This window comes from Ramlibacter sp. bp-362, from assembly GCF_054956735.1.
This window is the reverse complement of record NZ_JBUDXE010000006.1, coordinates 54,609-110,497: the sequence shown is the minus strand read 5'-3', so window position 1 is coordinate 110,497 and position 55,889 is coordinate 54,609. Positions and strand designations below refer to the sequence as shown.

General features: G+C 70.3%; 52 protein-coding genes and 1 tRNA gene (2 of these 53 cut by a window edge). 22 read left to right on the top strand and 31 right to left on the bottom strand.

The annotated features are described in order from the left end of the window. The 6 genes from ACY0MJ_RS10160 to ACY0MJ_RS10135 all read right to left on the bottom strand — a co-directional run. Nucleotides 1-352: the 5' portion of a YoaK family protein gene (locus ACY0MJ_RS10160; RefSeq protein ID WP_462638298.1), read on the bottom strand. Its footprint begins 386 nt before the window's first position; only the first 352 of its 738 coding nucleotides appear in the window; it begins with the start codon at nt 350-352; its stop codon lies off the left edge, out of view. A gap of 4 nt (nt 353-356) precedes the next feature. Continuing rightward, nucleotides 357-1,076, bottom strand: a complete 720-nt coding sequence (locus ACY0MJ_RS10155) for a nitroreductase (RefSeq protein ID WP_462638297.1) — start codon at nt 1,074-1,076, stop codon at nt 357-359. After that, entirely contained in the window at nt 1,063-1,635 is a 573-nt protein-coding gene (locus ACY0MJ_RS10150) for a 4-hydroxylaminobenzoate lyase (protein ID WP_462638296.1), read from the bottom strand. The genes ACY0MJ_RS10155 and ACY0MJ_RS10150 overlap by 14 nt, the downstream gene beginning before the upstream one ends. 2 nt (nt 1,636-1,637) lie before the next feature. Next, nucleotides 1,638-2,624: a tripartite tricarboxylate transporter substrate-binding protein gene (locus ACY0MJ_RS10145; RefSeq protein ID WP_462638295.1), complete on the bottom strand. Its 987-nt coding sequence runs from the start codon at nt 2,622-2,624 to the stop codon at nt 1,638-1,640. Between the two features lie 100 nt (nt 2,625-2,724). After that, nucleotides 2,725-4,953, bottom strand: coding sequence for an FUSC family protein (locus ACY0MJ_RS10140; RefSeq protein ID WP_462638294.1), 2,229 nt, complete (start codon nt 4,951-4,953; stop codon nt 2,725-2,727). Between the two features lie 10 nt (nt 4,954-4,963). Beyond that, nucleotides 4,964-5,512, bottom strand: coding sequence for a 4-hydroxylaminobenzoate lyase (locus ACY0MJ_RS10135; protein WP_462638293.1), 549 nt, complete (start codon nt 5,510-5,512; stop codon nt 4,964-4,966). A gap of 121 nt (nt 5,513-5,633) precedes the next feature. Between ACY0MJ_RS10135 and ACY0MJ_RS10130 the strand changes: the two genes are divergently transcribed. Then, nucleotides 5,634-6,620, top strand: a complete 987-nt coding sequence (locus ACY0MJ_RS10130) for a LysR family transcriptional regulator (RefSeq protein WP_462638292.1) — start codon at nt 5,634-5,636, stop codon at nt 6,618-6,620. 155 nt (nt 6,621-6,775) lie between these two features. Here ACY0MJ_RS10130 and ACY0MJ_RS10125 read toward each other — a convergent pair. Continuing rightward, nucleotides 6,776-6,866: transfer RNA gene (locus tag ACY0MJ_RS10125), tRNA-Ser, on the bottom strand. A gap of 120 nt (nt 6,867-6,986) precedes the next feature. Further along, a complete protein-coding gene (gene serS / locus ACY0MJ_RS10120) occupies nt 6,987-8,297 on the bottom strand; it encodes a serine--tRNA ligase (RefSeq protein ID WP_462638291.1) in 1,311 nt (436 codons plus the stop codon). Nucleotides 8,298-8,355: 58 nt separating this feature from the next. Here serS and ACY0MJ_RS10115 point away from each other — a divergent pair, with 58 nt between their 5' ends. Continuing rightward, nucleotides 8,356-8,772: a VOC family protein gene (locus ACY0MJ_RS10115; RefSeq protein WP_462638290.1), complete on the top strand. Its 417-nt coding sequence runs from the start codon at nt 8,356-8,358 to the stop codon at nt 8,770-8,772. Between the two features lie 4 nt (nt 8,773-8,776). Here the strand turns inward: ACY0MJ_RS10115 and ACY0MJ_RS10110 are convergent, their stop codons facing one another. From ACY0MJ_RS10110 to ACY0MJ_RS10100, 3 genes are read right to left on the bottom strand one after another with little or no spacing between them, the layout of a single operon-like run. After that, complete coding sequence (locus tag ACY0MJ_RS10110) at nt 8,777-9,715, bottom strand: threonine/serine dehydratase (protein ID WP_462638289.1); 939 nt, start codon at nt 9,713-9,715, stop codon at nt 8,777-8,779. Nucleotides 9,716-9,717: 2 nt separating this feature from the next. Further along, the gene (gene ispH / locus ACY0MJ_RS10105; protein ID WP_462638504.1) at nt 9,718-10,653 is read right to left on the bottom strand and encodes a 4-hydroxy-3-methylbut-2-enyl diphosphate reductase; all 936 of its coding nucleotides are present in this window, start codon (nt 10,651-10,653) and stop codon (nt 9,718-9,720) included. Then, nucleotides 10,650-11,126 (bottom strand): FKBP-type peptidyl-prolyl cis-trans isomerase, encoded by a 477-nt coding sequence (locus ACY0MJ_RS10100; protein ID WP_462638288.1) that lies wholly within the window; start codon nt 11,124-11,126, stop codon nt 10,650-10,652. Before ACY0MJ_RS10100 ends, ispH begins: the two co-directional genes overlap by 4 nt. Nucleotides 11,127-11,180: 54 nt before the next feature. Here ACY0MJ_RS10100 and radC point away from each other — a divergent pair, with 54 nt between their 5' ends. Next, nucleotides 11,181-11,858 (top strand): RadC family protein, encoded by a 678-nt coding sequence (gene radC / locus ACY0MJ_RS10095; RefSeq protein ID WP_462638286.1) that lies wholly within the window; start codon nt 11,181-11,183, stop codon nt 11,856-11,858. After that, the gene (locus tag ACY0MJ_RS10090) at nt 11,855-12,490 is read left to right on the top strand and encodes a Smr/MutS family protein (RefSeq protein ID WP_462638285.1); all 636 of its coding nucleotides are present in this window, start codon (nt 11,855-11,857) and stop codon (nt 12,488-12,490) included. The genes radC and ACY0MJ_RS10090 overlap by 4 nt, the downstream gene beginning before the upstream one ends. On the opposite strand, the gene ACY0MJ_RS10085 is transcribed toward ACY0MJ_RS10090, so the two are convergent. The 16 genes from ACY0MJ_RS10085 to apbC all read right to left on the bottom strand — a co-directional run bounded on the left by ACY0MJ_RS10085 (nt 12,477) and on the right by apbC (nt 28,920). Then, the gene (locus tag ACY0MJ_RS10085; protein WP_462638284.1) at nt 12,477-13,484 is read right to left on the bottom strand and encodes a M48 family metalloprotease; all 1,008 of its coding nucleotides are present in this window, start codon (nt 13,482-13,484) and stop codon (nt 12,477-12,479) included. The genes ACY0MJ_RS10090 and ACY0MJ_RS10085 overlap by 14 nt on opposite strands. A gap of 14 nt (nt 13,485-13,498) precedes the next feature. Further along, on the bottom strand, nt 13,499-14,092 hold the full coding sequence (locus ACY0MJ_RS10080; protein WP_462638283.1) for a LemA family protein: 594 nt from the start codon (nt 14,090-14,092) through the stop codon (nt 13,499-13,501). Nucleotides 14,093-14,145: 53 nt separating this feature from the next. Then, nucleotides 14,146-14,550: a group II truncated hemoglobin gene (locus ACY0MJ_RS10075; RefSeq protein WP_462638282.1), complete on the bottom strand. Its 405-nt coding sequence runs from the start codon at nt 14,548-14,550 to the stop codon at nt 14,146-14,148. 21 nt (nt 14,551-14,571) lie between these two features. After that, a complete protein-coding gene (locus ACY0MJ_RS10070) occupies nt 14,572-17,094 on the bottom strand; it encodes an ABC transporter permease (RefSeq protein WP_462638281.1) in 2,523 nt (840 codons plus the stop codon). Further along, nucleotides 17,091-17,957, bottom strand: coding sequence for a formate dehydrogenase accessory sulfurtransferase FdhD (locus ACY0MJ_RS10065; protein WP_462638280.1), 867 nt, complete (start codon nt 17,955-17,957; stop codon nt 17,091-17,093). Before ACY0MJ_RS10065 ends, ACY0MJ_RS10070 begins: the two co-directional genes overlap by 4 nt. Nucleotides 17,958-18,022: 65 nt before the next feature. After that, entirely contained in the window at nt 18,023-18,550 is a 528-nt protein-coding gene (locus tag ACY0MJ_RS10060) for a hypothetical protein (protein ID WP_462638279.1), read from the bottom strand. Nucleotides 18,551-18,562: 12 nt separating this feature from the next. Beyond that, the gene (locus ACY0MJ_RS10055; RefSeq protein ID WP_462638278.1) at nt 18,563-19,798 is read right to left on the bottom strand and encodes a formate dehydrogenase subunit gamma; all 1,236 of its coding nucleotides are present in this window, start codon (nt 19,796-19,798) and stop codon (nt 18,563-18,565) included. Next, on the bottom strand, nt 19,782-20,012 hold the full coding sequence (locus ACY0MJ_RS10050) for a hypothetical protein (RefSeq protein WP_462638277.1): 231 nt from the start codon (nt 20,010-20,012) through the stop codon (nt 19,782-19,784). Before ACY0MJ_RS10050 ends, ACY0MJ_RS10055 begins: the two co-directional genes overlap by 17 nt. Next, nucleotides 20,009-20,626, bottom strand: coding sequence for a formate dehydrogenase FDH3 subunit beta (fdh3B, locus tag ACY0MJ_RS10045; RefSeq protein ID WP_462638276.1), 618 nt, complete (start codon nt 20,624-20,626; stop codon nt 20,009-20,011). Before fdh3B ends, ACY0MJ_RS10050 begins: the two co-directional genes overlap by 4 nt. Nucleotides 20,627-20,636: 10 nt before the next feature. Further along, nucleotides 20,637-23,600, bottom strand: coding sequence for a formate dehydrogenase subunit alpha (locus ACY0MJ_RS10040; protein WP_462638275.1), 2,964 nt, complete (start codon nt 23,598-23,600; stop codon nt 20,637-20,639). A 14-nt stretch (nt 23,601-23,614) separates the two neighbouring features. Further along, complete coding sequence (locus ACY0MJ_RS10035; RefSeq protein ID WP_462638274.1) at nt 23,615-23,824, bottom strand: twin-arginine translocation signal domain-containing protein; 210 nt, start codon at nt 23,822-23,824, stop codon at nt 23,615-23,617. A gap of 204 nt (nt 23,825-24,028) precedes the next feature. Beyond that, the gene (locus ACY0MJ_RS10030) at nt 24,029-24,646 is read right to left on the bottom strand and encodes a TorD/DmsD family molecular chaperone (RefSeq protein WP_462638273.1); all 618 of its coding nucleotides are present in this window, start codon (nt 24,644-24,646) and stop codon (nt 24,029-24,031) included. Beyond that, nucleotides 24,643-26,730, bottom strand: coding sequence for a 4Fe-4S binding protein (locus tag ACY0MJ_RS10025; RefSeq protein WP_462638272.1), 2,088 nt, complete (start codon nt 26,728-26,730; stop codon nt 24,643-24,645). Before ACY0MJ_RS10025 ends, ACY0MJ_RS10030 begins: the two co-directional genes overlap by 4 nt. Continuing rightward, nucleotides 26,657-27,277, bottom strand: coding sequence for a DUF3306 domain-containing protein (locus ACY0MJ_RS10020; protein WP_462638271.1), 621 nt, complete (start codon nt 27,275-27,277; stop codon nt 26,657-26,659). The genes ACY0MJ_RS10025 and ACY0MJ_RS10020 overlap by 74 nt, the downstream gene beginning before the upstream one ends. Further along, complete coding sequence (locus tag ACY0MJ_RS10015; protein ID WP_462638270.1) at nt 27,270-27,821, bottom strand: DUF3305 domain-containing protein; 552 nt, start codon at nt 27,819-27,821, stop codon at nt 27,270-27,272. Before ACY0MJ_RS10015 ends, ACY0MJ_RS10020 begins: the two co-directional genes overlap by 8 nt. Before the next feature lie 10 nt (nt 27,822-27,831). After that, nucleotides 27,832-28,920, bottom strand: a complete 1,089-nt coding sequence (gene apbC / locus ACY0MJ_RS10010) for an iron-sulfur cluster carrier protein ApbC (protein WP_462638269.1) — start codon at nt 28,918-28,920, stop codon at nt 27,832-27,834. Between the two features lie 74 nt (nt 28,921-28,994). Here apbC and metG point away from each other — a divergent pair, with 74 nt between their 5' ends. From metG to ACY0MJ_RS09975, 7 genes are all read left to right on the top strand, one after another. Further along, on the top strand, nt 28,995-31,079 hold the full coding sequence (gene metG, locus ACY0MJ_RS10005; RefSeq protein ID WP_462638268.1) for a methionine--tRNA ligase: 2,085 nt from the start codon (nt 28,995-28,997) through the stop codon (nt 31,077-31,079). A gap of 247 nt (nt 31,080-31,326) precedes the next feature. Beyond that, nucleotides 31,327-32,451 (top strand): non-hydrolyzing UDP-N-acetylglucosamine 2-epimerase, encoded by a 1,125-nt coding sequence (wecB, locus tag ACY0MJ_RS10000; RefSeq protein WP_462638267.1) that lies wholly within the window; start codon nt 31,327-31,329, stop codon nt 32,449-32,451. An 11-nt stretch (nt 32,452-32,462) separates the two neighbouring features. Beyond that, complete coding sequence (wecC, locus tag ACY0MJ_RS09995; protein ID WP_462638266.1) at nt 32,463-33,722, top strand: UDP-N-acetyl-D-mannosamine dehydrogenase; 1,260 nt, start codon at nt 32,463-32,465, stop codon at nt 33,720-33,722. A 22-nt stretch (nt 33,723-33,744) separates the two neighbouring features. After that, nucleotides 33,745-37,341, top strand: coding sequence for a glycosyltransferase (locus ACY0MJ_RS09990; RefSeq protein ID WP_462638265.1), 3,597 nt, complete (start codon nt 33,745-33,747; stop codon nt 37,339-37,341). A 32-nt stretch (nt 37,342-37,373) separates the two neighbouring features. Then, nucleotides 37,374-38,387, top strand: a complete 1,014-nt coding sequence (locus ACY0MJ_RS09985; RefSeq protein WP_462638264.1) for a right-handed parallel beta-helix repeat-containing protein — start codon at nt 37,374-37,376, stop codon at nt 38,385-38,387. A 51-nt stretch (nt 38,388-38,438) separates the two neighbouring features. Continuing rightward, nucleotides 38,439-41,522 carry a heparinase II/III family protein gene (locus tag ACY0MJ_RS09980; RefSeq protein WP_462638263.1) on the top strand — a complete coding sequence of 1,028 codons (3,084 nt, stop codon included), beginning with the start codon at nt 38,439-38,441 and terminating at the stop codon, nt 41,520-41,522. Next, nucleotides 41,519-42,382 (top strand): polysaccharide pyruvyl transferase family protein, encoded by an 864-nt coding sequence (locus ACY0MJ_RS09975; RefSeq protein ID WP_462638262.1) that lies wholly within the window; start codon nt 41,519-41,521, stop codon nt 42,380-42,382. The genes ACY0MJ_RS09980 and ACY0MJ_RS09975 overlap by 4 nt, the downstream gene beginning before the upstream one ends. 12 nt (nt 42,383-42,394) lie before the next feature. Here ACY0MJ_RS09975 and ACY0MJ_RS09970 read toward each other — a convergent pair whose 3' ends face one another. From ACY0MJ_RS09970 to ACY0MJ_RS09955, 4 genes are read right to left on the bottom strand one after another with little or no spacing between them, the layout of a single operon-like run. Next, the gene (locus ACY0MJ_RS09970) at nt 42,395-43,297 is read right to left on the bottom strand and encodes a hypothetical protein (RefSeq protein ID WP_462638261.1); all 903 of its coding nucleotides are present in this window, start codon (nt 43,295-43,297) and stop codon (nt 42,395-42,397) included. Next, nucleotides 43,252-43,488 (bottom strand): hypothetical protein, encoded by a 237-nt coding sequence (locus tag ACY0MJ_RS09965; protein WP_462638260.1) that lies wholly within the window; start codon nt 43,486-43,488, stop codon nt 43,252-43,254. The genes ACY0MJ_RS09970 and ACY0MJ_RS09965 overlap by 46 nt, the downstream gene beginning before the upstream one ends. A 26-nt stretch (nt 43,489-43,514) precedes the next feature. Next, on the bottom strand, nt 43,515-44,306 hold the full coding sequence (locus tag ACY0MJ_RS09960) for a class I SAM-dependent methyltransferase (protein WP_462638259.1): 792 nt from the start codon (nt 44,304-44,306) through the stop codon (nt 43,515-43,517). A gap of 24 nt (nt 44,307-44,330) precedes the next feature. Continuing rightward, nucleotides 44,331-45,245: a LysR substrate-binding domain-containing protein gene (locus ACY0MJ_RS09955; protein ID WP_462638258.1), complete on the bottom strand. Its 915-nt coding sequence runs from the start codon at nt 45,243-45,245 to the stop codon at nt 44,331-44,333. A gap of 99 nt (nt 45,246-45,344) precedes the next feature. On the opposite strand from ACY0MJ_RS09955, the gene ACY0MJ_RS09950 reads away from it, so the two are divergent. The 11 genes from ACY0MJ_RS09950 to ACY0MJ_RS09900 form a co-directional block, all read left to right on the top strand. After that, entirely contained in the window at nt 45,345-46,325 is a 981-nt protein-coding gene (locus ACY0MJ_RS09950; protein ID WP_462638257.1) for a tripartite tricarboxylate transporter substrate binding protein BugE, read from the top strand. Next, nucleotides 46,322-47,176: an N-formylglutamate amidohydrolase gene (locus tag ACY0MJ_RS09945; RefSeq protein WP_462638502.1), complete on the top strand. Its 855-nt coding sequence runs from the start codon at nt 46,322-46,324 to the stop codon at nt 47,174-47,176. The genes ACY0MJ_RS09950 and ACY0MJ_RS09945 overlap by 4 nt, the downstream gene beginning before the upstream one ends. A 47-nt stretch (nt 47,177-47,223) precedes the next feature. Next, a complete protein-coding gene (locus ACY0MJ_RS09940; RefSeq protein WP_462638256.1) occupies nt 47,224-47,439 on the top strand; it encodes a hypothetical protein in 216 nt (71 codons plus the stop codon). A gap of 156 nt (nt 47,440-47,595) precedes the next feature. Next, nucleotides 47,596-49,221, top strand: coding sequence for a SulP family inorganic anion transporter (locus tag ACY0MJ_RS09935; RefSeq protein ID WP_462638255.1), 1,626 nt, complete (start codon nt 47,596-47,598; stop codon nt 49,219-49,221). A 19-nt stretch (nt 49,222-49,240) separates the two neighbouring features. Then, on the top strand, nt 49,241-49,471 hold the full coding sequence (locus tag ACY0MJ_RS09930) for a DUF3460 family protein (protein WP_462638254.1): 231 nt from the start codon (nt 49,241-49,243) through the stop codon (nt 49,469-49,471). Between the two features lie 16 nt (nt 49,472-49,487). After that, nucleotides 49,488-50,339, top strand: a complete 852-nt coding sequence (locus ACY0MJ_RS09925; RefSeq protein WP_462638253.1) for a segregation and condensation protein A — start codon at nt 49,488-49,490, stop codon at nt 50,337-50,339. A gap of 25 nt (nt 50,340-50,364) precedes the next feature. Continuing rightward, the gene (gene nadB / locus ACY0MJ_RS09920) at nt 50,365-51,945 is read left to right on the top strand and encodes an L-aspartate oxidase (RefSeq protein WP_462638252.1); all 1,581 of its coding nucleotides are present in this window, start codon (nt 50,365-50,367) and stop codon (nt 51,943-51,945) included. 174 nt (nt 51,946-52,119) lie between these two features. Then, nucleotides 52,120-53,244 carry a hypothetical protein gene (locus ACY0MJ_RS09915; RefSeq protein WP_462638251.1) on the top strand — a complete coding sequence of 375 codons (1,125 nt, stop codon included), beginning with the start codon at nt 52,120-52,122 and terminating at the stop codon, nt 53,242-53,244. An 11-nt stretch (nt 53,245-53,255) separates the two neighbouring features. Next, on the top strand, nt 53,256-53,681 hold the full coding sequence (locus tag ACY0MJ_RS09910; protein WP_462638250.1) for a type 2 periplasmic-binding domain-containing protein: 426 nt from the start codon (nt 53,256-53,258) through the stop codon (nt 53,679-53,681). A 5-nt stretch (nt 53,682-53,686) separates the two neighbouring features. Next, a complete protein-coding gene (locus ACY0MJ_RS09905; RefSeq protein ID WP_462638249.1) occupies nt 53,687-55,270 on the top strand; it encodes a methyl-accepting chemotaxis protein in 1,584 nt (527 codons plus the stop codon). 70 nt (nt 55,271-55,340) lie between these two features. Then, on the top strand, nt 55,341-55,889 hold the 5' portion of the coding sequence (locus ACY0MJ_RS09900; protein WP_462638248.1) for a hypothetical protein. It continues 432 nt past the right edge of the window; only the first 549 of its 981 coding nucleotides appear in the window; the start codon lies at nt 55,341-55,343; its stop codon lies beyond the right edge, outside the window.

Below are 55,889 nucleotides of genomic sequence, written 5' to 3'. Positions count from 1 at the left end.
CCAGCAGGGCGAACGCCAGGAAGCACGCGAGCCCTGCAACTTCCAGTGCCAGAACGACCGAGGCAGGCCGGCCGCAAGGCGGTGCCGGCAAGCCGTGCAACCAGCCCGCGCATGCCACGCCGGCGACGAACACCGGCAGGACCAGCAGTTTCCCGAGGACGCCACCGCCGCCGCCGACGAGCTCCGTTCCCAGCAGGACGAAGTTGCCCGTCACGTGCGCGGTGAAGAGGCCGTGCAGTCCGATGAAGCCGAGCGTATCCACCCAGCCCGCGACGGCTGCCAGCGCCGCTGCGAGCAGCAGCGGACGGAGACCGACCCACGCCACGGCCGGACGCGTCGTCGCGCCGTTCACGGGTTCACTCCGACAGCGCGGGTTCCGCGAAGCCCGTGAAAGAGGCGAAGTCCTCCACGCCTTGCCTCGGCATGTCCGTGCGGTTCACGATCGCGTGGGGATCGCCGAAGCCCATGGACATGCCGCACGCCGTCACCTCGTGCGGTGGCATGCCCAGGTGCTCGGCGACGACGGCATGGAAGCGGGCGAACGACACCTGCGGGCAGGTGTCGATGCCCCGCGCCTTCGCGGCGAGCATGACGCTCTGCACGTACAGGCCGAGGTCGAGCCAGCTGTGGCGGCTCAGGCACGCGTCGATGGCGAAGATCAGGCCGACCGGCGCGCCGAAGAAGCTGAAGTTGCGCTGCGTCTGCAGCGAGCGGCCGGCCATGTCGTTGCGCGGGATGCCCAGGGCGCCGTAGTAGCGCTCGGCGAAGTCCGCCTGGCGCGCGCACAGCGCGGAGGGCAGCGGATCGGGGAAGTGCGTCGATGGCGGGAAGGTGCCGTCACGGAACGCCGCGACGAGCGCCTCGCCCAGGTGCTTCTTCGGCGCGCCGGTCACGACGTACACGCGCCAGGGCTGGGTGTTGGAGTTGCTCGGTGCGGTGGCCGCCGCCTGCAGGATCTCGCGCACGGTGCCGGCCGGCAGCGGGTCCGGCCGGAAGGCGCGCACGGAGCGCCGCGAGCGCATCACGGCGTCCACGCATCGGCCGATGTCGGCCTGGGACCATTCAGCGCGTTCCATGTCCGGCTCCTTGCGCCTGCGGAGGCGCGTGGTAGGCGATCCTGCCCGCGGGCAGGAAGAACAGCGCGATGACGGCGCCGCCGCGCGCCTCGGGATAGTGGTGGCTGCCGGGCGCGGGCGCGGTCCAGCCCGCCTCGCACCAGCCATTGGGCCCGTTCAGCGCGGCGCCCGGATTCAGGGGAACCACCATGTTGAATTCGCCATAGGGGTGCGCGTGGTACTGGCCGCGGAACGCGTTGCCCGGGTTGCCTTGCGCGTTGCCCGTGCTGTCCATGTACACGGCCGTGATGCTGAAATGCCAGGTGCGCTCCGAGGGCTCGGCGATGCGGCTGCGGCGATAGGCGGGCCCGTCCACCTCGACGTTGGCCGCCCAGCCATCCCGCACGCCCTGCTTCACCAGGCGGGCGAGCGCCTGGTAGAGCTCGCTGTCGGGCCCGTACTTCGCGTTGAGCCAGCGCTCGGTTTCGGTGCCGGGCGTCATGTCCTTCACTTCCGCGAGGAAGGGCAGGCTGCGCTCGATCAGTGCCTCGCGACCTTCGTGCAGGACTTCGGTGATCATGCTCATTCCTCCGAGCGGAAGCCCGAGGCGCGGACGACCGGTCCCCATGCTTCGCGGTCCCGCCGGATCTCGGCGGCGTAGTCGGCGGGGGACAGGGTGTGGGGCTCCAGCCCGACCTGCTCGAAGGCCGCGACCAGGGCCGGGTCCTTGCTGGCCGCGACGATGGCTTCGTAGAGCGCCTGCGTCGTCGACTGCGGCGTGCCGGGCGGTGCGAAGATGCCGTAGGTCTCACCGCCGCGGATCTTCGCGAAGCCCTGCTCCGCGAACGTGGGCACGCCCGGCAGGAAGCGCGAACGCCGGTCGGCGGCGACGCCGAGGATCCTGGCCTTGCCCTGCTGCAGGTAGCGCAGGAAGTCCGCCACGAAGCCGAAGTAGGCCGGGATCTGCCCACCCAGCAGGTCCTGCATGGCCGGCGCCGAGCCGCGGTAGCCGATGTGCTGCAGCTTCAGCCCGCCCGCTTCGGACAGCTGGAAACCCAGGAAGTGCGCGACCGACCCGGCCGCGGGCGATGCATAGCTGGCGCTGCCCGGCGTCTTGCGCACCCAGGCGACGTAGCCCTGCAGGTCCTTCACCGAGGCCGGCACCGCGCTGCTGACCGCGAGCGCGCAGGTCGCGGAGACCACCGGCGAAACCGGGACGAAGTCGGCCAGAGGGTCGTACATGAGCTTCGCATACACGTGCGGGTAGATGGTCAGCGCCGAAGCGTGCGTGCACAGCAGCGTGCTGGCATCAGGACGTTCGCGCTTGAGCATGCTGTTGGCGATGCGCCCCGCGGCGCCCGCGCGGTTGTCCACGATGTAGGTTCGACCCTGCTTGCGCCAGGCCTGCGCCAGCTGGCGTGCCGTGGTGTCGAGCGTGCCACCGGCGGGATACCCGACCAGGAGCTTGCCGGTCGTGCCGCCGGTCTGGGACAGGGCCGGGAGGAGCCAGCCGGCCACGGGGCCGGCGAGTGCGACGCGCGCAAACGCGCGGCGGGTGAGAGCGTCCATGCGATACCTCCATTCGATCAGTGGCAAGGGGCAGGCGGATGATGGTGGAGCACTGTCTTGAACGGAACTGACGTCTTTGCAAGTCTCGGATGCATGCCATTCAATTTGCGGCGGCTCGCGGCGAGGCGGAACCGGGGCCTGCAAGGAGCGCGGCATCGGCGCGCAGCGCGCGGGCGATCTGCACGGCCAGCTGCAGCCGCCGCAGGAGCGATGCGCCGGCATCCGTGGTCACCTTGGACGGATCGAGCGGCGGACAGGGAGCGCCGGGTTCCCCGTGCAACAGCGGCGCGGCGCCGGGCGCCAGTTCCGCGGCGATCGCGCGCGCGGCCTGGTCCAGCGGCTCCTGCAGTTGCCGCAGGTCCAGGACCGCGCGCCGGCGCACCAGCATGGTCTTCGTGGCGGTGAGCTGCGCGAGCAGCTCCCAGCTCCGCGCGACGACGCGTTCCAGCTGCGCCAGCGGTGGCTGCACGGAGCGCGGCTCCAGCAGTGCACGTCCCCCGGCCTGGACGAGCGCCGCCAGGCTGTCGTGCGCATCGCGGCGCGCGAGCCGCCACGCGAGCTCCGACTGCGCGTCCGCCGCAGGCAGGCGTCCGAGCGCCAGCGCGAGGCGCGCATGCCGTGCCTGCGCCGCGAGCGCGCCCTCGACGAGGGCAGCGAGCTGCGTCCGCTCCCAGGAAGGCAGCACGTAGCTGAACCCCCAGGCGATGCAGACGCCGATGAGGGTGTCCATCACGCGCTCGGCCACTTCGAACGCGGGCGGGCTGGCGCCGTCCAGGAGGTGGACCTGCAGGAGGGCGAGCACCGTGGCCGCCGCCGCCGTGACGAAGTAGCGCTGCAGCACGAAGGCGTGCGCGACGCCGTACGCCAGCGCGATGACGACCAGCAGCGGCGCGGGAGGCAACCGCGCATACAGCAGCATCCCGGCGAGCACGCAACCGAGCAGCGTGCCGGCGACGCGGCTGTTGCGCCGTTGCAGGGTCTGCGCCAGGTTCGCGCGCAGGACGAAGGCGATCGTCATGAGGATCCACGCGTCGTGCGCGCTCCAGGGCAGGAGGCTGCCGACCAGGTGGCCGGCGGCGATGGCCAGCGCCGCGCGGGCGGCGTGGCGCAGCGGCGGCGCGTCCATGCGCCAGAGCGCGCGCAGCGGCCGCCAGCTCCATCGGGCCGGGCTGACGAACAGGGGCCAGGCATGCCGCACCGCCTCCGTGCCGGGCACGCGCTCGCCCCGCGCGAGACCCACGAGTTGCGCGACTTCGTCATGCAGGTGGCCGACACGGCGCGCCAGCGCGCGGGAAAGCAGCCGCGGCGCGGACGAGGGCACGTCACTGGGCGCGGCCGCCGCCGCTGCGAGGGCGGGCCGTTCGTGCACGAAGGCGGGCGGCAGCCGGCCGAGCCGCAGCGCGTCGGCAAGATCTTCCAGGTCGCCGGCGAGCGCCTGGATCTCCGTGCCCAGCACCGCCAGCAAGGGCTGCTGCCCCGGTGCTTCGTGCAGCGCCTCCAGGTCGAGCGCGCAGGCGACCAGGTGATCGCGCAAGTCGATCAGGTGCACGAGCATGGCCGCGCGCTGCAGTTCCCTCGCACCCGCCGGATCCTCCAGCAGGAGATTGCGCGCGCCTTGCAGCGGTTCGGCCAGTTCGGCGTGCAGCTTCATCAGCCGCGCGGCGAGTGCAAGGCGCTGCTGCGTGTGCGGCGGCATGGTGAACTGCAGTCCCTGCGCGCGCAGGATGCCGGCCAGCGCCCAGGCGAGGTCGGCAAGCGCCAGGACCCGGTAGCGCGGATTCAGCAAGGCATTGGCCGCCGTCCACCAGGCGATGCACAGCGATGCGCCGACGAAGAAGGCCAGCGCATCCCGCAGGGCCGCTGCGGGGCCCTGCGGCTTCGGGGCGGCCAGCGCGAAGAGCAGCGCGAACACCAGCGAAGCGGAGACCGGCAGGCCGCGCTTGCCCCAGGCGGCGGCGAGGAAGGCCAGGAAGGTGGCCGCGGCCAGCAGCGCCAGGAGCGCCGCGGGCGATCCGCGCAGCAGCAGCGTCGCGAGAAAGAGGGGCGTGCCGAGCAGCAGCGCCGGCAGGAACTGCGTGAACTTGCCGCGCCGCGGCCCAGGCTGCGCGGGAGCCGTGGCAGCGATCACCCCTGCCATGGCAGCAGAAGCCGCTGCCTCGCCCGCGAAACGGTGCACCAGCCAGGAGATGAGCAGCAGGCCCGCAGCCGCCACCACGGCCTGCGTGACCTGTGCTCCCACGAGCAGGCGCCCGGCGGCGCGCAGCAGGCGCGCCGCCGGCGCCTGCTGCGACAGCACCGCGTCCGCTTCGCCGGGCGCCAGCGCGTTCATCCGCTTCTCCTCAGTCCCGCGGGACGACGTTGTAGGAGATCCGCCCCGAGGGCAGGAAGAACAGCGCGATGAGCGCGCCACCACGCGCTTCCGGGTAGTGATCGCTGCCGGGCGCGGGCGCCGTCCAGCCGGCTTCGCACCAGCCGTTCGGCCCGTTCAGCGCGGCGCCGGGCGTGAGCGGGACGACCATGTTGAATTCGCCGTAGGGATGGCCGTGGTACTGCCCGCGATAGCGTTGGTCGGGGTGTCCCTGCCGGTTGCCGGTGCTGTCCATGTAGACGGCGGTGATGCTGAAATGGCGCGTGCGCTCGGACGGTTCGGCGATGCGGCTGCGCCGGTAGACCGGTCCGTCGATCTCGACGTTGGCCGCCCATCCGTCCTGCACCCCTTTCGTGACCAGCGCGGCGAGCGTCCGGTACAGCTCGCTGGCCGGACCGTACCTGGCGTTCAGCCAGCGTTCCACCTCGGTGCCGGGCGTCATGTCCTTCACCTCTTCGAGGAAGGGGACGCTGCGGGCGATCAGCGCTTCGCGATCGGCGTTGGGGGTGTCGTTCGTCATCGTGCGGGCTCCTTGTTCGTGACTGCGGGCCCGGATGATGGAAGCGCAGCGGAATGAATGGAACTGATGTCTCTGCAAGCGCACAATGCAGTCCATTCAACTCACCATGGGGGAGCAAGCCATGAGCATCGGTCGCATGGACCTCAACCTGCTGAAGGTGTTCGACGCGGTCTACGAGGACCGCAACCTCGTGCTCGCCGGCCGCAGGCTGCACCTCACGCAGTCGGCGGTGAGCCACGCCTTGACGCGGCTGCGCGAACTCGTGGGCGACGACCTCTTCGTGCGCACCGGCAAGGGCATGGTGCCCACGGGGCGCGCCGCGGCGATGGCGCCGGGCCTGCGTGACGCCTTGCGCCGCATCGAGGCGACGCTGGGCGTGGAGCCGTTCGCGCCGGAGAAGTCGCGGCGGCGCTTCGTGATCGCGGCGAACGACCACATGACGGAGGTGATCGTGGCGAGCCTGTCGCGCGCGTTGCAGGAGGTGGCCCCGGGCGTGGATCTCGTCATCCGCCCCTCCACGCGGCTGGACCTCGCGGAGCAGATCGACGTCGGCCGGATCGACCTGGCGATCGGCATCTTCTCGCAGGTGCCGCCGCGCCTGAACACGCGCACGTTGATGTCGCAGGGCGAGGGCATCCTGATGCGCAAGGGTCATCCGACGTCACGCCGCAAGCTCACGCTGCAGGACTTCGCGAGATATCCGCTGGTGACGATCTCGGTGGGCGGGCAGGAGGAAGGCGCGGTGGACGGCTTCATCCTCGAGCGCGGGCTGGCGCGGCAGTCGGAGATGTTCGACCGGCATGCGCTGGAGGAAGCGCTGGCCGAGGTGGGGCTGGTGCCGCGGCTGCGCGTCACGGTGCCCCATTCCCTGGCGATCCCGGGGCTGCTGCGCGAGACCGACATGCTGTCGATCGTGCCGACCTCGCTCGCCAAGGCGCTCAAGGGCGCCGACCTGCTGCTGCGACAACCGCCCTATCGCGCGGGCACTTCGGTCACGCGGGCCGTCTGGCACCGGCGCAACGAGCACGACCTGGGGCACGTGTGGTTGCGCGAGATGGTGGCGAAGATCGCGAAGGAGGCCGGGGAGCCGCAGGGGCCCACGCCTTGAGGCCGGCGCTCAGCGGGACAGCGCATGTCGGGGCAGAATGCGCAGTTCTTGATTTCCGAGATACGCAGGTGGACCAGGCGTCGGCAAGCGAAAAAAAGAAGGCTTCGAGGTCCTGAAGGCTTTCTGGTTCCGGGAGGGAGTCCCGGACGACGTTCTGGCGGAGCAGGAGGGATTCGAACCCTCGATACGGTGAAACCGTATACCGGATTTCGAGTCCGGCGCATTCGACCACTCTGCCACCGCTCCTGAATTCGGTTCGCGTGGTGCGAAGCCCGCCATTGTAGCGGAGGTCGAGGGGGGCATGGATCCCGGCTCAAGGCCGGGATGACATGGCCGGCCGGGATGACAAGGGCGGAGGTCGGCGACTCAGGCCGCCAGCCGCTCCACCCCACCCATGTACGCCCGCAACACCTCCGGCACCGTCACGCTCCCATCCGCGTTCTGGTAGTTCTCCAGCACGGCCACCAGCGTGCGCCCCACCGCGAGCCCCGACCCGTTGAGCGTATGCACCAGCTCGTTCTTCCCCTGCGCGTTCTTGAAGCGTGCCTGCAGCCGCCGCGCCTGGAAGGCCTCGCAGTTGCTCACCGAGCTGATCTCGCGGTACGTGTCCTGCGCCGGCAGCCAGACTTCCAGGTCGAAGGTCTTGGCGGCGCCGAAGCCCATGTCGCCCGTGCACAGCAGCATGACGCGGTACGGCAGCTCCAGCTTCTGCAGGATGGCCTCGGCGTTGCGGGTCATTTCCTCCAGGGCCTCGTAGCTCTTCTCCGGGTGCACGACCTGCACCATCTCGACCTTGTCGAACTGGTGCTGGCGGATCATGCCGCGGGTGTCGCGGCCGGCGCTGCCCGCTTCCGAGCGGAAGCACGGGGTGTGCGCCGTCAGCTTCAGCGGCAGCTGCGCCTCGGGCAGGATCTCGTCGCGCACGAAGTTGGTCAGGGTCACTTCGCTGGTCGGGATCAGGTACAGCGCCTGCTGGTCTTCGTCCGCCAGCCCTTCCTGGCCGCCCTTGCTCACGGCGAACAGGTCGCCCTCGAACTTGGGCAGCTGGCCGGTGCCGCGCAGCGTGGCCTCGTTGACGATGTAAGGCGTGTAGCACTCGGTGTAGCCATGCTCCTGCGTCTGCACGTCCAGCATGAACTGCGCGAGCGCGCGGTGCAGCCGCGCCACCTGCCGCTTCATGACGGTGAAGCGCGCGCCGCTCAGTTTCACGCCGGTGGCGAAGTCCAGGCCCAGCGGCTCGCCGATGTCCACGTGGTCCTTCACCTGGAAGTCGAACTTCCGCGGCGTGCCCCAGCGCCGCACCTCCACGTTGGCGTGCTCGTCGCTGCCCACCGGAACGCTCTCGTGCGGGAGGTTGGGGACGGCCAGCAGCAGCGCCTGCATCTCGGGCTGGATCTGCTCCAGCCGGGCGGCCGATCGGTCGAGCTCCGCCTTGGCCTGCGCCACCTCGGCCATCACGGCGTCGGCGCTCTCGCCCTTGGCTTTCAGCTGGCCGATCTGCTTCGAGAGCTGGTTGCGCTTCGCCTGCAACTCTTCGGTGCGGGTCTGGATCGTCTTGCGCTCGGCTTCCAGCCGCTGGAACGCCTCCACGTCCAGGAAGGTCTGGGGCGACTTGCGGGCCTCCAGCCGTGCGATCACGGAAGGCAGGTCTTTGCGGAGCAGGTTGACGTCGAGCATGAGCCTGATTTTATTCGGCGCCCTGCTTACCATAGGCGCCCACCCCAAGGAGGACCCCATGCCCATGCAGATCGACTGCTATCTCTCCTTCAACGGCAATTGCGAGGAGGCGCTCAACTTCTATGCCAGGTGCCTCGGCGGCGAGGTCACCGCCCTCATGCGCTTCGAGGGTTCGCCCATGGACGACGGAAAGCTGCCCCCGGAGTGGAAGAACAAGGTGATGCACGGCTCCGTCACGGCCGAAGGCGCCCAGATCATGGGCAGCGACACGCCACCGGGCTGGGGCACGCCCGGCTACAACGGCATTACCGTGTCGCTCTACATCAAGCAGGACGTGGAGAAGGCGCGCAAGGCCTTCGATGCGCTGGCCGCCGGCGGCCAAGTGAAGATGCCTTTCGCCCCACCCTTCTGGGGCGGGCACTTCGGCATGCTGACCGACAAGTTCGGCGTGCCGTGGATGGTGAGCTGCGAATAGCCGCTCAGGCCAGCGTTGCGGGGTCCACGTTGGCGCCGCACACGACCAGGCACACCGTCTCGTCGGCGCGCGGCACGTAGGCCCGTGTCCGCAGCGCCGCCAGCGGCAGCGCGGCGGCCGCTTCCACAGCCAGCTTGCATTCGGTCCACAGGGCGTGCTGGGCGGCGCGGATCGCATCGTCCGGCAGCAGCAGAGACTGCGCCACGTGCCGCTGCGTGATCTCCCAGGCGATCGCGCCGATGCGGCGGGCGCCGAGCGCGTCGGCCGCGACGCCACCCACCTGCACGTCCACGGGCTCGCCGGCCTCGCGGGCGCGATGCAGCGTGGGCGCGAGCTCCGGCTCCAGCGCCACGACGCGGCTGCGCTGCTTGAACCAGGCGGCGATGCCGGCGACCAGGCCACCGCCGCCCACGCTCACCAGCACGCTGCCGGGTGCGCGGCCGCCCTGCTCCTCGATCTCCATCGCCAGCGCGCCGGCGCCGGCCACCACCTCGGGCTGGTCATAGGCGTGCGTGAGCAAGGCGCCGGTCTCGCGCTGGCGCGCCAGGCAGGCGTCCAGCGCTTCGGCGTAGACCGCGCCGGTCACGACCACCTGCGCGCCGAGTTCGCGCAGCTTCGCCTGCTTGGCGGGGCTGCAGACGGTCGGGACGAAGACTTCGCACGGGACGCCCAGCGCGCGGGCCGCGGCGGCCGTGGCGATGCCGGCGTTGCCGCCGGAGGCGACGATCACGCCGCTGTCCGGAATGGGATTCGCCAGCAGGCGGTTGTACATGCCGCGCGCCTTGAAGCTGCCGGAGACCTGCAGGTGCTCCAGCTTCAGCCAAACCTCGGCGCAGTCCACGCCGAGGGCGCTGCCGGGGAGCTGCCACAGGGGCGTGCGGCGGATGAAGCCGCGAGGGTCGTCGCGCAGGCGCGCGGCGGCGGCTTCGATGGCCGCGCGCATCGTCACTGCTTCAATCCCTTGGGCAGCGGGAACTTCACCGTCTCCACGATCCCGTCCATCTTGCGCACCGACACCGCGCCCAGCACCTTGATGCGGGCGATGACTTCCTGCACCAGCACCTCGGGCGCGGAGGCGCCGGCGGTCAGGCCCACGCGGTTCTTTCCTTCCAGCCATTCGGCCTTCAGTTCCTCGGGGCTGTCCACCATGTAGCTGGCCACGCCCAGCTTGCGCGCGAGTTCGGCCAGCCGGTTGCTGTTGGAGCTGGTGGGGCTGCCGACGACGATCACCACGTCCACCTCGCGCGCCAGCATCTTCACGGCGTCCTGCCGGTTCTGCGTGGCGTAGCAGATGTCCTGCTGCTTGGGCTCGCGCACGGCCGGGAAGCGCTGCTTCACGGCACGCGTGATTTCGGCCGCGTCGTCCACCGACAGCGTGGTCTGCGTGACCAGGGCCAGGCGCTCGGTCTGCGACGGCTGCACGCGCGCGACGTCGGCCACGTCCTCCACCAGGTGGATGCCGCCCTGCAGCTGGCCCATCGTGCCTTCCACCTCGGGATGCCCCTTGTGGCCGATCATGATGAACTCGTAGCCTTCCTTCGCGAGCTTGGCCACCTCGATGTGCACCTTGCTCACCAGCGGGCAGGTGGCGTCGAAGACGTGGAAGCCGCGCGCGGCGGCCTCCTGCTGCACCGCCTTGCTGACTCCATGGGCGGAGAAGACCAGCGTGGCGCCGGGCGGCACGTCCGCCAGGTCCTCGATGAAGATCGCGCCCTTGGCCTTGAGGTCGTTCACGACGAAGGTGTTGTGCACGATCTCGTGGCGCACGTAGATCGGCGCGCCGAAGCGCGCCAGCGCCCGCTCCACGATGTCGATGGCGCGGTCCACCCCGGCGCAGAAGCCGCGCGGTTCGGCCAGCAGGATTTCCGCGGGCCGCATCAGAGCACCCCGATCACTTGCACCTCGAAGGTCACCGGCTGGCCCGCGAGCGGATGGTTGAAGTCGAACAGCACCGCATCGGGCTGGCCGTCGCCGTCCTTGTCCTCGCCCAGCTGCCGCACGGCGCCGGCGTAGCGGCCCATGCCGTCGGGCGTGGGGAACTCCACCACGTCGCCCACGGCGTAGGTCTCCTGCGGGTCCCCCATCTGGACGAGGAGCTTGCGCGCGACCCACTGCACCATGTCCGGGTTGCGATCGCCGAAGGCCTCGCCCGCCGGGATCTCGAACTGCGCGCGGGCGCCCTCCGGCAGACCCAGCAGGCGCTGCTCCACGGCGGGCGCCAGCTCGCCGGAGCCCAGCGTCAGCGTGGCCGGCTTGTCGGCGAAGGTGTTGATGATGTCGCCGGCCGGCCCCGCGAGGCGGTAGTGCAGCGTGAGGAAGGAGCCCGGCTCGACGCGGGCAGGGTTGGAGGCCATGGTGTCCCGATAATGTGGCCTCCATTTTAGGAATTCGGGGCGAAGGGCATGCTGATGGCGCTCAAAGACCTCCCCGCGGATGCCCGGCCGCGGGAGAAACTGCTGGCGCGGGGCCCCGCCGCCCTCAGCGACACGGAGCTGCTGGCGCTGCTGCTGCGCACCGGCACGCGGGGCCGGGGCGTCTTCCAGATGGCGCAGGAGGTGCTGGACCGCTTCCGCGGCCTGGCCGGCCTCCTGCACGCGAGCAGCGAAGAATTGCGCACGGTCAACGGCCTGGGCGGCACGGCCAAGCGCTCGGAGCTGATGGCGGTGCTGGAGCTCGCGCGGCGCGCCGTCGCGGAGCAGCTGCGGGCGCGGGAGGTGTTCGGCTCGCCCGACGCCGTGAAAAATTACTTGCAGCTGCACCTGGCGCGGCGTCAGCACGAGGTGTTCGCCGCCCTCTTCCTCGATGCGCAGAACCGCCTGATCGCGATGGAAGAACTCTTCCGGGGCACGCTGACTCAGACCAGTGTGTACCCGCGCGAAGTCGTCCTGAAAGCCCTGCACCACCACGCGGCCGCCGTGGTGCTGTCGCACAACCACCCGAGCGGCACCGTGCAGCCCTCGCGCGCCGACGAAGCGCTCACGCAAACCCTGAAGGCGGCGCTGGCGCTCGTCGACGTGCGCGTGCTCGATCACGTGATCGTCGCGCCGGGGCAGGCCCTCTCCATGGCGGAAAGAGGCCTGCTTTGAAGGCCAAGTCCCTGCAGGACCTGCAGGCCATCAAGCAGCAGATCGCCGAAAAGGAGCGCGCGGCGCGCGAGCAGGCGGCGCGCGAGGCCGAGGCACGCAAGCGCGCGGAAGCCGAGCGCAACCTGTTCCAGCGCGCGGCCGGCCGCGTGCACCGGCTGCCGGAGCACGGGCGCGTGCATCACCCGCCGGAGCCGGTCGCGCCCGTGCCGGCGCAGCGCCAGCTCGATGACCAGCGCGTGCTGAAGGAAGCGATCAGCGACGAGTTCGACGCCTCCACGCTGCTGGAGACCGACGAGACGCTCAGCTTCCGCCGTCCCGGCGTGGGGCCCGACGTCGCCCGCAAGCTGCGGCGCGGCCACTGGAGCATCCAGTCCGAGATCGACCTGCACGGGCTGCGCAGCGACGACGCCCGCGAGGCGCTCGCCGCCTTCCTGCGCGAGGCGGTGCGCCAAGGCCTGCGCTGCGTGCGCATCGTGCACGGCAAGGGGCTGGGCTCGCCCGGCAAGACGCCGGTGCTGAAGGGCAAGGTGCACGCCTGGCTGGTGCAGAAGAACGAGGTGCTGGCCTTCGTGCAGGCGCGCGGCGACGAGGGCGGGGCCGGGGCGCTGGTGGTGCTGCTCACGCCCACGTGACGGCCACCGGCGCCTCGCGCGGCAGCGGCAGCGGCGGCATGGGCCGGCCGTAGATCCGCTGGATGCGCAGCGGCAGCGGCGGGTGCGCATCGAACCAGCCGCCGCGCTCGGCGGCGCGTCCCAGCAGCAGCAGGTGCTTCACCGAGGTGGGCCACGGCGGGTCCGCCGGCATCGTGTCGGCCTCCTGCCGTTGCGTGAGCGCCTTGCGCAGCACGCCGCCCAGGCCGTCGCGGCTGCGCGTCCACTGCACGGCCCGCGCGTCGGCGAGGAACTCGCGCTGGCGCGACACCGAGGCCTGCAGCACGCGGCCGGCGTACCGGCCGAAGGAGCCCATCACCATGATGGCCGTGCCGAAGAGCCAGGCCAGGCCGCCGCGCTCGCGCACCGTCTCGCCGAAGCCCCACACCAGCTCCAGTCCCGCGACCATGCCGGCCAGCTGCATGTTCAGCTGCGTGTCGCCCTCGTGGATGTGGCTGCATTCGTGGGCCACCATGCCCTGCAGCTCGTCGCGCGTGAGCAGGTCCAGGGCGCCCTGCGTGACCGCCAGCACCGCCTCGTCCTCGTCCCAGCCGCTCGCGAAGGCGTTGATGGCCTGGTGGCGCGGCATGACCATCACCTGCGGACGCGGCATGTGGGCGGCGATGCAGACCTCGTCGACGATGTTGGCGAGGCGCTGCTCGGCGTGCGAGGTGGACGGCCGCAGCTCGCGGGCGCCGATGCGGCGGGCCAGGCGCTCGGCGCCGCCCGGCATCCGCAGGTTGGAGATCTCGATCCACCAGCCGCCCAGCACCAGCAGCAGGGTCACGCCGACGTTGACCCCGAAGAACAGGCGCGGGAAGTCGAGCGCGTAGAGCGACAGCACCTTCAGTCCCCACCAGCACAGCGCCAGCGCCAGGTGCACGCCCAGCACGGTGGCCGCCACGGCGAGCGTGAACAGCACGAGCAGCTTCAGGGTCTCGCCCCGGGCGGCCTCCTGCTGCTCGAAGATGCGCATGCGCGCGGCGCCGCTCAGAACGCCAGGCGGGGCGCCTCGCGCTCCTGCGCGTTCTGGGTGGACTGCAACTGCGCCGCCAGCGCGAAGCCGAACAGGCGCGCGGCGATCAGTCCGGGAAAGCGCGAGGCCGTGTCGTTGTACGCCAGCACCTCGTCGTTGTAGGCCTGGCGGGCGAAGCCGATGCGGTTCTCGGTGGAGGTGAGCTCCTCGCTCAGCGACTGCATGGTCTCGTCGGCCTTCAGCTCGGGGTAGCTCTCGGCGACCGCCATCAGCCGGCCCATCACGCCGCCCAGCTCCTGCTCCGCCAGGGCCAGCCGGCCCACGGCGGCCGGATCCGTGGGGCGCACGCGCACGGCGCCGGCGGCGCTGACGGCCGCTCCGCGGGCGCGGGCCACGGCTTCCAGGGTGGCGGATTCATGGGCGAGGTAGCGCTTGGCCACTTCCACCAGGTTCGGGATCAGGTCGTAGCGGCGTTTCAGCTGCACGTCGATCTGCGAATAGGCGTTGGCGATGCGGTTGCGCCGCTGCACCAGCTGGTTGAAGGCCGCGATGGCCCACAGGACGATGGCGGCCACCACCGCGACGACGATCCAGGTTGCTCCGGTCACGCCGGCCTCCTTCCCTTTTTTGTGGCGGCCATTATGGGCCCTCGCGGGCCAGCTCAACCGTCCGTATTTCGCATCCAGTCTGCCGTCTGGAAGAAAGCCTGGTTCAGGCGGGTCCGCAGTTCGGGGGGCACGCCCACCTCGCCCATGGCCTGGTCCATGCAGGCCAGCCACTGGTCGCGCTCGGCGATCCCGATCCGGAACGGCATGTGCCGCATGCGCAGGCGCGGGTGGCCGAAGCGCTGGGTGTAGTACTGCGGCCCGCCGAGCCAGCCGCAGAGGAACCAGAACAGGTTCTGGCGCGCCCGGTCGAGCTCCGTGCCATGGGTGGCGCGCAGCTGCGCGTACCCGTGCTCCAGGTCCATCAGGTCGTAGAAGCGCTCCGCCAGCGCCTTCACCTTCTCTTCGCCGCCGATCCACTCGAAAGGGGTGGCGTGCTGCGGCTGCTCGTCCGTCTCCATGCCGGGATTGTCCCCGGGATGCTATTCGGCCGCCTTGCGCAAGGTCTCCACCACCGGCCGGCTCAGCACTTCGCGCAGGCCCCACCAGCCGGCGGCGAGCGCCAGCACGGCGCCGGCGGCGGCGCCCGCCAGGGGCACCAGCGGCGACGCCGTCCACGTGAAATCGAAGGCGTATTTCGCGAGCGCCCAGCCCACGATGCCGGCCACCACGCTGGCCAGGAAGCCCGCCAGCAGGCCGACGCCGGCCAGCTCCGCCCGCTGCACCTGCCGCAGCAGGCTGCCGCGCGCGCCCACCGCCCGCATGATCGCGAACTCGCGGGCGCGCTCCTCGCGCGTGGCCGTGACGGCGGCGAACAGCACCACCACGCCGGCGGCCAGCGTGAAGCCGAACAGGAATTCCACCGCGCGGATCACCTTGTCCAGCACGCCCTGGATCTGCGCGATGGTGGCCGTCATGTCCACGCTGGTGACGTTGGGGAAGGCGCGCACCAGCGCGTTGTCGAAGCCGCGCTGCGCGGGGGCCCGAAAGGCGCCCATGAAGGTCACGGGCATGTCCGGCAGTTCACTCACCGGGTACATCACGAAGAAGTTGGCCCGCATGGAGCCCCAGTCCACCTTGCGCAGCGAGGTGATCCTCGCCTCGCTCGTGATGCCGGCGATGTCGAAGCGCAGCGTGTCGCCGAGCTTCAGGCCCAGCGTCTGCGCGATGCCCTCCTCCACGCTCACGGCGCCCTGTTCCTCCGGCTGCCAGCGGCCGGCGACGACCTCGTTGTGGTCCGGTTTCTGCGCCGAATACGAGAGGTTGAACTCGCGGTCCACCAGGCGGCGGGCGCGGTCCTCCGTGAAGTCGTCCGGGCCGATGCTGCGGCCGTTCACGGCGACCAGTCGGCCGCGGAACATGGGGTACCAGTCCAGCCGCTGCACGCCGGCGGCGCGCAGCTGCGCCAGGAAGGCCTGGCTCTGGTCCGGCTGCACGTTGATGACGAAGCGGTTGGGCGCATCGGGCGGTGTCGCCTGGCGCCAGCTCGCGATCAGGTCGGTGCGCAGCAGCACGAGCAGGACCAGCGCCAGCAGGCCCACGGCCAGCGCGCTGGTCTGCACCACGGCGTAGGCGGGGCGGGCGCTGATCTGGCGCGTGGCCAGCACCAGCCAGCGCGGCGCCGTCGCCTCGTTCACCAGCCGGCGCAGCAGCTTCACCGCCACCCAGCTCAGGCCCGCGAACACCAGCACGGCGCCGGCGAAGCCGCCCACCGCGATGGCGCCCAGCTTGAGGTCGCTGCTCGCGGCCAGCAGCAGCGCGGCGAAGCCGGCGACGCCGACGCCCAGCACCAGCAGCGAAGCCGGCTTCAGGTTGCCGACGTCGCGCCGGATCACGCGCAGCGGCGGCACCTGCGCCAGCTGGAGCACCGGCGGGAGGCCGAAGGCGAACAGCAGCGTCAGCCCCATGCCGAGGCCGAACACCGTCGGCCAGGCGCCCGGCGGCGGCAGCGTCGTGTTCACCAGGCCGCTCATGAAGGCGATGAAGACGAAGTGCACCGCGAAGCCGAGCGCCACGCCCAGCAGGCTCGCGACCAGGCCGACCAGCGCGAACTCGATCGTGTAGCTCCAGGCGATGGTGCGCTGGCTCTGGCCCAGCACGCGCAGCATGGCGCAGTCGTCCAGGTGGCGGCTCGCGAAGCCGCGCGCCGCGAGCGCCACGGCCACGGCGCTGAGCAAGGCCGCGAGCAAGGCGACCAGGTTGAGGAATTTCTCGGCGCGGTCGAGCGTCTGGCGCATCTCCGGCCGCCCGCCTTCCAGCGATTCGACCCGCACGCCGCGCACCTCGGGACGGTGCGCCTCGTCCCTCGCCCACTCGGTGAAGCGTTCGACGCTGCGATCGTTGCCGGCCACCGCGAAGCGCCAGCCGATGCGGCTCGCGGGCTGCACGAGGTGGGTGGCCGGCAGGTCGTCCGCGTGGATCATCACGCGCGGCACGAAGTTCTGGAAGCCGGCGCCGCGGTCCGGCTCCAGCGTGATGATGCGCGTCACGCGCAGCCGTGCGTCGCCGAGCAGCAGCGGGTCGCCCATGCGCAGTCCCAGCGCCTCCAGCACGGGCGCGTCGACCCAGGCCTCGCCCCGCTTCGGCACCTCGCGCGTCTTCTGCCCGGTTGCCTCGGGGCGGTCGGCGATCTCCAGGTTGCCGCGCAGCGGATAGCCGTCGGGCACCGCCTTCAGCGCGATCAGGCGGGTGGCGCCGCCCTGCGCATCGGGCGCGCGGGCCATCGAGGGGAAGACCATCGTGACCAGGCCCTGCAGGCCCAGCGCCCGCGCGCGGTCCACGAAGGCCTGCGGCGTCGGCTGGTCGCTCACCACGACGGCGTCGCCGCCCAGCAGCGCGCGGGCATCGCGCTCCAGGCCGCCCTGCAGGCGGTCGGCGAAGAAGCCGACGGCGGTGAGCGCCGCGACGGCCAGCGTCACGGCCACCATCAGCAGGCGCAGCTCGCCGGCGCGCAGGTCGCGGCGCAGCGTGCGCCAGCCCAGGGAGAAGGCGGAAGCGCGGCTCACGTCGCCTGCCCTGCGGCCCGCGGACGCGCCCGGGCCAGTTCCGTCTGCAGCACCAGCCGTCCGGGCGCGGTGTAGCAGAGGAAGTGGCGGTTGGTCGCGCGGCCGATGGTGCACAGGCCCAGGCGCTCGGCGATCTCGAAGCCCATCTGCGTCGTGCCGCTGCGCGACACCACGATGGCGACACCCATCTGGGCCGACTTGATCACCATCTCGCTGGTCAGCCGCCCCGTCGTGTAGAACACCAGCGGCTCCTCGCGCGTCGGTGCCCGCAGTTCGTGCTCGCGCAGCCACATCCAGCCGGCGATCGTGTCGATGGCGTTGTGGCGGCCCACGTCCTCCACGAAGAGGAGCATCTCCTCGCCGCGGAACAGCGCGCACCCGTGCACGGAGCCGGCGGACTTGTACGTGCTTTCCTGCAGGCGGATCGCATTGAGCAGGCCGTACAGCTGCGCCTGCGTGATGCGCGCGTCCGGCAGCGGCACGCTGTCGATCTCCTCCATCAGGTGGCCGAAGACGCTGCCCTGCCCGCAGCCGGTGGTGACCACGCGGTGCGCCGTGCGCTCCTCGATGCGCTCGATGCCGGCCCGGGTGCGCACGGCGGCGGCGCCGACCTCCCAGTCCACCGTGATCGACTCCACGGCTTCCAGGCTTTCCACGAGCCGCTGGTTGCGCAGATACCCCAGCACCAGCCATTCGGGATGCGCCCCCAGCGTCATCAGCGTGACGAGTTCGCGCTTGTCGACGTAGACGGTGAGAGGCCGCTCCGCCGGAATGGAGATGGTTTCCGCCTCGCCATGTTCGTTGACGGTCTGGACGCTGCGCGTGAGCGGCGCGCGGGCCTCGGTGAGCACGGGGCGGGTCATGGCGCCAAGGCTAACGCAAAACAAAGGCCAGCCGCGGGGCTGGCCTTCGTGGCGCGGGGGCTGCGCTACTTCTTCGGCGCCACGCCCGCCTTGCTGGGCGTCATGTCGCCGGAATGGGCGTTGACGCTGGGCGGCGTTGTGGCATTGCCGGCCGGCGAATGCGCCTCCGAGCTCTCCAGCGGCTTCTGGCTGGGCGGCGTGTAGGCGAAGGGGCCCGGGTCCATGCACGGCGGCGGCGGCTTGACGGCCGCCGCGACGTCCGGCACCGGCGTGCCGCCGCCCTGGGCCAGCGGCGCCGTCCTCGGCGCGGGCGGGGGAGCGGACGCGGCCGCCATGGCGGCGGAGGCGCCATTGGCGGCAGCCGAAGCGGCGCCCGCCGGCGCGGCCGCCTTCGGATGGTTGGACTTGTAGCGCGCGGCGATGCGGTCCTGCACCTGGCACAGCTGGTAGGCGGCGACCTTGGACTGCCACGCTGCCTTGGCCGCGGCCTCGGCCGCCTTGGCCTGGGCCGCCGCATCCGGCGGCGGCAGGGTGGCCAGGGCGAGACCGCAGCTGGCGGCGAGCGCCGTGGCGGTGAAGATGCGCTGAATCATCGGTTGTTCTCCTCAGGCGGGCCGCACGCGGTCCGTGCGGTCGTCGACCACCAGCGGCTGGCTGCGCTGGGCGGGGATCTTCCCCGACTGGATGTCCTCGTACCAGTAGGCGTGGTGCTCGCGCGCCCACGCGTCGTCCACGTAGCCGCGGCGCATGGCGGTGTAGGCGCCGCGCATGCCGACCGTGCCCATGTAGATGTGGCCGAACAGCGCCGCGAGCATCAGCACGGCGGCGACCGAGTGCACCATGTGCGTCAGCTGCATCATGTGGCGGTCGTACACCAGGTTCGGGATCAGCTTGTCCATCAGCAGCCCCGAGACGATGACGACGATGCCCAGGAACAGCATGGCGCCCCAGAACATCAGCTTCTCGCCGGCGTTGAAGCGGTGCGTCGGCGCGTCCTTCTTGCCGATGGTGCCGCCGAGCGTGAGGAGCCAGTGCAGGTCGCCCTTCTGCGGGAAGTTGTCCTTGATGAAGGTGGCCAGGATGACCAGCAGCGACACCACGAACAGCGGCCCGACGAAGTTGTGCAGGTTCTTCAGCAGGTAGGTGAGGTAGCCGAACAGCGTCTGGCCGATCACCGGGAGCAGGAAGAACTTGCCGAACGCCATCACGATGCCCGAGATGCCCAGGATGACGAAGGCGATGGCGTTGGCCCAGTGGGCGGCGCGCTCGAAGGGCGTGAAGCGCTCGATGCGTGGCGCGCGCTGGTTGGTGCTCTCGCCGACCGGTCCCTTGGCGAAGTAGAAGATCGCCAGCGCCACCAGCGTGATCAGCAGCAGCGAGCCGCCGTAGGGCACGATCCAGCGGTTGCGCACCTGGCGCCAGGCCTCGCCGGCGCTCACGTAGCGCACGCCGGGGTAGTTCACCGGCCCCTGGATCAGGTTGCCGGCTTCGGGCGCCTCGTGCCTCGGCAGGCTGGTGTAGCCCGTCACGCCGCCCTGCACCTGGCGCCACATCGGCGCGTTGTTGCCCGGCTGCACGGCGTTGCGCTGCCCGTTGGTCTGGTCCATGTACCCCGGCAGCGAGGACGCGTCGGGCTTCACCTCCGGCTTCACGTCGAAGATGTTCTGGCCGCGGATGCCGCCGGGCTGGCCCGGCACGGCGTCCTCCGGCGCCATGGGCGCCGGCGTGCTCGTGGTGGAGCCGCCGCCGCCCGGCGAGGAGGTCTGCGACTGCGCGAAGGCCGGCGAGCCGAGCGCGCAGGCCAGCACCGCCGCCGCGGCGAACTCAAGGAACCTTGACATATTCGTTCTGCCCCCGGACGGTGCGCACCTTCAGGTGCTGTTCCCAGCTGCCGCGGTCGCCCGGCTTCCACTCCGGCGCCGTGAAGGCCGCGTGGTTGGTGCCCTGGAAGGGCGCCGCGTCGCTCTTGATGCCGCCGGCGGTCTGCTCGCGCTCGGCGCAGGCCGACAGCGCGAAGGCCGCGGCCGCGAGGGTGAGGATTGCGACGGGCTTCACGACTTGCCTCCTTGCGGCTGGCCGGCCTGGCGCGAGCCGTAGGCGGTGCCCCAGCCCCACACCTCGGCGCCCTTGCCGCGCTTGAGCACGCGGTTGCGGAAGATGTCGGCGATCACGTCGCCGTCGCCGCCCAGCAGCGCCTTGGTGGAGCACATCTCGGCGCACGCGGGCAGCTTGCCCTCGGCCAGGCGGTTGCGGCCGTACTTCTCGAACTCGGCCTGCGAGCCGTTGGCCTCGGGGCCGCCGGCGCAGAAGGTGCACTTGTCCATCTTGCCGCGCACGCCGAAGGTGCCGGCCGCCGGGAACTGCGGCGCGCCGAACGGGCAGGCATAGCTGCAGTAGCCGCAGCCGATGCAGGTGTCCTTGTCGTGCAGCACCACGCCCTCTTCGGTGCGGTAGAAGCAGTTGACCGGGCACACCGCCATGCAGGGCGCGTCCGAGCAGTGCATGCAGGCCACCGAGATCGAGCGCTCGCCCGGCACGCCGTCGTTGAGCGTGACGACCCGGCGGCGGTTCACGCCCCAGGGCACCTCGTGCTCGTTCTTGCAGGCCGTGACGCAGCTGTTGCACTCGATGCAACGCTCGGAGTCACAGATGAATTTCATTCGTGCCATGTGTGTCTCCTCACGCCCTCTCGACGTTGCAGATCGTCGTCTTGGTCTCTTGCATCATGGTGACGCTGTCGTAGCCGTAGGTCGTGGCGGTGTTGACCGCCTCGCCGCGCACCACCGGCGCCGCGCCGGCCGGGTAGGAGGCCAGCAGGTCCTTGCCCTGCCAGCGCCCGGCGAAGTGGAAGGGCATCCAGCAGGTGTCGGGGCCGACGCGCTCGGTGACCAGCGCCTGCACGTTCAGCTGCGCGCCCGTGGGCGTCTTGAGCCACACGCGATCGCCGTTGCGGATGTTGCGGGCCGCCGCCGTCTTCGGGTTGATCTCGACGAAGGCTTCCTGCTGCAGTTCCGCCAGCCAGGGGTTGGAGCGCGTCTCGTCGCCGCCGCCCTCGTACTCGGTCAGCCGCCCGGAGCTCAGGATCAACGGGTACTTCTCGTACACCTTGTCCTGGATGTTCTTCTCCTGCAGCGTCTTGTAGAGCGTCGGCAGCCGCCAGAACACCTTCTTGTCGTCGTGCGTCGGGTACTTCGCGACCATGTCCGGGCGCGGGCTGTAGATCGGCTCGCGGTGCTGCGGGATCGGGTCGGGGAAGTTCCAGACGATCGCGCGCGCCTTCGCGTTGCCGAAGGGGTACACGCCGTGGTTCTTCATCGCGACGCGGATCATGCCGCCCGAGAGATCGGTCTTCCAGTTCTTGCCTTCGGCCGCGGCCTGTTCGGTGGGCGTGAGCTCGTTCCACCAGCCCAGCTTCTTGAAGAAGACGTGGTCGATCTCGGGGTAGCCGGTCGTGATCTCCGAGCCGAGCGGGAAGGAGCCTTCCTCGGCCAGCAGGTTCACGCCGTCGCGCTCCACGCCGAAGTTGGCGCGGAAGCAGCCGCCGCCGTCCATCACGTGCTTGGACGTGTCGTACAGGGTGAAGGAGCCCGGGTGCTTCAGCTCCGGCGTGCCCCAGCACGGCCAGGGCAGCCCGAAGGTGTCGCCCTGGATGTCGTAGCCGGTGGCCGGGTCCTTCACGCTGCCCTTGGCACGCAGCGTCTTGACGTCGAAGTGCGCCATCAGCTTCATGTGCGCCTTCAGGCGCTCCGGGCTCTGGCCCGTGTAGCCGATGGTCCAGTTCGACTTGTTGATCTCGCGCAGGATGTCCTCGGGCACGGGTTCGTCCATGCCCTTGACCTTCTGCATCTTGTAGTTCTTCGACAGCTCGTTGCCGAAGCCCAGCTTGGTGGCCAGCTGGTGCATGATCATGTGGTCGCTGCGGCTTTCCCACAGCGGCTCGATGACCTTCTCGCGCCACTGCAGCGAGCGGTTGGAGGCGGTCACGGAACCGCTGGTCTCCAGCTGCGTCGCCGCCGGCAGCAGGTACACCGCGCGGTTCGGGTTCAGGTCGGCCGGGTCGCCGGGCATGGCCGCCATCGCCGCCGTCGCCGACGGGTACGGGTCCACCACCACCAGCAGGTCCAGCTTGTCCATGGCCCGCTTCATCTCCAGGCCGCGCGTCTGCGAGTTCGGCGCGTGGCCCCAGTAGAAGACGCCGCGCAGGTTGGTCGGCTGGTCGATCATGTCGGTGCGTTCCAGCACCCCGTCGATCCAGCGCGACACCGTGATCCCGGGCTTGGTCATCAGCGTCGGGCTGGCGAAGCGGCTCTTGATCCAGTCGTAGTCCACGCCCCAGACGGCGGCGTAGTGCTTCCACGCGCCCTCGGCGACGCCGTAGTAGCCAGGCAGCGAGTCGGGGTTCGGGCCGATGTCGGTCGCGCCCTGCACGTTGTCGTGACCGCGGAAGATGTTGGCGCCGCCGCCGGACTTGCCGACGTTGCCCAGGGCCAGCTGCAGGATGCAGGTGGCGCGCACCATCGCGTTGCCGATCGAGTGCTGCGTCTGGCCCATGCACCACACGATGGTGGAGGGGCGGTTCATCGCGAGCGTCTCGGCGGCCTTGTACAGGTCGGCCTCCTTGACGCCGCAGGCCTCCTCGACCTTGTCGGGGGTCCACTTGGCGAGGACGTCCTTCTTGACCTCCTCCATGCCGTAGACGCGGTCGTTGATGTACTTCTTGTCTTCCCAGCCGTTCTTGAAGACGTGGTACAGGATGCCGAACAGCACCGGGATGTCGCAGCCCGAGCGGAAGCGGATGTACTGGTCCGCCTTGGCCGCCGTGCGGGTGAAGCGCGGATCGCACACGATCATCTTGGTGCCGTTCTCCTTGGCGTGCAGCATGTGCAGCATGGAGACCGGGTGCGCCTCGGCGGCGTTGGAGCCGATGTACAACGCAGCCTTGCTGTTCTGCATGTCGTTGTACGAGTTGGTCATCGCGCCGTAGCCCCAGGTGTTGGCGACGCCGGACACCGTGGTGGAGTGGCAGATGCGCGCCTGGTGGTCGCAGTTGTTCGTGCCCCAGAGGCTCACGAACTTGCGCATCAGGTAGGACTGCTCGTTGGAGTGCTTGGACGAGCCGATCCAGAACACGGAGTCGGGGCCGCTCGCCTTGCGCAGCTCCTGCAGCTTCGCGACGATCTCGTCGTAGGCCTGGTCCCAGGAGATGCGCTGGTACTTGCCGTCCACCAGCTTCATCGGGTAGCGCAGGCGGAACTCGCCGTGGCCGTGCTCGCGGATCGCCGCGCCCTTGGCGCAGTGCGCGCCCAGGTTGATCGGCGAGTCGAACACCGGCTCCTGGCGCACCCACACGCCGTTTTCCACCACGGCGTCGATGGCGCAGCCCACGGAGCAGTGGGTGCACACCGTGCGCTTCACCTCCACGCGGCCTTCGCCGACGGCGGCGCCGTCGCTGTCCTTGGCGCGGGCCTTCTTCACCAGCGTGAGCGAGGAGGCGGCGAGGCCGACGCCGACGCCCAGGCCGGAGCGGCGCAGGAAGGCGCGGCGGTCCATGGTGGGCAGGGCCCCCGCCAGCCCGCGCTGCAGGCTGTGGACGAAGGGCGAACGCGTGCGGTCCTGCGGGGAACCGGTTTTCTTCGTGAGCATGGAACCTCCGGCGGTCAGACGAGGGTGGAGCGGTAGTAGCGCTTGACGTGCTCCGTCACGCGGTAGCCGCCGCCGTTCTCCGGCGCCTTGGGCGCCGCTTCGGCGGCCTGGGGCTCGGGGGTTCCGGTGCGGGGAAGGGTGGCGACTGCGGCGGTGGCGGCACCGGCAGCGGCGGCGCCCCAGAGGAAGCCCCGGCGGGAGGGCTTGGGCTGGCTTTCGGACATGTGCGTCTCCTGAAGCTCTTATGAACGACCGTTCATACTGTAGTGCAGTGAAATGTTCACGGCAATCGCGCGCACGGCGACTCGCTCAGGGTAAACGCGGAGGCGACAGCACCCTGCAAGCCTGCGTCTCAAAAAGAGACAGGCCACCTAGGGAAATCGCTGAATGAAAGACGAAGGCGCGCCGGAATAAACGCGCCGCCGGCCTCAGGCCAGCATGTCGAAGCCCTGGGCCTCCACGGCGACGAAGGCGCGCGTGAAGCGGGCGAGCGCGGCGTAGAACTCCGCGCGCGGGTGGGCCTCGACGGTGTCGCACAGCGAGCCCACCCAGGGCTGCAGGTGCTCGGAGAAGAACTCGCGCTGCCGCGTGAGGTTCGCCACCGCGACGTCGTCGCCGGCGATCAGGTAGCGCATCACCTCGCAGACGCAGGCGACGTGGTCCTCGGTTTCCGGCACGGCCTCGTCGCGGGCCAGCCCCAGGTCGGCCAGCACGCCGCGCAGGCGCGCCAGCGGCTTTTCGTTGAGGAAGCCCGTGAGGTAGTGCGAGCCGAACAGGTAGACCTCGGGCTTGCCGACGCCGCCGAAGAGCGCGTCGTACTCGTCGGCGATCGCGCCGTCCGGCAGCGTGCGCGCCGCGCCCACGACCTCGCGCCAGGGCTCCTCGAGGAAGGCGCCGGCGGCCGGTGCTTCGGTCACGGCCACGCGCAGCGCGGAGAGCAGCTCCTGCGAGGGCGGCGCGTACCAGAGCTGCGCGAGCAGCCCGTAGATCTCGGCGCGCGCGGTCTCCTCGTCCAGGGCGCTGGTGGTGGGCAGGGGCTCGCTCATAGGTCGTGGATGCGCTGTTCGTCGGTCGCGGAATAGATGTCGATGACGCGGCAGTCGCCGCACATCTTGAGGCGGTCGAGCGCCGCGCCCTGGAACATCGCGTGGCCGGCCAGCTTGCCGAGCATGGCCTCGATGCCCTTCAGGGTGCCGAAGGGCTTGCCGCAGCGGATGCAGCCGTAGGGCTGCGCCTCGTTGAGCACGCGCGGCTGCTTGCGCTCGGGCGTGAGCAGCAGCCGCGGCGTGAGCGTGATCGCCTGCTCGGGGCAGGTGCGCTCGCACAGGCCGCACTGCACGCAGTTCTTCTCCACGAAGCGCAGCTGCGGCGAGGTCTGGTTGTCCTGCAGGGCGCTGGCCGGGCAGGCGCCCACGCAGCTCATGCAGAGCGTGCACTTGTCCTTGTCGACGTGGACCGTGCCGAACAGCGCGCCCGCCGGCAGCGCGATCTCCTCGGGCTTGCGGGGCGCGTGCTCCACCAGGTGGTCGAGCGCGAGGTCCAGCGTCGTGCGCTTCTCGCCGGAGACGGCGTAGCGGGCGCGCTCGCGCGGCGCGGCGCCGCCGCGGCGCGCCAGCAGCTTCAGTTCCTGTTCCAGGTCGGCGCAGTCACGGCCCTGCAGCAGGCTGAAGTGGCTGCCTTCGTAGCCCAGGCCCTCCAGGATCGCCTGCGCGACCGCCATCTGCTCGCGCAGCGCGTCCAGGTACTGCGGCGCTTCCTCGTTGGTGGCCAGCAGCGCCACGTGGGCGGCGCCCTGCGCGACGGCGGTGAGCCACAGGTCGATGCCGGTGCTGGCGACGTGCCACACCGCCATGGGAATGATGCTGGCCGGCACGCCGTCGCCGGCGCCCACCCGGGCCGCGCGGCCGACTTCCTCCACCAGCTGCTGCCCGCGCTCCTGGCTGTGCAGCAGGAGGATGGGCGCGCGGCCGCCCGCGCGCTCGTAGGTCGAAAGCAGCGTGCGGATCTTCGTGCCCTGCTCGTTCGCGCGCGGGTAGGCATAGCTCATGGCGCCGGTCGGGCACACCGTGGTGCAGGCGCCGCAGCCCACGCACAGGTGCGGGTTCACCTTGACCTGCTGGCGGGCCTTGTCGCTCGTGATCGCCTCGGCGGAGCAGACCTCCACGCAGGCGTTGCAGCCGGTCTTCTCGTTGCGGCTGTGGGCGCACAGCTTCTGCTTGTAGGCGAAGAACTTCGGCTTCTCGAATTCGCCGACCAGCTCGCGCAGCTTCAGCACGACGTCCAGCGCGCGCGGGCCCTGTTCCTGGTCCGGCGGCAGGTGGAAGTAGCCTTGCGGCAGCGCGTGCTGCAGGAAGGCCGGCTGGCGGCGCAGGTCCAGCACGAGGTCGAAGGACTCGGTGTGCGCGACCGGCTCGCGCGTGAAGTCGATCGCGCCGGCGACGTCGCAGGCCTTGACGCAGGCGCGGTGGCTCTTGCAGGAGAGCAGGTTCACCTGGTAGTCGAGCCCGATCGCGCCTTCCGGGCAGGCGGCGACGCAGGCGTTGCAGCGCGTGCACAGGTCCAGGTCGATCGGGTTGTCCTGCGACCACGCGAGCTGGAAGTTGCCCAGCCAGCCCGTGAGGCTTTCGATGCGACCGCCGACCACGGGGTAGCGCCGCTCCTGCGCGCCGCTGCCGCCGCGCGAGAAGATGGTGATGTCCAGCGCGTCGCCGACCACCGCGGCGAAGCGCTCGGCGTCCTCCAGCGGGCCCACGAGCAGCAGGCGGCCGGCGCTCTTGAAGGTGACGGTGGGCACCGGCTCCGGCTCCGGCAGCCTGGCCATCGCGAGCAGCGCGGCCAGCTTGGGCCCGGCGCTCTTCGCGTCGCGGCTCCAGCCGCCGGTCTCGCGGATGTTGACGAAGCGGATGGGGGCGACGGCGCCCTCGGTCTGCTGCGCGATCTCGCCGAACAGGCGCTTTTCCTGCGTGCAGGCCACCACCACGTCGGCGCCGCCCTGGATCGCCTTCTGGAAGGCGCCCGCTTCCCGGCGGCACAGCGTGGAGTGCAGCGGCAGGTTCTCATCGAGCGCCCGCCCCAGGCTCTTCGCGTCCAGGGGCATCGTCTTGTTGCAGTCGCAGATCAGGGTCGGCATCGTGTCCGGCCGGTGGTATTGCCTCGGCCACTCCCGAGCCCGACTGTGCCACGGATTGCGCCGGGGGGACATCGGAGACAACCCCCGCCGTGGTGCTTTCCTCGCGCTGCGGCTTCTTCTCGTCGTCGAACAGCTTCAGGAAGCTGCTGCTCGCCAGCTGGCGGATCATCGCCGCGGGCATGGGATCGGGCTTGCTGTAGTCGTCGATGTAGACGTCGAGCCCGTCCATCACGTTGAAGTGCGGATCGCTGAACAGCTTCTTCATCGCCGCGTTCCTCACCTCCGGCGGGACGTCGGCCTTGGCGAAGCGGCTGAAGTCGGATTCGTGGGTGAGGGCGGCGACGTCTTCGAGGGTCGGCGGGGGCGGGACCTCGGCGGGCGGCGACCCCTCACCCCGGCCCTCTCCCCGGAGGGGAGAGGGGGTCTCCAGGCTCCCTCTCCCGCCGGCGGGAGAGGGCTGGGGTGAGGGCGGCTCCGGAGGCACCTCCACCCCCTTGCGCACCGCCTCCTTGCGCTTCGCCCACCTGCCCAGGAAGCCGTCAGCCATTGCCGCCACCCCCGCCGTACTTCTTCTCCGTCGTGACGGACGCCGGCATCCCGAAGCGGTCCTCCAGCCGGCGGAAGCTCTCCGGCCGCTTGCGCTTGCGGGGCTCGGGGACGTAGTGCGCGTCGGCGAAGGCGCGCATCCACTCGACGATGTGCGGCGCCGCGGGCACCTGCTCCACGATTTCCTGCGCGTCGAGCCAGCGGGCGGCTTCGTTGTAGCTCAGCGTCACGATCAGCGGCCGCGGGATGGGCTCGGCCGCGACGCTCGCCTGCTCCTCCATGCGCCACAGCACGAACCAGCACGGCGCCGGGGAGGTCGCGTTGATGTAGTAGCCCTCGGCCTCGTCGCGGAACAGCTCCACCCGCTGGCGCGGGTGCAGCCAGCGCTCGCCGTCGGCATCCTGGTGCAGCAGGCGCGGTTCGCTGCCGAAGGCTTCCTCGTCGGGCAGCACCTCGGCCAGCTCCCACTTCCAGGGCTGCCAGGGGCTGGTGAGGCGGCGCTTGCGCATCACCACCGCCACATCCACCGAAGGCCGTTCGCTCATCGCGGCAGCCTCAGGTGCCCTTGGACACGCTGATGGTCGGGAACTTCGAGGAGAAGTCCTTGGACTTCGCCGCGATCTTGATCGCGACCTGGCGGGCCACGCTGCGGTAGATCTTCGCCGCTTCGCTGTCGGGATCGGCCACCACGGTGGGCTTGCCGCTGTCGGCCTGCTCGCGGATGTGCAGCGCCAGGGGCAGCGCGCCCAGGTAGTCGATGCCCTTTTCCTCGGCGTAGCGCTTGCCGCCGCCCTCGCCGAAGATGTGCTCGGCATGGCCGCAATTGCTGCACACGTGCACGGCCATGTTCTCCACGATGCCGAGGATGGGCACGCCCACCTTCTCGAACATCGTGACGGCCTTGCGCGCATCGATCAGCGCGATGTCCTGCGGCGTGGTGACGATCACGGCGCCCGTCATGGGGACGCGCTGCGAGAGCGTCAGCTGGATGTCGCCGGTGCCCGGCGGCAGGTCCACCACCAGGTAGTCGAGCTCCTGCCAGTTGGTCTGGCGCAGCAGCTGTTCCAGCGCCTGGGTGGCCATGGGGCCGCGCCAGATCATCGCCTCGTCCTGGTTCACCAGGAAGCCGATGGACATGACCTGGATGCCGTGGTTCTCCAGCGGCTCCATGGTCTGGCCGTCCTCGCTTTCCGGCCGGCGGTCGATGCCCAGCATCATGGGCTGGCTGGGGCCGTAGATGTCGGCGTCGAGGATGCCCACGCGGGCGCCCTCGGCCGCGAGCGCCAGCGCCAGGTTGGCCGCCGTGGTGCTCTTGCCGACGCCGCCCTTGCCCGAGGCCACGGCGATGATGTTCTTCACGTTGGGCATCAGCTGGACGCCCCGCTGCACCGCGTGCGCCGTGACCTTGGTGACGATGTTGACGGAGACGTTGTCCACGCCCGGCACCGCCTTGGCGGCGGCGACCAGCGCCCGGCGCAGCTCGGGCACCTGGCTCTTCGCCGGGTAGCCCAGCTCCACCTCGAACGAGACGTCCCCGCCCTCCACCTGCACGTTCTTCACGGCCTTGGTGCTGACGAAATCCTTGCCCGTGTTCGGGTCCTTGACGCCGGCGAGCGCGGCGAGCAACTGTTCCTGGGTGGCCATATCGCTTGGTTGAAGGTGTTCCGCGCAGTGTAGCGGGCCTGAATAAAATACCCGGTTCCCCCCGGAAAGCCCACATGACCCAGCGCAAGCTCTTCGTCACCACCGCCCTGCCCTACGCGAACGGCAAGTTCCACATCGGCCACATCATGGAGTACATCCAGGCCGACATCTGGGTGCGGCACCAGCGCATGCAGGGCAACATGGTGCACTTCGTGGGCGCCGACGACGCGCACGGCGCGCCGATCATGATCGCCGCCGAGAAGGCGGGCAAGACGCCGCAGGCCTTCGTGGGCGAGATCGCCGCCGGCCGCAAGCCCTACCTCGACGGCTTCCACATCCGCTTCGACAACTGGCACTCCACCGACAGCCCGGAGAACACCGAGCTGGCCCAGGGGATCTACAGGACGCTCAAGGCGAACGGCATGATCGCCACGCGGACCATCGAGCAGTTCTACGATCCGGTCAAGGGCATGTTCCTGCCGGACCGCTACATCAAGGGCGAGTGCCCGGTCTGCCACGCGAAGGACCAGTACGGCGACTCCTGCGAGGTCTGCAGCAGCGTCTATTCGCCCACCGAGCTGATCGAGCCCTACTCCACGCTCACCGGCGCGAAGCCGGAACTGCGCAGCTCCGAGCACTTCTTCTTCCAGCTCTCCAAGCCGGAGGTCGTGGAGTTCCTGAAGGGGTGGACGCAGGACGGCAAGCTGCAGCCAGAGATGGCGAAGAAGGCCGGCGAGTGGTTCGAGGCCGGCATGGCCGACTGGGACATCAGCCGCGACGCGCCCTACTTCGGCATCGAGATCCCGGATGCGCCGGGCAAGTACTTCTACGTCTGGCTGGACGCGCCCATCGGCTACCTCGCGAGCCTGAAGAACCACTTCGACAAGGGCCAGGCGAGGGACCACTGGCACGCGCCCTCGCGCACGACGGCCAGCTTCGACGAGTTCATCGCCGACCCCGCGGTGGAACAGGTGCACTTCATCGGCAAGGACATCGTGTACTTCCACACCCTGTTCTGGCCGGCGATGCTGAAGTTCAGCGGCCGCAAGACGCCCGACCAGGTGAACGTGCACGGCTTCATCACGGTGAGCGGCGAGAAGATGTCCAAGAGCCGCGGCACCGGCATCGACCCGCTGAAGTACCTGTCGCTGGGCATGAACCCCGAGTGGCTGCGCTACTACATCGCCGCCAAGCTGAACGCCCGGGTGGAGGACGTCGATTTCAACCCCGACGACTTCGTCGCCCGGGTCAACGCCGACCTGGTCGGCAAGTACGTCAACATCGCCAGCCGCGCCGTGAAGTTCATCCCCGGCGGCAAGCTCCTGGGCGCCGGCGGCTTCGCCGCGATGGACGCGCCGGGCCTGGTGGCGAAGGTGCGCGCGCTGTACGAGGAGCGCGAGTACGGCAAGGCGCTGCGCGAGATCATGGCCGCCGCCGACCAGGTGAACGCCCTCTTCGACGAGGCGGCGCCCTGGAAGCTGGTGAAGGAAGGCAAGACGGCCGAGGCCGCGGAGGTGTGCAGCCACTGCATCGAGTCCTTCAAGGTGCTCACGGCCTGCCTGAAGCCGGTGCTGCCCGAGCTGGCGGAGAAGGCCGAGGCCTTCCTGAAGTGCGAGCCTCTGGGGTGGGACAACGCGGCGAAGCCGCTGGGCGCCGGGCACCAGGTGGGGGAGTACAAGCACCTGATGCAGCGGGTGGACATGAAGCAGGTGGATGCGCTGTTCGAGCCGCCAGCGGAGCCCTCGGCCGGGCAGCCCTCACCCCAGCCCTCTCCCGCAAGCGGGAGAGGGAGTGAACCGGGGGGCGAACCCGTCGCCCCCGGTATCACGATCGACGATTTCGCCAGGGTCGACATGCGCATCGCGAAGATCGTCGACTGCAAGGCGGTGGAGGGGTCGACCAAGCTGCTGCAGCTGACGCTCGACGTCGGCGAGGGCCGCCTGCGCAACGTGTTTTCGGGCATCGCCTCCGCCTACAAGCCGGAAGACCTGGTGGGCAAGTTCACCGTCGTGGTCGCCAACCTGGCGCCGCGCAAGATGAAGTTCGGCGTCAGCGAAGGCATGGTGCTCTCCGCCAGCCATGCCGACGGGAAGGCGAAGCCCGGGATCTTCGTCCTGACGGCCTGGCCGGGCGCGGAGCCGGGGATGCGGGTCCGCTAGCGCCCTGCACCCGCTCCCGCCTGCGCGTCGCCTTTGCGCTGCGCGGGAGTGCAGGATTCACAGGGTCAATCCGCCAAATGCAGGAGTCGGCGGAACGTAACAAACCGTATAGGATAAGCTTCGCCTCGAGCTCTTTGACTCCAGTGCATCGAAGGCCGACGCCACCCGCGGGGTGGCGCTTTCACGTCCCGGAGCCATCGCCGCGACCGACCGCCGAGCCGTCCGCAAGAAACAGAATCCATCCCCAATGAAAGTCCTCACCGTCTTCGGCACGCGGCCCGAAGCCATCAAGATGGCGCCGCTGGTCAAGGCTCTCGCGGCGCAGCGCACGATCGACAGCCGCGTCTGCGTGACAGCGCAGCACCGGCAGATGCTGGACCAGGTCCTGGACTTGTTCGAGATCCGCCCCGACCACGACCTGGACATCATGCGTCCGGGCCAGGACCTCTACACGATCACGACCAGCATCCTGCAGCGCATCGGGCAGGTGTACCAGGAGTGCAAGCCCGACATCGTGCTGGTGCACGGCGACACCACGACCACGTTCGCGGCATCGCTGGCGGCCTTCTACCAGCGCATCCCCGTGGGGCACGTCGAGGCCGGACTGCGCACCGACAACATCTACTCGCCGTGGCCGGAAGAGGCCAACCGCCAGCTCACCTCCGTCCTGGCGCAGTGGCACTTCGCGCCGACCGAGGCGTCGCGGGACAACCTCCTGCGGGAAAACGTGGCGGCCTCCCGCATCCGGGTGACCGGCAACACGGTGATCGACGCCTTGCTCACCGTCAAGGAGAAGTTCGAGCGGTCCCGTTCGCTTTCGGACGAGATGCTCCATCGCTTCCCCTTCCTGGGCGACGACCGGCGCATGGTGCTGATCACCGGCCACCGCCGGGAAAACTTCGGCGACGGGTTCGAGCGGATCTGCCAGGCCGTGCGCAGCCTGGCGACCCGGCATCCGGAGGCGGATTTCGTGTACCCGGTGCACCTCAACCCCAACGTGCGCGAGCCGGTGAACCGGCTGCTGGCCGGCGCCCCGAACATCCACCTGATCGAGCCCCAGGACTACCTGCCCTTCGTGTACCTGATGATGCGCTCCTACGTGATCCTCACCGACTCCGGCGGGATCCAGGAAGAGGCGCCATCCCTCGGAAAGCCGGTGCTGGTGATGCGCGACACGACGGAGCGCCCCGAAGCCGTGGAAGCCGGGACGGTCCGCCTCGTGGGCACGGACGCGGGCGCCATCGTGCAGGGCGTCCATGAATTGCTTACAAACCGCGAAGCCTACGAACGCATGAGCTTCGCCCACAATCCCTATGGGGACGGCAAGGCATGCGCGCGCATCGTCGATGCCCTGATCACCCATTTCTCCTGAAAGAAACGAACATGAGCGATTCCTTCGACACCATCTCCATGATCGGCCTGGGCTACATCGGCCTGCCGACGGCCGCCATGTTCGCGGCGCGTCGCAAGAAGGTGATCGGCATCGACATCAACCGGCAGGCGGTGGACACGATCAACAGCGGACGCATCCACATCGTGGAGCCCGAGCTGGACATGGTGGTGCACAGCGCCGTGAGCGAAGGCTTCCTGCGCGCGAGCACCTCTCCGGAACCGGCGGACGCGTTCCTGATCGCGGTGCCCACCCCGTTCAAGGACGACCATGCACCGGACGTGTCCTTCGTCAAGGCGGCGGCGAAGTCGATCGCGCCGGTGCTGCGCGCGGGGAACCTCGTGATCCTGGAGTCCACTTCGCCGGTGGGCACCACGGAGCAGCTCGTGGAATGGCTGGCGGAGGCCCGGCCCGACCTGAAGTTCCCCCTTCCGGGGGCCGGCAAGGTGGACGTCAACGTGGCGTACTGCCCCGAGCGCGTGCTGCCCGGCCACGTCGTGCGGGAGCTGGTGGAGAACGACCGGATCATCGGCGGCCTGACGCCCGAGTGCTCGCGCCGGGCGAGCGAGCTCTATCGCATCTTCGTGCAGGGCAAGCTGCTGGTCACGAACGCACGCACGGCGGAGATGTGCAAGCTCACCGAGAACGCGTATCGCGACGTCAACATCGCCTTCGCCAACGAACTCTCGCTGATTTCCGACAAGCTGGGCATCAACGTCTGGGAGCTGATCAAGCTGGCGAACCACCATCCCCGGGTGAAGATCCTGCAGCCCGGCGCCGGCGTCGGCGGCCATTGCATCGCCGTCGATCCGTGGTTCATCGTCGACAAGACGCCGGAACAGGCCCGCCTGATCAGGACGGCGCGCGTCGTCAACGACTCCAAGCCGGGCTGGGTGTACGAGAAGCTCCGCGGCGCCGTGGATCGCGTCAAGGCCCAGGGCCACACCGAGTCCGACGTGCAGGTCGCCGTGCTCGGCCTGTCGTTCAAGCCGAACATCGACGACCTGCGGGAGAGCCCGGCGCTGCACATCGCGGAGCAGGCGCGTTCCGGCCTCAAGGTCCGCTTCCACTTCGTCGAGCCGAACATCGAGGAGCTGCCCGCCTCGCTCGGCGGCGGCAAGCCGGCGCAGCTCAAGGAAGCGCTGGAACATGCCGACGTCGTGCTGGTCCTGGTCGCCCACAGGCAGTTCGAGTTCCTGCCCTCGCTGCTGCGGCCGCAGCAGCAGGTCGTGGACGCCGTGGGCCTCGTGTGATCGCCGCCCCCGAGAGAACGCGATGAACGACGCCACCTCCCCCGCCCTGCTCCAGGCCGCCGAGCAGGCCCTTTCCCCGGCCGCGCCCTCGCCGATTCCGGTGGACAGGATCGCCGAGCTGTACAACGGCGAGATCTTCACCAGGGAAACGGCGGACGCCGCCCGGGAGCGGATCCACTGGATGTGCGGAGAGGTTTCCGGTGGCTCGGCCCTGGACGTAGGGTGCAGCCAGGGCATCGCGACCGTGCTGCTGGCGCGGGAAGGCATCCAGGTCACGGGCCTGGACAGCCACCCTGAAGCGATGGCGTACGCGCGCGAACTGTCCGCGCGGGAGACCGCCGCCGTCCAGGCGCGCATCACCTGGATCGAAGGCGATTTCTGGGACCTGCCCGCGGGCGAGCGCTTCGACACCATCCTGCTCGGCGAGGTCATCGAGCACCAGGCGGCTCCGGCCCGCTTCCTCGCGAAAGCCGCACAGCACCTCGCGGCGGGCGGCCGGATCATCCTGACGACGCCCTTCGGCCTGCATCCCCACGAGGACCACAAGGTGAGCCTCTTCCCCGGGGACCTCGCCCGGATGGCCCGGGAGTGCGGCCTCGGCGTGGCGCACCTGGACGTGACCGACAGCTACATGCGCATGGTCCTGCGGTCGGCCGCCGACGGATCCCTGGAGGTGCCGGCGGCCGAGGCGCTGGTCGGCCTCATGGAAAAAGGCACGCTGGCCTCCCAGCGGCGCCTGTTCGCGCGGCTCGACGATGTCTCGGGCAAGCTGCGCAAGAAGACCGAGGCGGCGAAGGCGCTGCAGAAGCGCCTGGAGTCGGCGGAGCGGGCCCCGGAAGCGCTGGCCACGGCCGCGCAGCAGCACGCGGCGGAACTCGATGCGGTGAAGCGGCAGCATGCGACAGAGCTGGAAACGGCGATGCGTCAGCACACCGAGGAACTCGAACGGGCAAGGCAGGCCCACGCCGCGGAACTCGAGGCGGCGCACCGACAGCATGCGTCCAGCGAAACGGCGCTGACCCGGCGGATCACCGAGCTCGAGGCGCGGGTCGCGGCCATCCAGCTGAGCGAAAGCAAGGCCAGGGACGAAATCGCGCGCCTGAAGGAGGCCCACGCCAAGGAACTGGCCGCCCTGCGCCGGACCAGCGTCGTGGAGCTCCATGCGACACAGGAGCGCATCAAGCGCCAGCTCACCTATCGCTGGGGACAGGTGCTGCTGGGGGTGAAGGAGCAGCCGCTCAAGGCGATCACCGTCCCCTGGGACCTCTATCGGACCTTCAAGGACTTCCAGCAGCATCGGCAGGAACCGGCCCCCCGGTCGCAAGCCCTGGGCCGGCCGGTCGCGGGCCGGAAGCCCGTGCGCCAAGGGCAGAAGACGCCCGCGACGGGACCGCAGCGGGACGAGCCCAGCTTGCGCGCGCAGTTCTGGGCCGCCCAGAAGGCAGGCCGGTTCGAGGTCGCCTGCGACCTGATCCTGGAAATCGAGGCCCTGGTCGGCAAGAACCCGCCGCCGGCGGTGCGGGAGCGGCTCGAGAGGATCCGCCGGTCGCCCGCCAACCAGCTGCGCGTGCTGAAGCTGATCGAGCCGGCCGCGCCGCCGCGGATCGACGCGATCCCGAAGCGGCTCTGCTACGTGCTGCACAACAGCCTGCCGTACTCTTCCGGCGGCTACGGGACGCGCTCGCACGGCGTCGCGAGCGGCCTCAAGCAGGCGGGCTTCGACGTCGTGGTGCTCACCCGGCCGGGATTCCCGCTGGACATCCGGCCCGATCTGCAGCCGGCCGACATCGCCGACGCGGACGCCATCGACGGGATCGCCTACCTGCGGACGCTGCACCCCGTGCGCAGCGGCAAGAACCTGCTGGAGTACGTCACGGCCGCCGCCGACGCCATCGAGTCCCGGCTGCGCGAACAACGCCCTTCCCTGGTGATGGCGGCTTCGAACCACGTGACCGCGTTGCCGGCCCTGATCGCCGCCCGCCGCCTCGGGTTGCCCTTCGTGTACGAGGTGCGGGGATTGTGGGAAATCACCCGCCTCTCGCGCGATGCCGAGTTCAAGGAATCGCCGGCATTCGCCGTGCAGAAGCTGCTGGAGAGCGCGGTCGCGCGGCATGCGGACCATGTGTTCACGCTGACCGAGCCGATGCGCGAGGAGCTGGTCGAGCGTGGCGTGGCGCCCGAGAAGATCGACCTGCTGCCGAACTCCTGCGATCCCGAGCGCTTCGTGCCGCAGCCGCGCGACGAGCAGCTGGCCCGGCGCCTGGGCGTGCCGGCGGGCGTCCCCGTCATCGGCTACATCGGCACCTTCGTCGACTACGAGGGGCTGGAGGATCTCGCCAGCGCCTGTGCGATCCTCAAGCAGCGCGGCGTGGAGTTCCGGCTGCTCCTCGTGGGCAACGAGAACGCCTCCGGACAGGACCGCGGCCCCATCACCGAGGCCATCGCCTCGATCGCGCAGAAGGACGGCTTCGCCGACTGGCTGATCATGCCCGGACGGGTCCCCCACGAAGAGGTCGAGAGCTACTACTCGCTGCTCGACGTCTGCCCGTTCCCGCGCAAGCCCTGGCCGGTCTGCGAAATGGTCTCCCCGATGAAGCCGCTGGAAGCGCTGGCCATGGAAAAGGCCGTGCTGGTCTCGAGCGTGCGCGCCTTGACGGAAATGATCCAGGACGGGCAGACGGGCCTGGTGTTCGAGAAGGGCAGCGTCAGCTCGCTGGCGGACAAGCTGCAGGAGCTCATCGCCGAACCCGGGCACCGCGTCCGGCTCGGCCGCAACGGACGGGCGTGGGTCTGCACCGAGCGCACGTGGAACCAGATCGGCGAGAAGTTCCGGGGCAAGCTCGGGCCCGCCGCCGGCCTCCCGATTCCGAAGGAGAAGTCCCGGCCGAACGCTTCCGTGCCTGCGCCGGTGCGCGCCGCTGCGCCTGCGCCCGCGGCCGCGGCCGCGTCCGCCCCTGGCAAGGGCCTGCCGGCCTGGTGGGGCGAGATCGACCCGGCGCTGCGCTCGCGCTGCGGGTATGTCGACGTGCGCGACTGGAAGCTCAGCCCCGCCGTCGTCGAGCTGCGCGAGAAGTACCTCGCGCGCTTCGACCCGGCGAAAGTGCAGTCCCGGATCCCGGCCGCCAACTGGGCGCGGGCCGACATCTGCGCGCAGATGGTCGGCGAAGCGGCCTCGCTTCTCGACGTCGGCAGCGGCCTGGGCGAGTTCGTGAACCTGTCGGCCCTGGGCGGCAAGCAGGGCCCGGTCACGTCCGTGGACCTGAAGGACTGGGATCTCTGGTTCGACGCGACGGGAACGATCACCCGCGTCTACAAGAGCATCCTCGATCTCGACGCGACCCATGCACGCGACGTCGTGACCTGCTTCGAGGTGATCGAGCACCTCCCGCCCGAGCAGGTGGCCGGCGCCGTCCGCGTCCTGCGATCGCTCGCCCAGCGCAAGCTGTTCGTTTCCGTGCCCTTCATGGAGCCCTTGCCGCTCTTCCGCGGCCATCACACCCGCTTCGACGCGGACAAGCTGCTCGATCTTTTCCCGGATGCCAGGTTCACGGTGTTCGGGAAGGGCGGCCAGGAGGAGATCCGGGCGTGGATCCTGTGCGAGATCGAGCGGCAGGGGTGAAAATCCCCGGCGCCACCCCCAAAGGAACCATCATGGGCCACCTGATCCGACTCCTCGTTGTGAGCCTCTGCGCCGCCGCGGCGCTGGGCGCGCGTGCCGAGACCCTCCAGGTCTCGCGCGCGGGCGGCTCCACCGCCTACGCGAGCCTGGGCGCGGCGCTCCAGGCCTATGCCTCGAAGCAGCAATGTCCCGCCGACGGCGTCCGCATCGAGGTCGCTCCCGGTACGTACGACGATGAGCGGCTGGTGCTGAAGAGCGTCCGCTGCCCCCTGACGATCACTGGCAGCGACAGGGGGGCAAGCCGTCCGACGTTCCGGGGCCACAACGAGGGAACCTGGCTGGAGGTCTCCGCTCCCGGGGCAGGCAGGATCCCGCTGGTCATCCAGGGACTCGAGATCGCCGATTACCAGACCGCCATTTCGATCAACGGCAACCGCAACAACCCGGAACGCTGGGTCGGCGGCGTGCAGATCAGGAACAACCGCTTCGTGCGGATCGGGTCGCCGAGGGCCGACCAGACTCCCTCGACGGCGGCCGTGCGCTTCGTCAACTCCCGCTTCAACGAGGTGACGGGCAACGAGTTCGAGAGCGTGCGCAACGCGAAGTCCTGCGGCGGACTGCACTCGATCTACATGGCCCACATGTCCTCGGGGAACGTCGTGCGCGACAACAGGTTCGTCGACGGCTGCGGCGACACGATCAAGGTCCGCGACCGGTCCAACGACAACCGGGTCGAGGGCAACGTGTTCGAGCGCCAGGAAGGCAACGCCCTGCTGCTCGACAGCTATTGCGACAAGCAGACGCGCAGCGACTGCACGAAGGAGGCAGGCGAGTGCCCGTCCTGGAACAACGTCTTCCAGGGGAACACCGTGCGCGGAGCGCGCAGCCCGTCGAACAAGAAGATCACGAACGCCCGCAGGATCGAATCGGACCTCTCGGGGGTCTGCCCCCCGCCGCCGCCGAATGCCGTCCGCATCGTCGACGGCGAGGCACGCGCGGCTCCGGCGCAGAACCGCGGCCGCGGGTTCCAGTTGCTGCCGCGATGACCATCCGCCGCGGCGACCGGCGGCCAACAGATCCCCTGCACAGCTTGAAGAATGAAAGCGATCCCGGAGCAGCCGGGCACCGCCGGTGCCCCTCGACTCGACGCGAGCCCACCCGATTGCGACTACGCGGCGTGGAAGGTCCCCGTGCAGGAACACGGCTCGATGGAAGCCGCCCTGCAGGGAAACCTGTTCACGGATGGCATCCACAGGATAGGCGCGGGAACGCAGACGCTCGACCTGCTGGTCCAGGGCTCCGCGCTGCTGCGCGGATCGCCGCGCGCCCTCCTCGTCTGCTTCACCAGCGCGGTCGGCCATAGGACCGAGCGGCGCCCGCCCTTCTTCTCGGGGCGCGGCGTCGCGAAGGCACTCGGGCTGCCGCTGCTCGCGGTGTCGGATCCGACCCTCGTGCGGGCTGCCGACCTCACGCTGGGCTGGTATGCCGGGAACGACGGGATCGTGGACCTGCCGGCGCGAATCGCCCGCCTGCTCGAACACTTCGCCGCCCGCTTCGGCTGCCGCCTGGTGCTGTTCGGCGGCTCCGGCGGCGGCTTCGCGGCCATGTCGGTGTTGCAGTTGCTGCAAACCGAGGCCGTGGGTGCCGTGTGGAATCCCCAGACCTCCATCAGCGACTACGTGTTCAAGGCGGCCAGCCGCTACCTGAAGGCGGCATTCCCCGCCATCTGGCGGCGCGCCTCGTTCGCTTCGGCAGGCGACGCCGCGGCGCAAAAGGCACGCCTGCGGGAATCGCTGACCCGGGCGGGAGTGACCCATGACCTCACCCGCTGGCGGCCCAAGTCCAATGCCGGCCTGCTCTATCTGCAGAACTCGGACGATTGGCACGTCCAGCGCCACGCGGCGCCCTTCATGAAGGGAAGCGCGTGGCCGCGGATCGGGCCGCGCAGCTTCCGCCGGATCGACGTGCCGCTGGCGATCTGGTTCGGATGCTGGGGCGAGGGGCACGTGCCTCCGCCCGCCGAGGTCATCCACGGCGTCCTGTCGGCACTGGCCGACGGCACGCCCGTCGACAAGGTGGCGCAGCAGATGGATCCCACCACGGACGCCGCGGACCGGTTCAAGCGCTCCGCTCTCGACGACGGCCTCCGCCCGTCGGTTCGCCTGCAACCGGCCAAAGGAAAGCTGGAGGTGCGCTGCGAGTTCGAACCCAGGGAGGCCCACGACAAGCGCTTCGAGTTCGCCTTCTACCTGATGGCGGGCAAGCGAAAGCTCGCGACGCGCTGGTACTCCGCTTCGCCATCCGCGACGTTCGAGCTTCCGGCCGGCGAAGATGAACTGCGGGTGATCGCTTTCGTGCGCGACCACATGGGCACCGTGGTGCAGGTCGGCGCGCCCGTCGGGCCGTCCGGCGCGGCGCAACCGGCGCCTGGCGAGCGGCCGCGCGGTGTCCCGGCCCAGGATCCGGGCGAGCCGCCCGGCAACCGGGCGCCCGCCGTCACGGCGAAGCAGATCTACCTGATGAAGGGCGAGGCCGAGGGCGACGCGATCGTGCAGGATCGCTTCAGCTTCTGGCCGCGGGGGCGGCGCGACGTACCGGCGTACCCGCTCGAGTTCCCGCTGGACTGGGACGTGGACCCGTATCGCGACCGGAACTGGTGCGGCCAGCTCCACATGTGGCGGCTCATGGACGACCATCTGCTTCGCTACGATGCGTCCGCCGACCCGGTGTGGCTGGAGCTGCCCTTGCGCGCGATCGACGACTGGCATCGCTTCCACCTGCAGGAGGAGCGTACGTCGCCCTACGCGTGGTCCGACATGATCGTCGGCGTCCGCGCGATGAAGCTGGCCTACTTCCTCGCGCTCGACCGGAGCGGGCGGATCCGCCTCGGCGCCGAGCGGCAGCACCGTTTCGGCGTCCTCGTGGACGCGCACCTCCGGTTCCTGCTGGATCCCGCGAACGTCCACCTGAGCAACCACACCTTCTTCGACCTCCAGGGCGCCATGGCGCTCGCGCAGGTGGTGGACGGCGCGACGCGGGACCGCATCCGCGAGTTCGTCCGCCGTTTCCTGCCGAAGCTGCTGGGGGCGCAGTTCAATCCGGACGGGCTCCATCTCGAGCACAGCCCCGGCTACCACCCCTTCGGGATGAAGTGCCTGGAGCGCCTGCACGCTTGCGGCTGGTTCGACGAATTCGGCGTCGGCGAGCTTCTTGCCAAGGCCAGGGCCATGGAGAACTGGCTCAGGCTGCCCGACGGCCGCATCGCACCGATCGGGGATACGACCGGCGCGGCCATGCCCGCGCGAAGCGGCCCGGCCAACTTCCGGGGGCGCAACCAGGTCCTGCACAACGCGGGCTACGTCGTGATCCGCGACGACGGCGGCGGAACGACCTGCGCCGCGGCCTCCTACCTGTTCTTCATGGGCGCGTTCCACAGCCGCTTCCACAAGCAGCCCGACGACCTGTCCTTCATCTGGTACGAGGGTGAAGACATCCTGTGCGATGCCGGGAAGTACGCGTACAAGTCGGACATCAACAGCGAGTACGTCCTTTCGACACGCGCCCACAACACGGTCGAGATCGACGGCAAGAGCTACTGGGACGGCACCGCGAGGCATCCTTACGGCACGGCCGTCGAGACGGTCGCGAGCGAGGACTGGGGCCACTTCATCTCCGCCCGCGTGCACCAGCCCCGCTTCCAGGTCGAGCACCGCCGCTTCCTCCTGTACGCGCCGGGACGCTGGGTGCTGGTCATCGACCGCCTCGAGGGCCGCCGCTCCCACCAGTTCACGCAGTGGTTCCACTTCGCTCCGCACATCCGGCTGCGCGGCACCGGCACCGGCGCCTACGAGGGCAAGCTGGCCACGGGACGGCACCTGTCCGTGCGCAGCGCGTGCACGGCCGCCGCCGGGACCGAGCTGGTCCGCGGCCAGCGCGAGCCCCGCATGCAGGGCTGGATCAGCCAGAAGTATCGCGAGCTCCAGGAAAACGATGCCCTCGGGATCGGCGCCAAGGGGCAGGAGGCGGTGTTCGCGACGCTGATCGCACTGGACGACAGCGGATCGAGCGTCGACCTGCTCGATGGAGGCAAGGGCGTGGTCGCGTCCGTCCGGTCGGCGACCGCGCAGGAAAAACTCGTGCTCACCATCGGCCAGGACGGCTGCCAGGTCCGCAAGGCATGAGCCGTCCTGCCGTCTATCTTTTCAATGACACGTCGCGCAGCCGCCATGCGGGCTGCAAGGCGGTCATGCGGTCGATCCGCGGCGAACTCGGCCAGTTCGCCGACGTGATCGCCACCCACACGGTGGGTTCGACGGAGCTGGACGCAGGGGCATTGGCGCGTTGCGACGCCGTCGTCGTGAACGGCGAGGGCACCATCCACCACGATTCCCCGCGCGCCAACTTCCTGATCATGGCACTGGCCGCCGCGCAGGCGGCGGGCAAGCGCACCGCGCTGGTCAACGCCCTGTACCAGCAGGAGCAGCTGGCCGTCCCGACGGTCCTGCAGCGGCTGGACTACTTTTCCGTGCGCGAGGTGCGCAGCGCCGCGGCCGCGCGCCGCCACGGCGGATGTCCGTGGGTGCTGCCGGACAGCGCCGCGGACGCGCAGCGCCTGCAGGAGGCGCGGCCGCTGCGCCCGCTTTCCGGCCTGGTCAAGGGGGGCACGCACCCCAAGGCGCCGAGCGCGCAGTGGCTCGACGGCCTGGACGTGCCCCGGGTGGACCTGTCGACCGGGAGCCTGGACGAGATCGTGGCCACCCTGCGCCAGGCGGACCTGTACGTCACCGCGCAGCACCATGGCGTCTATGCCGCGGCACTGGCGGGAATCCCCTTCGTCGCCGTCATCAGCAATTCGCACAAGATCGAAGGCCTCATCGAGTGGTCCGGACTGCCGATTCCGGTGGTCACGCGGCAGGACGGCCTCGAAGCGGCGATCGCCTACGCGCAGCGCAACCGGTCGGTGTTCCAGGAGTTCGCGGCCTTCATCCGTGGCCGCGACGTGGTCCGCGCCCCCGCCCTGCAGGCCGCGCTGGCGCCCTGAGCGCCGCGCCGTTCACTGGTGATCGAGCGCAGGGTGCCAGCCCTGCAGGAGCTCGCGCAGGCGCGGATCCGCCTTCCACCAGCAGAGCGTCGCGATGTCCGCCCCGTCGCGTCGCAGCTGCGCGAGGGCTTCCGTCACCTGCATCGCACGCGCGGTGTGATCGAAGCGGCGGCCGCCGACCGTATCGGCCAGGAAGGCATCCGTGGCGGCGCGGCGGCCGGGAATGCGCTGGACGGCGGCCTGGTAGGCACGCGCGGTGAAATCCGAGGCGACGTTGGGATAGCCCGTGAAGCTGGTCAGCCCGAACGAGGGGAACAGCACGGCGGGTTTGCGCAGCATGAGGGCCTCGAGCGCGGCGGATGAGTGCGTGCTGGCGAACCTGCTGCACATGCGCAGCGCTTCGATCGGATCGCTTCTCGGATCGTCGAGCGCCAGGCCGTGGCGCGACAGGTCACCAACCTTGTCGAAGGCGTCCGGCGCGGCGGGATGGGCACGGATCCGGACCGGGGTTCCGGTCGCCTGCGCGATGTCCGCCAGCAGGCGGACCTGGGCAGCCGCGTCGGGGAGAGGCTGTGCGAACCAGGAGAGAAAGCCGCCGTCGGCCGTCTCCACGTGTTGCAAGCGATCGAGCTTGGGCAGGCCGACCGGCAGGACGCGCGCATACAGGTCCTGCCCGAGCAGGAAGGCGTGGATCCGTCCGTAGCAAAGAAAGAAATCGGCATCGAAGTTCCTTCCCAGCTCGTACCAGGGCTGGTGGAGCCCGTGTTGCCAGGCCAGGTGCCATGGCCGCGATGGCATGGCCCGCACGAGTGCATGGACGATCCGGTTCGGCCAGGTCGTCATGTCGTCGGAGATGACGAGGTCCGGCTTCAGGTCGTCGAGGAGGCGCCGGCAGGCTGCGCGGAACGCCGCCACGGCCGCTTCGCGCCGGGGAAGGCAGCCGCCAGCTCGAATCCGAGCGTCGCCGGGTCCTGCCCCTCGATCCGCTGGCTGGTGGGCGCCCAGATCACCCGGCACCGGGCGCCGCGACGCACGAGCCCATGCAGGACCGGCGCGATGTTGGTCAACGTGCGCTGCGTGATGGACAAGGCAACGACGTTCAGCATGGACGACCCCCTGTCTCCCGCTCGGTTCAGGCGTCCAGCGTCAGCACGGCGTTGATGAAATCCCTCTCCAGGTCGAAGCGCGGATAGCGGCCGAGGATGGGCTCGAAACGGCTGTAGAAGGCGGTGTCGAACGGCAGCCGGGAGTAGGAGAGCTTGCGGACCTTGAACCCGAGTTCCTGGAAATAGAGGAGGTATTCGGCGGAGACGAGCTTGTTCACCCAGGCCGGTCGCGCCGGCGGCTTGCCGATGCGGCGATAGAACTCCTCGAAGACGTGGTCCTCGAACAGCAGGTGAGGCCACGGAAAGAAGACCTCCCGGTAGCGGTGGCTGGCCCGCGGCCCGCGATAGAGGTTGGCGCTCAGGTAGAACACGCCGCCCGGCGCGAGGAGCTGTCGCATCGCCTTGAGCGCGCCATAGGGGTGGTGCATGTGCTCCCACACCGAGAACGAATACGCGAAGTCGAACTGCCCCAGCCGCGAGTAGTCCTGCGTTGAGATGTCCAGCTTGTGCAGTTCGACCCCGCTGCCCTGGTTGTCCATCCACTGCGGATACGCCGTGATGTCGACGCCGACCACCTTGCACCCCAGGGCGTCGGCCACCTCGCGGCTGGTGTTCCCCCGGCCGCACCCGACCTCCAGCACGCGCTTGCCCGCCAGGCCGACAGGCGTGACGCCGGCGAAAATGTCCGCCAGCCGCTTCGCCCGGCTGCTGCCTTCGGCCTTCTGTGCCGCGGCGTCGAGCTTGCGCGGCTTCGGGGCGATGGGCTTGTCCTTGTACTCCTCGTTCAGGGCCAGGAACAGGTCGATGTCGTAGTTCATGGGCATCTCCTCGGTTGCCACATCCTATCCGAGTGACCGGAGCGCTTCGCTCGCGCGCGCCTGCCCCAGCACCCATTCCGAGAACAGCTCCGCCGCCGGATGCGCCCCCAGCGCCCGCCGCCGGCACAGGTAGTAGCCGCGCCCCGTCGACGCCGCACCCGGCACCGGCATGCGCAGCCGCCCGGAGGCGAGGTCCTGTTCCACCATGCAGCGCTGCACCACCGCCACGCCCATGCCGGCCTTCGCCGCCTCGATCAGGTTCATCACCAGGTCGAAGCCGGTGCCGCGCCAGTCTGCGGGCAGTTCGGCGCCGACCGCATCGGCCCACAGCGCCCAGTTGTCGCGGTGGCTCGAGTGGTACAGCAGGGGCTGCGCGAGCAGTGCAGCGGCGGACCGGATGCCGCGCGCGAGCTTCGGCGCGCACACCGCCACGATCTCGCGTCCCACCAGGTACTGCGTCGCGACCTGGCGCGGCCACTGCTGGCGCGGCTTCTGCTTCAGCGCGATCCACAGGTCCACGTCGTCGCGCAGGAACTCGTCGTCGCGCCGGTAGGGCCGGAACTCGATCTCCACCTCGGGATGCGCGGCGCGGAACTGCTCCAGGCGCGGCATCAGCCACAGGTTGCCGAGGCTGGTGACCACCGAGAGGCGCAGCCGCATGCGGTCGGAGCGGCGGCGCAGCTGCACCGCGGCTTCCTCCAGCGCGGCGACCGGCTTCTCCACGCGCCGGCGCAGTTCCTCGCCGGCGGGCGTCAGGCGCACGCCGGCGCCGGAGCGCGCGAGCACGTCCACGCCCAGCTCCTCCTCCAGGCGCGCGACGGCGCGGCTGACGGCGGCTTGCGTGACATGGAGCTGGTCGGCCGCCTTGCGGAAGCTGCCCGTGCGGGCCACGGCCAGGAAGGCATGCAGCTCCACCAGCGAAGGACTGCGGATCGCCACGCGCCGATTACACCATGTCATCACCCGCGGCCGAAAAGTCGTTGGACCCGCCGCGGCGGGAACCCTAACCTCGGCCGCAACACCAACCTGGGAGACCGCATGAACACCCGTCACTTCCTCAAGGCCGTCGCCTGCGCCGCCGCCCTCGCCGCGGCCGGCGCCGCGTCCGCGCAAGCCCCCTACCCCTCCCAGCCGATCAAGCTGATCGTGCCCTTCGCTCCCGGCGGTTCCACCGACCTGGCCGCGCGCATGATTGCCGAATTCGGCAGCCGCGAGCTGGGCCAGACCATCGTCGTGGAGAACAAGGCGGGCGCCGGCGGCTCCCTGGGGATGGAGTTCGTCGCCAAGTCCAAGGCCGACGGCTACACCCTGGGCATGGCCACCGTCAGCACGCACGGCGCCAACCCCGCCGTGTACGGCAGCAAGCTGAAGTACGACCCGGTGAAGGACTTCGCGCCCGTCACCAACGTCGCGACCACGCCCAGCGTGTTCGCGGTGCACCCGAAGAACCCGGCCAAGGACATGAAGCAGTTCCTCGCGCTGGCCAAGGCCAACCCGGAGAAGTACAGCTTCGGCTCGCCCGGCACGGGCTCGCTGGGCCACGCGAACATCGAGCACTTCATGGCCCTGGCGCAGATCAAGCTGCTGCACGTGCCCTACAAGGGCTCGGGCCAGGCGATGAACGACGCGCTGGCCGGCCAGGTCGACGCGATCACCGACAACCTGCCTTCCGCCCTGCCGCACATCAAGGCCGGCAAGCTGCGCGCGCTGGCGGTGCTGTCCGAGAAGCGCTCGCCGGCGCTGCCGGACGTGCCGACCTATGGCGAGCTGGGCTTCCCGCAGATGGGCGGCGGCGGCTGGTTCGGCGTGGTCGCGCCCGCGGGCACGCCGCCCGAGATCGTGGCGAAACTCAACGCCGCCTTCCACAAGGCCATGAAGAACCCCGACTTCGTCCAGAAGATGGACGCCGCCGGCGCCACGCTGATTCCGGGCACGCCCGAGGAGTTCGGCAAGCAGATCCAGCAGGCCATGGAGCGCTACCTGCGGGTCTCGAAGATGGCCAGGATCAGCCTGGACTGAAGCCGGTGCGCCCTTTCACCCTGCTGCCGCCCACCGCGGCGGCGGTGCCGCTGGTGTGCGATTCCCCGCACAGCGGTACCTTCTACCCTGACGACTACCGCCACGCCGTGGCGCGCGAGCTGCTGCGCCGCGGCGAGGACACGCACGTGGAGGCGCTCTGGGAAGGCGTCCCCGCGGCCGGCGGCACCCTGCTGCACGCGCACTTCCCGCGCACCTACATCGACGCCAACCGCAACGAGGACGACCTCGACGCCGAGCTGCTGGACGCGCCCTGGCCCGGGCCGCTCGCGCCCAGCGAGAAGACTCGGCTGGGCTTCGGCCTCGTCTGGCGCAACATCCGCGCGGGCGTGCCGATCTACGACCGGCCGCTCACCGTGGAGGAAGTGCAGAAGCGGATCGCCACCTGGTACCGTCCCTACCACGCGGCGCTCGCGGAGTGCATCGAGCAGGCGGCGGCGCGCTTCGGCGCCGTCTGGCACCTGAACCTGCACTCGATGCCCAACGACGCCTACGAGCGCCTGCAGATCGTGAGCCCGCACCCGCTGGCCGACTTCGTGCTGGGCGACCGCGACGGCACGACCTGCGAGCCGGGCTTCGTGGACCTGGTGGAGCGCGAGCTGCGCGCGCGCGGCTACACCGTGGCCCGCAACGACCCCTACAAGGGCGTGCAGCTGATCGCCCGCATCGGCCAGCCGGCGCGCCGGCGCCACAGCCTGCAGGTCGAGATCCGCCGGCCGCTGTACATGGACGAAGTCACGCGCGAGCGCAACGCCGGTTTCGCGCAGGTGCAACGGCACCTGGGCGAAGTGGCGCAGGTGCTGGCGGCGTACGTAAAGGACCGGGTTTCCTGAGGCCGCAGCCGTACAATCCGGCTGTCTCAGCCGTACCGGACGCCGCCATGCCCATGTTCCCCACCTTCGCGCGTGCCACCCTGCTGGCCGGGGCGGCGCTCGCCCTGGGCGGCTGCACCGTCATCACGGTGGCCGGCACGGCCGCTTCGCTGGCGGTCACGGCGGGTTCGCTCGCCGTCGATGCCGCGGTGGGCACCGTCAAGCTCACGGGCGCCGCGGTTGGGGCCGCGGCCGGCGCCGTCCTGCCTTCCGGCGAGGACTAGGGGCGCCGTGCAGCGCCCGGCCACGCTGCCCCTCCTGGCCCACGCGGCCATCCTGCCGCTTTCGCGCCGGCGGCGCTTCATCACCCGGCTGCACCACTGCGGCCCTCCGGCAGCCGACTGAACCTCCCCGTTCCAGTTCGACTCCCGGAGCCCTCCTTGTCCTTTTCCTTCGCTTTCCGCCCCCGCCTGCTCGACGCGGTCCGGGGCTACGACCGCGCGCGTTTCCTGCGCGACCTCGGCGCCGGCGTCACCGTGGGCATCGTCGCCCTGCCGCTGGCCATGGCCTTCGCCATCGCCTCGGGCCTCAAGCCCGAGGCGGGCCTGTGGACGGCCATCATCGCGGGCCTCGCCATCGCCCTGCTGGGCGGCTCCAGCGTGCAGATCGGCGGGCCGGCCGGCGCCTTCATCGTCATCGTCTACGGCATCGTCGAGCGCTACGGCCTCGCCAACCTGCTGATCGCCACGGCCTGCGCCGGCGTGCTGCTGTTCGTGCTGGGCATGCTGCGCCTGGGGCGGCTGGTGCGCTACGTGCCGGTGAGCATCGTCATCGGTTTCACCAACGGGATCGCGGTGCTGATCGCCGCGTCGCAGCTGAAGGACTGGCTGGGGCTCGAGGTGGAGAAGATGCCGGCCGACTTCTTCTCGCAGCTGCGCACGATGGCGGCGCACCTCGACACCTTCAACCCCTACGCCTTCGGGCTGGGCCTCGCCTGCCTGCTGGGCCTGTTCGTGTGGCCGCGCCTGTGGAACGCGCGCCTGCCGCAGCGGCTGCCGGTGAACGTCCCGGGCCTGAAGGAGGCGAGCGAGGTCGGCGCGCGCATCCCCGGCCCGATCGTGGCGCTGGTGTCGCTCACGCTCATCGCCTGGGCCTTCCACCTGCCAGTGGAAACCATCGGCACGCGCTTCGGCTCGATCCCGCGCGGCCTGCCGCCCTTCGCGCTGCCCGAATTCAGCTGGGCGACCGTGAAGCTGCTGGTCTCGCCCACCATCACCATCGCCCTGCTGGGCGCGATCGAGTCGCTGCTGTGCGCCCGCGTCGCCGACCAGGTGAGCGACACGCCCCGCCACGACCCGAACCAGGAGCTGATGGCGCAGGGCGTCGCCAACTTCGTGGTGCCCTTCTTCGGCGGCATGCCGGCCACCGGCACCATCGCGCGCACCGTCACCAACATCCGCGCCGGCGCCACCACGCCGGTGGCCGGCGTGATCCACTCGGTCACCCTGGCCATCATCGTGCTGGCGGCGGCGCCGCTGGCGCTGCTGGTGCCGCTGCCGGTGCTCTCCGGCATCCTGTTCTTCGTGGCCTGGAACATGGGCGAATGGCGCGCGTTCGCCCGCCTCAAGCAGCACGGGATGGACTACCGCCTGAAGATGCTGGGGACCTTCGGCCTGACGGTGGTGTTCGACCTCACGGTGGCCGTGCAGGTGGGCCTGCTCACGGCCTGCGTGCTGTTCATCCAGAAAATGGGTTCGCTGTTCAACGTGGAGGAGGTGCCGGGCGACGCCGCGGTGCTGCGCTTCCGCCTCTACGGCTCGCTCTTCTTCGGCGCCACGGCCAAGATCGACCCGATCCTGGACGCGGTGGAAAGCGGCCCGGATGCACCGGAGGTGGTGCTCGACGCCCTCCAGCTGGTGCACCTGGACACCTCGGGCCTGGACACGCTGCGCCAGCTGCACAAGGCCGTCGTGCTCAAGGGCGGCACCCTGCGGCTGGAGAACCTGCAGGCCCAGCCCAGGGAGATGATCGAGCGCGCCGGGCTCGATCCGGAGCAGGCGGATTGAGCCCCGGTAAAATCGCCCCATGGCCAGCTTCCTGCAGCGCATCTTCCGGCGCCCCGATTACCAGTCCGACATCACCCAGTTCATCTCCCGGCTGAAGGCCGAGAAGCCCGACCTGGAGGCGCAGCAGCGCGCCGGCCGCGCGATCTGGTGGGACAAGCACATCGACCGCGACGCGATCGCCGCCTGGACGGAAGCGCGGGTGCCGCAGAAGCCCTACGTCTACGGCGACGACCCGCGCCACCCGCGCTGAGCGGGCACCGGCCTCCATGGACAGCAGCGAAACGATCCTGCCGGAGCCCCCGGCGCCGCAGGAAACCGGCCTGCCCGAGGTGGTGGACCAGGTCGCGCTGGCGCGGCTGTACGGCGAACCGCTGTTCGCCATGCCGCAGGACCTGTACATCCCGCCGGATGCGCTGGAGATCTTCCTCGAGGCCTTCGAAGGCCCCCTGGACCTGCTGCTGTACCTGATCCGCAAGCAGAATTTCAACATCCTCGACATCCCGATGGCGGCCGTCACCCGCCAGTACCTGCAGTACGTCGACGAGATCCGCACGCGCAACCTGGAGCTGGCCGCCGAGTACCTCCTCATGGCCGCGATGCTCATCGAGATCAAGTCGCGCATGCTGCTGCCGCCCAAGAAGACGGCCGAGGGCGAGGAAGCCGAGGACCCGCGGGCCGAGCTGGTGCGGCGCCTGCTCGAATACGAGCAGATGAAGGCCGCCGCCTTCCACCTCAACGAGCTGCCCCAGCTCGGGCGCGACGTGCTGCGCGCGCAGGTGTACATCGAGCAGTCGCTGCAGCCGCGCTTCCCCGACGTCGACATCGCCGACCTGCAGGAAGCCTGGCACGACATCCTGCGCCGCGCCAAGCTGGTGCAGCACCACAAGATCACGCGCGAGGAACTCTCCGTGCGCGAGCACATGAGCCTGGTGCTCAAGAAGCTGCAGGGCCGCAAGTTCGTGGAATTCGAACAGCTGTTCGACCCGTCCAAGGGCGTGCCCGTGCTGATCGTCACCTTCATCGCGACGCTGGAGCTCGCCAAGGAGACGCTGATCGAGCTGACGCAGGCGGAAGCCTACGCGCCCATCTACGTGCGCCTGGCCTACCAGCCGGCGTGACGACAACAACAAACAAGAGTTCGCCTTGAGCCAAGCCATCTCCCGCGACTTCGACGTCCTGATCGTCGGCAGCGGCCTCGCCGGCCTGTCCGCCGCCCTGCACCTCGCGCCCACGCACCGCGTGGCCATCCTCACCAAGCGCGCCATGAGCGACGGTTCCAGCGGCTGGGCCCAGGGCGGCATCGCAGCGGTGATGGACCAGTCCGACAGCTTCGATGCGCACGTCGACGACACGCTGGTCGCCGGCGCCGGCCTCTCCGACCCCGCCGCCACGCGCTTCGTGGTGGAGCACGCGCCCGAAAGCGTCGCCTGGCTGCGCGAACTGGGCGTGCCCTTCTCCGAGGAGGACGGCCACCTGCACCTCACGCGCGAAGGCGGCCACAGCGCGCGGCGCATCGTGCACGTGACCGACGCCACCGGCGCGGCCGTGCAGCAGACGCTGATCCAGCGCGTGCGGCACACGCCCAACATCACCATCCTGGAACACCACATGCTGGTGGACCTGATCGTCGCCGGCAAGCTGGGCCAGCAGCCGAACCGCTGCCTGGGCCTGTACGCGCTGGACGAGACCAGCGACCAGGTCGTCACCTTCCGCGCGCCGCACACCATCCTGGCCACCGGCGGGGCCGGCAAGGTGTACCTGTACACGACCAACCCCGACACCGCCACCGGCGACGGCATCGCCGCGGCCTGGCGCGCGGGCTGCCGGGTGACGAACATGGAGTTCATCCAGTTCCACCCGACCTGCCTGTACCACCCCTCGGTCAAGAACTTCCTGATCTCCGAGGCCGTGCGCGGCGAAGGCGGCCGGCTGCTGCTGCCGGACGGCACGCGCTTCATGCCCAACCACGACAAGCGGCTGGAACTCGCTCCGCGCGACGTGGTGGCCCGCGCGATCGACTTCGAGATGAAGAAGCACGGCCTGGACTGCGTGCTGCTGGACATCTCGCACCAGCCGGCCGCGTTCATCAAGGAACACTTCCCCAACATCCACGCGCGCTGCCTGGACCTGGGCATCGACATCACGCGCGAGCCCATCCCGGTGGTGCCGGCGGCGCACTACACCTGCGGCGGCATCCACACCGACCTCTCGGGCCGCACGGACCTGCCCGGCCTGCACGCGATCGGCGAGACGGCCTACACCGGCCTGCACGGCGCCAACCGGCTGGCGAGCAACTCGCTGGTGGAATGCATGGTGTTCGCGCGCTCGGCATCCAGCGACATCCTGGCCACGCCCATGCCGCCGGCCCCGGCCGTCCCGCCCTGGGACGACAGCCGCGTCACGGACGCCGACGAGGCGGTGGTGATCTCCCACAACTGGGAGGAGCTGCGCCGCTTCATGTGGGACTACGTGGGCATCGTGCGCACCAACAAGCGGCTGGAACGCGCGGCGCACCGCATCGCGCTGCTGCAGCAGGAGATCCAGGAGTTCTACAGCGCGTTCCACGTGAGCCGCGACCTGCTGGAACTGCGCAACCTGGTCACCGTGGCCGACCTGATCGTGAAGTCGGCGCAGTCGCGCCACGAAAGCCGCGGCCTCCACTTCAGCCGCGACTACCCGCAGATGGCGGCCGTCACCGGGCCGACCATCCTGAAGCCCGCCTGAGCCCGCGCGGCGCACGCGTTGCGCCGCCACGCCGCCCGTTCCGTCCAGCCGCCATCGCCGCCCGCCGGTCGGATTTCCCGCGGCCGTCCTCCTTCCGGCGCGGGGCGCCTGCATACGGATGGGCTATGTTCGCGACCTCGTAGTAACTATTTGTTTCGCGGGGGCGGAGGGCACATGAGAGCGAACTGGATACGGGCCGCGGCCGGGCCGCTGCTGCTCGCCTGGGCGGCGGCCGCGCCGGCGGTGGACCTGAGCCTCTCGGGCTTCGGCTCGCTCGTGGTCGGCCGCACCTTCGGCCGCTGCACCGAGAACGCGGTGGCCACGGCCTTCGCCGATGCGTGCACCCGCTTCGTGGCGGACTGGGGGCACGGCGGCGTGTACGAGAACCGCTGGAGCGCCGAGCCGGAAAGCCGCCTCGGCGTCCAGGGCACCGCGACGTTCTCGCCGCAGTGGTCGGCCACCGCGCAGGTGGTCGCGCGCGCGGTGACGAACCCGCTCGCCGAGCTCGAATGGGCCTACGTCACCTGGGCGCCGACGCCCGAGTGGAGTTTCCAGCTCGGTCGCAAGCGCCTGCCGCTGTACTTCTATTCGGATTTCCAGGACATCGGCTTCGCGTACCCGTGGGTGCGCGTTCCGCCCGACGTGTACGGCTGGGACGTCGTCAACTACAACGGCGCCAGCGCCACCTGGCGGCGCAGCGCCGGCCCGTGGTCGCTGCGCTCCAGCGTCTTCGGCGGCTCGGAGAACAGCCGCAAGAACGGCTATTCGCGCATCCTCTACGACGAGCTGAAGGACGTGAAGTGGTCCGGCATCGCCGGCGCCGACCTGGAGGTGAGCCGCGACTGGTTCACCGGCCGCCTCGTCTACGTGCGCGCCGACTACGAGCAGATCGACCGCGCCACCGGCACCGCCGACGTCCAGCCCTCGGGCGCCACGCGCGGCATGCACGACGCCTACGGCGCCGCGGTGAACATCGACTGGCGCAACATGCTGCTGCGCACCGAGTACAGCATCTTCGACCGCGGCCGCTACGCCTACAAGGCGGTGTCCTGGCTGGTCTCGGCGGGCTACCGCTTCGGCGACTTCACGCCCATGCTCACGCTCACCGACTACTCGGAGAGCACGCGCTTTCCGGCGGACTACGAGACCTCGCGCTGGAGCACGGCCAGCGCGAGCCTGCGCTACGACCTCGGCTCCTCCAGCGCCCTCAAGGTGCAGGTGGACCGCCTGCGCGACCGGCGCGCCCCCTTCGTGGGCAACGCGACGCTGCTGTCGCTGTCCTACGACTTCGTCTTCTGAGGAGCGCGCGCATGAACTGCAAACGAGCGCTTCTCGCGGCCCTGGCGGCGCTGGCCCTCGCCGCCCCGGCGCAGGCCGACCTGGTGGTCGTTGTCCACCCGCGCAACCCCGTGGGCGAGCTGACGGCGGAACAGGTGGCGCAGATCTACATGGGCGCGAGCAACGCCTTCCCCGGCGGCGGGGCCGCGGTTCCGCTGGACCAGGCCGAAGGCAGCGCCGTGCGCCAGGAGTTCCTGGCCCGGGTGCTGGACAAGTCGGCGGCCCAGTTCAAGGCCGTGTGGTCGCGCCTGATCTTCAGCGGCAAGGGCACGCGCCCGCGCGTGCTGGCCGACAGCGCCGAGGTGAAGAAGGCGGTGGCGGCGGAGCCGTCCGCGATCGGCTTCATCGACCCCGCGGCCGTGGACGCCAGCGTCAAGGCCGTCCTGACGGTGCGGTGAAGGCCATGCACTCCCTCGGTTTCAAGCAGCGCATCTGGCTGATCCCCTGCGTGGCGATCCTGGCCTTCCTGGTGGGCGTCGCGATGGCGCTGTCGTCCAATCGCGCGGCCTCGCAGCTGGTCTCGGTCGACGAACCTTCGCTGGACGCGGCGAACCGCTTCGCGAAGGCGCTCGAGGACGCGCGCTACGCGCTGCAGAGCGCGATCCAGGAGGGCGACGCCCACGGGCTGCAAGCGGCGCGCGAGCATGCCGACGGCGCGCGCGCGGCCCTGGCCGCCATGGGCGCCATCGCCGGCCGCAAGGCGGCCGCGGAGCAGCTGGGCGCCCGCTTCGAAGCGTGGTGGACGGCGGCCGAGGCGGCCAGCCGCATCCTGCTGAAGCAGGCGCAGGGCGACGAGGCCGGCGCGATCCACGCGATGCAGGAGGCGCAGCAGGCCCTGGAGCAGGCCTCCGGCGAGATGCTGGCCGGCGCGCGTGCGCGCTTCCGCGCATCGCTGGCCGACACCTCGCGGGCCATCGACCGCGGCACGCTGGCGCTCGTCCTGCTGGCGGCGGCGGTCGCGGCCGGACTGAGCCTGCTGTCCTGGCTGATCATCCGCAGCGTGGGCGACCGCCTCGGCGGCGATCCCGACGACGCGGCCCGGGTGGTCAACCGCGTCGCCTCGGGCGACCTCACGGGCCGGCTCGCGCAGGGCAGCGCGCGCGACGGCGGGCTGATCGGCGACATCGGCCGCATGCAGGCCGCGCTGGTCGCGATGCTGGGCGTGGTGCGCGAAGCCTCGCGCGAGCTGCTGCATGCCGCCGGCGGCATCGCCGCCAACAACGAACACCTCGCCGAGCGCACGCAGCGGCAGGCCGCGGCGCTGGAGGATACGGCATCGTCGCTGGAGCAGATCACGACGACCGTGCAGCGCACCGCCGGCAACGCGGACCACCTCGACGCGCTGGCGCGCCAGGCCCTGACCTTCACCGGCGACGGCAGCCGCATGATGGGCGAGGTGATCGGCACCATGGACCGCATCCGCGGCGACTCCGGCCGCATGACGGAGATCGTCGGCGTGATCGACGGCATCGCCTTCCAGACCAACCTGCTGGCGCTCAACGCCGCGGTGGAGGCCGCGCGCGCCGGCGAGCGCGGGCGCGGCTTCGCCGTCGTGGCCCAGGAAGTGCGGGCGCTGGCGCTGCGCTCGGCGCAGTCGGCGATGGAGATCAAGTCGCTGCTGCAGGCCTCCGGGGCCAGCGTGGCCGAGGGCGTGGACCGCGTGAACGCCGCGGCCGCCAGCATGGGCAAGATCCAGGGCGCCATCGAGGAAGTGGCGAGCATCGTCTCCGAGATCGCGATCGCGTCGCGCGAGCAGACCGACGGCCTCGCCAACATCAACCGCGCCGTGGCGCGCATGGAGACGATGACGACGGAGAACGCGCAGATGTCCGACCTGTCGGTGGCCGCCGCGCACGACGTGAAATCCCGGGCCGAGCAGCTGGGGCTGGCGGTCGCCCGCTTCCGCCTGCCGGAACCGGGCCAGTCCCAGCCGCGACCCGTCGGCGCGGGCGATCCGCCCCCGGACCTGCTGCCGCCTCTGGCGTGAGCGCAACGTGGGCGTGCAGGGATGCCGGCCAGCGGTTGGTCGCTCCTGCGGTGTCTTGTTATAAAAGGCGATGGCCAAGGATCCGAATCCCGCGGATGCGATGAAGCGCGAGCTCGCGCGGCAGCGCTTCCGCATCCACGGCGTGCCGCTGGTGGTGCGGCTCGCCGTCCTCGCGCTCGCGGTCTTCGTGCTGTTCCCGCTGCTGCGTGCGTGGCTGCCGGGCGACGATCCGGCCGACTTCGGCGAGTCGCTGCGCCTGCTGGCGCTATGCGTGCTGGTGCCCGGGCTGGCCGGCGCCTGGTGGCAGCAGTGGCGGCACGACCGCCTCGCGTCGCGGCCCGAGTACGAGCCGGCGCTGAACCATCGCGCCGTGGAATGGCTGCGGTCGCGGGACGACTTCGAGCGCGTGAAGCTGGAGTCCGAGGCGCCGCGCGAGACCGTGTACCTGCCGGGATGGCGCGCGCGCTGGCTGCTGGTGACCAACCGGCGCATCCTGCTGTTCGCGGCCTCCGCGGGCGAGCGCCGGCTGCTGAGCGAATGGCCGCGCCGCAGCGTCGTCTTCGCCGGCCCGCCGGAGCAGGCGCCGGGCGGCCGCCAGCGCTCGCTCTGGTCGCGGCTG

Coding starts and splice junctions, on each gene's coding strand:
- ACY0MJ_RS10155 (WP_462638297.1), bottom strand. CDS start 1,076: ATGGAACGCGCTGAATGGTCCCAGGCCGACATCGGCCGATGCGTGGAC.
- ACY0MJ_RS10150 (WP_462638296.1), bottom strand. CDS start 1,635: ATGATCACCGAAGTCCTGCACGAAGGTCGCGAGGCACTGATCGAGCGC.
- ACY0MJ_RS10145 (WP_462638295.1), bottom strand. CDS start 2,624: ATGGACGCTCTCACCCGCCGCGCGTTTGCGCGCGTCGCACTCGCCGGC.
- ACY0MJ_RS10140 (WP_462638294.1), bottom strand. CDS start 4,953: ATGAACGCGCTGGCGCCCGGCGAAGCGGACGCGGTGCTGTCGCAGCAG.
- ACY0MJ_RS10135 (WP_462638293.1), bottom strand. CDS start 5,512: ATGACGAACGACACCCCCAACGCCGATCGCGAAGCGCTGATCGCCCGC.
- ACY0MJ_RS10130 (WP_462638292.1), top strand. CDS start 5,634: ATGAGCATCGGTCGCATGGACCTCAACCTGCTGAAGGTGTTCGACGCG.
- serS (WP_462638291.1), bottom strand. CDS start 8,297: ATGCTCGACGTCAACCTGCTCCGCAAAGACCTGCCTTCCGTGATCGCA.
- ACY0MJ_RS10115 (WP_462638290.1), top strand. CDS start 8,356: ATGCCCATGCAGATCGACTGCTATCTCTCCTTCAACGGCAATTGCGAG.
- ACY0MJ_RS10110 (WP_462638289.1), bottom strand. CDS start 9,715: ATGCGCGCGGCCATCGAAGCCGCCGCCGCGCGCCTGCGCGACGACCCT.
- ACY0MJ_RS10100 (WP_462638288.1), bottom strand. CDS start 11,126: ATGGCCTCCAACCCTGCCCGCGTCGAGCCGGGCTCCTTCCTCACGCTG.
- radC (WP_462638286.1), top strand. CDS start 11,181: ATGGCGCTCAAAGACCTCCCCGCGGATGCCCGGCCGCGGGAGAAACTG.
- ACY0MJ_RS10085 (WP_462638284.1), bottom strand. CDS start 13,484: ATGCGCATCTTCGAGCAGCAGGAGGCCGCCCGGGGCGAGACCCTGAAG.
- ACY0MJ_RS10075 (WP_462638282.1), bottom strand. CDS start 14,550: ATGGAGACGGACGAGCAGCCGCAGCACGCCACCCCTTTCGAGTGGATC.
- ACY0MJ_RS10065 (WP_462638280.1), bottom strand. CDS start 17,957: ATGACCCGCCCCGTGCTCACCGAGGCCCGCGCGCCGCTCACGCGCAGC.
- ACY0MJ_RS10060 (WP_462638279.1), bottom strand. CDS start 18,550: ATGATTCAGCGCATCTTCACCGCCACGGCGCTCGCCGCCAGCTGCGGT.
- ACY0MJ_RS10055 (WP_462638278.1), bottom strand. CDS start 19,798: ATGTCAAGGTTCCTTGAGTTCGCCGCGGCGGCGGTGCTGGCCTGCGCG.
- fdh3B (WP_462638276.1), bottom strand. CDS start 20,626: ATGGCACGAATGAAATTCATCTGTGACTCCGAGCGTTGCATCGAGTGC.
- ACY0MJ_RS10040 (WP_462638275.1), bottom strand. CDS start 23,600: ATGCTCACGAAGAAAACCGGTTCCCCGCAGGACCGCACGCGTTCGCCC.
- ACY0MJ_RS10035 (WP_462638274.1), bottom strand. CDS start 23,824: ATGTCCGAAAGCCAGCCCAAGCCCTCCCGCCGGGGCTTCCTCTGGGGC.
- ACY0MJ_RS10030 (WP_462638273.1), bottom strand. CDS start 24,646: ATGAGCGAGCCCCTGCCCACCACCAGCGCCCTGGACGAGGAGACCGCG.
- ACY0MJ_RS10025 (WP_462638272.1), bottom strand. CDS start 26,730: ATGCCGACCCTGATCTGCGACTGCAACAAGACGATGCCCCTGGACGCG.
- ACY0MJ_RS10020 (WP_462638271.1), bottom strand. CDS start 27,277: ATGGCTGACGGCTTCCTGGGCAGGTGGGCGAAGCGCAAGGAGGCGGTG.
- ACY0MJ_RS10015 (WP_462638270.1), bottom strand. CDS start 27,821: ATGAGCGAACGGCCTTCGGTGGATGTGGCGGTGGTGATGCGCAAGCGC.
- apbC (WP_462638269.1), bottom strand. CDS start 28,920: ATGGCCACCCAGGAACAGTTGCTCGCCGCGCTCGCCGGCGTCAAGGAC.
- metG (WP_462638268.1), top strand. CDS start 28,995: ATGACCCAGCGCAAGCTCTTCGTCACCACCGCCCTGCCCTACGCGAAC.
- wecB (WP_462638267.1), top strand. CDS start 31,327: ATGAAAGTCCTCACCGTCTTCGGCACGCGGCCCGAAGCCATCAAGATG.
- wecC (WP_462638266.1), top strand. CDS start 32,463: ATGAGCGATTCCTTCGACACCATCTCCATGATCGGCCTGGGCTACATC.
- ACY0MJ_RS09990 (WP_462638265.1), top strand. CDS start 33,745: ATGAACGACGCCACCTCCCCCGCCCTGCTCCAGGCCGCCGAGCAGGCC.
- ACY0MJ_RS09985 (WP_462638264.1), top strand. CDS start 37,374: ATGGGCCACCTGATCCGACTCCTCGTTGTGAGCCTCTGCGCCGCCGCG.
- ACY0MJ_RS09980 (WP_462638263.1), top strand. CDS start 38,439: ATGAAAGCGATCCCGGAGCAGCCGGGCACCGCCGGTGCCCCTCGACTC.
- ACY0MJ_RS09975 (WP_462638262.1), top strand. CDS start 41,519: ATGAGCCGTCCTGCCGTCTATCTTTTCAATGACACGTCGCGCAGCCGC.
- ACY0MJ_RS09965 (WP_462638260.1), bottom strand. CDS start 43,488: ATGCTGAACGTCGTTGCCTTGTCCATCACGCAGCGCACGTTGACCAAC.
- ACY0MJ_RS09960 (WP_462638259.1), bottom strand. CDS start 44,306: ATGAACTACGACATCGACCTGTTCCTGGCCCTGAACGAGGAGTACAAG.
- ACY0MJ_RS09950 (WP_462638257.1), top strand. CDS start 45,345: ATGAACACCCGTCACTTCCTCAAGGCCGTCGCCTGCGCCGCCGCCCTC.
- ACY0MJ_RS09940 (WP_462638256.1), top strand. CDS start 47,224: ATGCCCATGTTCCCCACCTTCGCGCGTGCCACCCTGCTGGCCGGGGCG.
- ACY0MJ_RS09930 (WP_462638254.1), top strand. CDS start 49,241: ATGGCCAGCTTCCTGCAGCGCATCTTCCGGCGCCCCGATTACCAGTCC.
- ACY0MJ_RS09925 (WP_462638253.1), top strand. CDS start 49,488: ATGGACAGCAGCGAAACGATCCTGCCGGAGCCCCCGGCGCCGCAGGAA.
- ACY0MJ_RS09915 (WP_462638251.1), top strand. CDS start 52,120: ATGAGAGCGAACTGGATACGGGCCGCGGCCGGGCCGCTGCTGCTCGCC.
- ACY0MJ_RS09910 (WP_462638250.1), top strand. CDS start 53,256: ATGAACTGCAAACGAGCGCTTCTCGCGGCCCTGGCGGCGCTGGCCCTC.
- ACY0MJ_RS09905 (WP_462638249.1), top strand. CDS start 53,687: ATGCACTCCCTCGGTTTCAAGCAGCGCATCTGGCTGATCCCCTGCGTG.